Genomic DNA, 54,076 nt, shown 5'->3' on the forward strand with positions numbered 1-54,076 from the left:
GTGGTCGCGTCGCCGTTTGCGCGCCCACCGTTAGTGGTCGCGTCGCCGTTTGCGCGCCCACCGTTAGTGGTCGCGTCGCCGTTTGCGCGCCCACCGTCGGCCGCCGCGGTCCCCGTTTCTCCGCTCGAACCGTCGGCGCCGGGCGAGCCGGCGTCGGCGCCCGCGTCGAACGCGCCGAATTCGACTTCCTCGTCCAGGCTCGCGGGGTCGCCGTCGCGGTTCATCGTCGTCGCGTGGAGCATGTGGTTCAACATCGCCTGCGAGAGCTGCTCGCCCCACAGCGCGTGGCGCTGGCCCTTCCAGCGCTCCTGGTACAGCTCGTCCTCGGCGTCGCGGACGACGGGCTCGGGGTACTCCTCGGCGAGCTCCGCGGCGATCCGGTGGGTACAGAAGCCGCCCTGACAGTTCCCCATCGAGGCGCGGGTCCGCAGCCGGACCGCGTTGAGGTCGGAGCCGGCCTCGCCGATCGCGTCCTGGACCTCCGCGCGCGTCACGCTCTCGCAGTTGCAGACGATCGGGTTCGGGTCGTACTCGTCGAGCACGTCGTCGGCGCGGGAGCCGAGCCGCTGGCCCGAGCGCCGCGCGACCGGCGAGCGCAGCCCGAACTCGTCCATCAGCTCCGCCATGCGCGCCTCGCTCTCCGAGCCCGGCAGCGGCGCCTCCGCGGTGTCGCAGGTCGCCTCGTGGCCGAGCGTCTCGCAGACGTGGTCGGAGATGGACTCGGCCATCATCCGGTAGGTGGTGAGCTTCCCGCCGACGATGGTGGTCATTCCCGGCAGGTCGTCGCGGTCGCCGTGGTCGAGCAGGAAGTAGTCGCGCGTGATGTCCGTCGGGTCCTCCGTGCCCGTCCCCGGGGGCTCGTAGAGGGGCCGGACGCCCCAGAACGAGCGGAGCGTCCGCGCGTCCTCGAGCGCGGGCACGAGCTCCGAGAGGGTCTCGATCATCAGGTCCACCTCCCACTCCTCTTCGGGGTAGTCCTCGGGGTCGTCGACCTCCTCGTCGGTCGTGCCGAGGATACAGGCCGTCTCGTGGGGGACGATGATGTCGGCGTCGCCCTTCGGCCGGCAGCGGTTGACCACGGTGTCGACCTGCCGGGTGTTCATCACCGTCATCACGCCCTTCGAGGGACGGACCTCCACGTCGACGCCCGCCATCTCGCCGACGTTGCCCGCCCACGCGCCGGTCGCGTTCACGACGTGGCGCGCGCGGATCTCCTCGGTCGTCCCCGGCTCGCGGTGGACCCGCTTGCCGGGGCCGGTCTCGTGTTCGACCTCGACGCCGACGACCGCGCCGTCCTCGACGAGCACGTCGGTCACCGGCGCGTGCGTCTCGATCCGCGCGCCGTGCTCGCGGGCGTCGGCGGCGTTGGAGACGCAGAGCCGGAAGGGGTCGACCGCGCCGTCGGGCAAGGCGATCGCCTTCTCGACGTCTCGCGCGAGGTACGGCTCGCGGCGCCGCGCCTCCTCGCCGTCGATCACCTCGACGGGGATGTCACACGCCTTACACCCCTCCAGCTTCTCCTGGAAGTACTCCTCGGAGTCCTCGGGTCGCTTGACGAACATTCCGCCCGTCTCCTCGACGCAGTGCGCCGCGATGTCGCGGAGGACGCGGTTCTCCTCGATGCACTCCTTCGCGCTCTTCTGATCCGAGACCGCGTAGCGGCCCCCGCTGTGGAGGAGCCCGTGCATCCGCCCGGTCGTGCCGTGCGTCAGGTTCCCCTTCTCGACGAGGACCGCGTCGAGCCCGCGCCGCGCCAGGTCCCTGACGACGCCGCACCCCGTCGACCCCCCACCGACGACGACGACGTCCACTTGTCTGTCCATGGGAGGTCCTTGGACCCCGACCACTTTACTTTACCTCCCGGCGCACTTCGATCATAACTATCAGGGACGTTCAAGTAGTGTAATCGCTGCCAATGCCGGTGTGTTTATATACTACACTTTTTCACTCACGCCGATATCCGGATTTTAACAGGAAGATTATTATGGTAGTACATTATGTTCACGATTGGCGTGGTAGCTTCCGTGAAGATATGTCGGGACGGCGTCGATACGCCTCTCGGCCGCCCCGAGTCGGCTCCGGACGGGCCTGGCTCGGCGGACGCGAAATGCGGCAGCGAACGCGGCGCCGAGGTCGCGCTCGACGACGAGCGCGACCCGGTCACCGCCGCGCACGGACCAGCGCCACAGGAGGGATCCACAACATGACACAGTACGTCGGTGCGATAGACCAGGGGACGACCGGGACCCGATTCATGGTGTTCGACCATGCGGGGCAGGTCGTCGCGAACGCTTACGAACAGCACGAACAGATCTACCCGAACCCGGGCTGGGTCGAACACGACCCGATCGAGATCTGGGAGAACACCCAGCAGGTCGTCCTCGACGGCCTCGCGGACGCCGGCCTCGACGCCGACCAGCTCGAGGCGATCGGCATCACGAACCAGCGCGAGACGACGATCGTGTGGGACAAAGACTCCGGGAAGCCGGTCCACAACGCTCTCGTGTGGCAGGACCGCCGGACGACCGACCGGGTCGAGGAGCTTCAGGAAGCGGACAGAGTCGAGGACATCCGCGAGAAGACCGGCCTCGAGGCCGACGCGTACTTCTCCGCGACCAAGACCGAGTGGATTCTCGACAACGCCGAGCCGCTCAAGATGCAGAGCTCGCGCGGCGGCGACCTCCGCGACCGCGCCCGCGAGGGCGAACTCGTGATGGGGACGATCGACGCGTGGCTCATCTACAACCTCACGGGCAACCATATCACGGACGTCACCAACGCCTCCCGGACGATGCTGTACAACATCCGGGAGATGGAGTGGGACGACGAGCTCTTAGCGGAGTTCGACGTACCGAAGGAGATGGTGCCCGAGGTGCGCCCCTCCTCCGACGAGGACTACTACGGCCACACCGACCCCGACGGCTTCCTCGGCGAGGAGGTCCCGGTCGCCGGCGCCTTGGGCGACCAGCAGGCCGCGCTGTTCGGGCAGACCTGCTTCGACGAGGGGGACGCGAAGAACACCTACGGCACCGGCTCGTTCTACCTGATGAACACCGGGACCGACGCCGTCGAGTCCGACCACGGACTGCTGACGACGATCGGGTTCCAGATGTCCGGCGAGCCCGTCCAGTACGCGCTTGAGGGCTCCATCTTCATCACCGGTGCCGCCATCGAGTGGCTCGAAGACGTCGACCTCATCAACAACGCGGCACAGACCGCGGAGCTCGCGCGCTCGGTCGACTCGACCGACGGCGTCTACATGGTCCCGGCGTTCACCGGGCTCGGCGCCCCGCACTGGGACGGTCGCGCCCGCGGCACCATCGTCGGGATGACCCGCGGGACGAGCAAGGAGCACATCGTGCGGGCGACGCTCGAGTCGATCGCCTACCAGACCCGCGACATCGCCGAGGCCATGGAGGCCGACTCCGGCGTGGAGACCACGACGCTCCGCGTCGACGGCGGCGCGGTGAAGAACAACTTCCTCTGTCAGCTCCAGTCCGACATCATCCAGACCGAGATCGCGCGACCGGAGGTCGACGAGACGACCGCGCTCGGCTCGGCGTACGCCGCCGGCCTCGCCGTCGGCTACTGGGACAACGTCGACGAGCTGCGCGACAACTGGCAGGTCGACCGCGAGTTCACGCCCGAGAAGTCGCAGGGCGAGGTCGACAAGCTGTACGGCCGCTGGGACGACGCGGTCGAGCGCTCGAAGAACTGGGCGATCGACGAGGAGGACGAATAAATGAACGAACTGCTGCTTCAGGTCCCGGTCCTCGGGATCGAGGTCAAGCTGTTCGTCATGCTGCTCATCACCGCGCTCGCCGGCGGCGCGTTCGGGGCCGCGATCGGCGCGCTCCCGGCGTTCATTTTCACCGGGTTCGTCGTCTTCCTCGGTGAGGGTATCGGCATCCTTCAGCGACAGATCGGCGCGGTCGAAGGCATCCCCGCGGGCGAGCTCGCCGCGGGCATCACCGGCGTCATCGGGTTCGGTGCCATAACCGGCCCACACATCGTGTTCGCGGGCGGCGTGGCCGCCTCGGCGTACGCGGGCAAGAAGTACCCCGACATGAACCCCGCGGACGGCGGGTACCACTTCGGGAAGGACATCACGTATGCGTTCGGCACGAAGCCTGACATCCTCGCCGTGGGCGCGATATTCGGCGTCGTCGGGATGCTGTTCACGCGGGTCGCCAACGGCGTCTTCATCAACGTCTTGGGGATGACGCCGCCGACCGACTTCATCGCGGTGTCCGTCTTCGCGACCGCGTTCCTCGCGCGGCCCGTATTCGGCTACCCGATCGTCGGGAGGCCGGCCGGCAAGGGCCTGCTCGACATGTCGCCGTTCGAGCGCGGCGACATGCACCCGCAGGCCGACGGCGGCGCCGAGGAACACGCCGGCCGGCCCGCGACCGAGCCGTGGCTCCCCCACCAGTACAAGTGGTCGGGCGTCGCCGCGATCGGTCTCGTCGGCGGGATCTTGGGCGGGTACATCTACCTCCAGACGGGGAGCATCTTCCTCGGCTACGCGATCTCGGCGATCAGCCTGCTGTTCCTGAACCTCGGCGTCGAGAAGATTCCGGTGACGCACCACATCACGCTGCTCGGGTCCGTCGGCGCCGTGGTCGCGGTGGGCGCGTTCGGCGACACCAGCGCGGTGACGCCGCTGGCGTCGGTGGGCGCGGTCGGCGCCGTCGTCGCGCTGCTCGCCGCCGGGGCGCTCGGCGCGCTCAGCGGCCTCGTCGGCGAGGTCACCCAGCGGCTGTTCTACTCGCACTCCGGGACCCACGTGGACCCCCCGGCGATGGCGATCGCGCTCACGATGCTCGTGATCGCGGTCCTCTCGATCCTCGGCGTCCTGCCGAACGCCGGGTACCTCTGAGCCCGCTCGCGGGAGCCGACGCGGCGTCGGCCTCTCGCGGCGGTCGAGAACGGCTCCGCCCGAGAAACACTTCCGACCAAGTCGCCGGACACCAATGAGACCAGACCGGACACGCGACCGCCGACGAGACCGATCCCCGAGCGACCGCCGTCGCCGGGTCGACGCAGCCACCGCTTTCGGCCGCGACGGCGGTCGCGACGAGGACACCGCGGTCGACACCGATCGCGGCGGCGACACCGCGGCCGACACCGATCGCGACGGCGGCGCCGGTCGTCGCCGCGACCGGCTTCGTATCGCCGCCGCTTCGTACCTGTTTTGTTCGGGAACCCCGGAGGGACGCCCGTGAACATCGACGACCGGATCGAGCGACGGCTCGGCTACGACACCGGCATGAGCGTTCTCGCCGACTTCGAGGCCGTCTCACCGGTCAGGCACGTCGACTCACCGATCGGTCGCGGTCCGGCGATAGAGCGACTGCTAGACGTGTTCGCGCCCGCATTCAACGGATCGCTCCCCCCGAGCGTCTACGTGTACGGTCCGAAGGGGAGCGGGAAGTCGGCGGTCGTCTCCGCGCTGTTCGACCGACTCGCGAGCCACAGCGGGCCGCGGCGGGCGATCCAGACGACGACGCGGGCGGTCGAGCCGACGATCCCCGGGTTCGTCTACGTCGACGCCCGACAGGCGTCGACCCGCTTCCGGCTGTACCACGCGATGCTGAACGCGATGAGCGACGACCCCGTTCCGGACCACGGGATCGGGACCGAGGAGCTGGCCGACTCGCTGCGCGACGCGATGCGCACCGGCCCCGAACTCGTCGTCGCCGTCGACCACGCGAACGAGTCCGAGACGCCGACGGCGACGACGCTGATCGACTGGCTCACCGAGGTCGGCGAGCGACTGACGCCGGCGTGTCTCGGCCGCGACCCGCCGGACGCGATCGAATGGGAACCCGAGACGACCGTCGAGTTCGCGAAGTACCGGCGGCACGTGCTCGTCGAACTGCTGACCAGTCGGTGTTCGACCGGGCTCGGCCGCGACGCGCTCAGCCACGACCAGATCCGCGAGATCGTCGAGTGGGCCGCGGGCGACGCCCACGACGCGCTCGCCGCCGTGATGGGCGCCGCGGTCAACGCGGAGCGGGCGGGCGCGTCGACGATCCGATCCGGAGATATCGACGCCGGTATCGACGGGGTCCCGCGCCCCTGCGTCTCGCTGGGTCGCGTCCTGGCGCTCCCCGAGAGCCGGGAGCGACTCCTCTACGAACTCACCGGGCTCTCGGACGCGGAGCGGTCAACCGTCGGCGAGGCGACGGCGGCCATCGCGGCGCGCCCGGGCGTCGACCTCTCGGCGTCGACGGTGCGGCGCGCGCTCTACGAACTGGCCGACGCCGGCCTGCTCGAACGCGTCACCGTCCACCGGAGCGACGGGAAGGGGCGGCCGCCGAGCCGGCTCGTCCCGCTTTTCCCGACGGTCGTGTTCCGCGAACTGTTCGACCGGCGCGCCCGGACGGGGTAGCCTCGCAGGGCCGGCAGCGGCCCGCTCCGCCGCCGACCCCCGCCGATCGAACGGAAGACAGTTGACCCCGAGTCACCGACTGGCGGGTATGGTTCCGCCGCTCGCGCTCGATATCGACGGCACGCTGACGACGCCGACCGGTCGGATCGACCCGCGGGCCTTCGAACTGCTGCCCGCGTGGGACGCGCCGATAGTGTTCGCCACCGGGAAGGCGTTCCCGTACCCGGTCGCGCTCGCGCACTTCCTCGGGCGCGAGGAGACCGTCATCGCCGAGAACGGCGGCGTCGCCCACGTCGAGGGCGAGACGGCGATCGTCGGCGATCCGGACGCGGCGCGAGCGGTCGTCGAGGCGTTCCGCGAGCGCGGCGGCGAGGTGGGCTGGGGCGACGGCGACACCGTGAACCGGTGGCGCGAGACGGAGGTCGCGCTCTCGCCCGACGCCGACGCGGATCTCCTGCGGGAGGTCGCCGCGGCCGTCGACGACGTGGAGGTCGTCGACACCGGCTACGCCTACCACGTCAAGTCGACGGCCGTGAGCAAGGGGCGGGCGCTCGGCGTGGTCGCCGACGCGCTCGGGGTCGGCCCCGCCTCGTTCGTCGCGGTCGGCGACAGCGAGAACGACGTCTCCACGTTCGAGGTCGCCGGCGAGTCCTACGCGGTCGCCAACGCGGACGACGCGGCCCGCGGGGCCGCCGACGCGGTCCTCGACGAGGGGTTCATGGACGGGACGGTCTCGGTGCTCGACGGGCTGCGCGAGCGCGCCGAGTAGTCGCACGCGGTCGCTGGCGCGGTCCCGCCGCCGACCCGGTCACTCCCCGCCGTAGGGGTACCGCGCCGTCGCGCCGCACTCGGTACACCGGACGACCACGCGCCCGGGCCGCGTCCGGACGCGGCTCGTCTTCCCGGGCCGGAGGTAGACGGCACAGTCGTCGCAGGCGCGCCTGGAGAGCTCGGAGGGAACGCCGCAGCGGTTCCGCTCGGCGATCCGGCGACCGCGGGCGACGTACTCGCGGGCGCGGTCGTACTCGTCGTCGACGACCGCCTCGCGGGCGAGGGCGAACAGCCGCTCGATCCGCTCCGCCGGGATGCCCATGTCACCGATGCCGGGGCGCGTCGCAAAAGGGGTTGTTATCCGTGGGAGTCAGTTCAGAGTCGGGAGCCGAAGGCGCGGTCCGCGTCCCGCTGACCGGCGGGACCGCGGGGTGCCGTCAGGACTCGCGCCACTTGTGGCCGCACTCGACGCAGGTGAATAGACGGACCTCGTAGGAGCCCCCCGGCTTCGGCAGCATCTCGTAGCGGGCCCGGTCGCCGTCGCAGTCGTCCGCCGGACAGGGCTCTCGCATCGTGTCGGCGGAGCCCTCGGTCGCGTCGGCCACGGCGGGCGCCCCGTCGTCGCGCTGCGCGTCCCGCGTCGCCATCGCCGCCTCGTCCCCCGAGTCCCGGGGCTCCTCGGCGTCGCAGGAGTGGCACACCCACGCGTCGCCCTCGGCGTACATCGTCGACCCGCATTCGTCGCAGAACCGCATACGGAATCGACGTACGCCCACGGCTGATAAATACGTTAAGTTCCGAGCCGCCACGGCGGGGCCGACCCGCACGCTTTTTTATCGGTCCGATCCAATCGAGCGGTATGAAGGAATCCCTGATGGACGTGATCTGCTGTCCGCTCGATAAAGCGACTCTGGAACTCGACGTCGACGAGGCGGACGACGAGGAGGTCCTCGCCGGGACGCTCACCTGTACGGAGTGCGGCGAGACGTACCCCATCGAGGACGGGATCCCGAATCTCCTCCCCCCGGACATGCGCGAAGAGGCGGCGGCGTAGGGCACCCCGACGCAGACGGACCACGACGACGGCGGCGACACCCTCTCCGAAACCCTTGGCCGTGTGAATCTTTTTTTAGTACGGGGTCGTGGTCTCACCCGTGTCGACACTCGACGTCGAACTGAACGGGGAAGCGGTCCACGACATCGACGCCCCGGACTCGTTCGTCACCGACGGGCCGTTTCCGGTCGTGCTCGACAACAGCGGGCGCTCGACGCACGTCCACCTTCACTTCGACGACGACCTCGATCGGGTGGCCAGGGTCGAGGAGGGCAACCACTTCGTCGCCGACGAGGCCACCCGTCGCGTCCACGTCTCGACGGCCGACGTCGACGAACCGGTCCGGGGCAAACTGAAGGTCGTCACCGGCTACGGGTCGAACACGCGCTACGTCGACGTGCGGATCGACCCGTCGCCGGAGTCCTCGAACGAGTCGGTGGCCGTCGACGAGACCCTCTCCGCGCCCCCGGAGCGCGCTCCGGAGGCCCCGCGCGGCCAGCGCGCGGTGAACGCGCTCGACCGACTCGTCCAACGCGGCGGGACCGCGGGCGCGGCCCTGGGGTTGGTCGCGATCGCCGCGGGCGTCGCGCTCGCGCTCGTCGTCGACAGCCTCCTCGTCTCGGTCGCGGTGGGACTCGCCCTGATGATCGCGCTCGGCGCGGTCCTGCTCGCGGTGACGTGAGGCCCCGTCGCGGTCCGGTTCGCCTTCGGCTCGCTCCGGATCCGCGCGCTTTTAACCGTCCCGGCGGAACGAGAGGCCATGAGCTTCGAGAAGGAAGACGAGGTCGTGCTCCACGACAAACACAGCGAGTACGACGGCGAGTCGGGCACGATCACGCAGGTGATGGAGACGATGTTCGGCGACGCGACGTACACGGTCAGCTTCGAGGACGGCCAGGAGACGGGCGTCCCCGAGGACGCGCTCGACGCCGTCGAGAGCGAGGAGTAACGCCGCCCCCACTCGTACCGCATGCCGAAAGTCCCCTTCCACTACGTCGATCTCCGGGCGTTCTCGTACGCCACGGAAGACGAAAAACGGGTCGAGCAGGCGCTGTACAACCTCCTGCCCGAGGACATCGAGCTCGACCGCGTCGAGAACGTGGGCCACCACGGGGACCGGATCGTCGTGCTGTCGGCGCGCGTCGAGCGAGCCGACGAGATGCGACACGTGCTGGACCGGCTGTCCGAACTGAACGACCTCGACCGCGTCCTCGACGAACTCGACGAGCGGGTCGACGACAACTGCGCGCTCTTCTTACGCCTCGACAAGCAGGCGGCGTTCCGCGGCGACGTCAGGCTCGGTCCCGGGCTCACCGTTCGGACGAAGGTCGAGGCGTACCCGGCGAAGAAGGAAACGGCGGTCGAGAACGCCCGCGAGACGCTCTCCCGGTTGGCGGACGCCGACGCCGACGACTGAGCGCCGATCACGGGAGTCGGCTTTCGAGCCGCGCCGACGGTCGCGCCGGACCCGCCGGTCGCGTGTCCGGGTCGCACCCGCGGCGTGACTTTTTCACGCGGCCCGCCGATGCTCTGTCATGAGCGATCCGTTCGTGGTCGTCGGCGCCGACGCGGCGGGGTTGAGCGCGGCCAGTAAGTTCCGACGCGAGGCGCCCGACCGCGAGGTCGTCGTCTTCGAGAAGGGCCGGTGGATCTCGTACGCCTACTGCGGGATGCCGTACTTCGTCGCCGGCTACGTCGACCGGATGTCGGACCTCCTGTCGCTGTCCCCGAGCGAGGTGGACGAGCGGGGGATCGACCTCCGGCGCGACCGCGAGGTCGTCGCCGTCGAGCCCGACGCGAAGCGCGTCACCGTCGAGACGGCCGACGGCGACCGGTTCGAGCAGGCGTACGACGACCTGCTCGTCGCCACCGGCGCGCGCGCGACCACCGGCCCGTTCGACGTGCGCGGCGTCGACGGCGCGTTCACGCTCCACGACATGGACGCGGCGGCCGCCATCGACGCGTACGTCGCCGAGCCGGACGCCTACGACCCGGACCGCGCGGACGTGAGCGCGGTCGACCGCGAGCGAGTCGACCGCAACGCGGCGATGCGGGCGCCCGAGACGGCCGCCGTCGTCGGCGGCGGGTACGTCGGCGTCGAGGTCGCGGAGGCGCTCGCGGAGCGCGGTCTCGACGTCCACGCGTTCCACCGCTCCGGTCACCTCCTGTCGCCGTTCGGCGAGACCGTCGGGAACCGCGTCGAGGAGGCGCTCGAGGCCGAGGGCGTGAGCGTCCACACCGACGCGCCGGTCGACGCGCTCGTCGGAGACGACCGGATCGAGGCGGTCGAGATCGGGGACGAAGGCGACCCCGAGACGGTCCCGGTCGACATGGCGGTCGTCGGCGTCGGGATCCGGCCGAACACCGACCTCCTCGACGGCACCGGCGTCGATCTCGGCGCGGGTGGCGCGATCCGCGTCGACGACCGCGGCCGCACCAGCCTCCCGGACGTGTACGCCGCGGGCGACTGCGCGACCGCGCGCCACGCGGTGACGGGCGAGCCCGACTGGACCCCGCTCGGGCTCACCGCGAACCGCGCCGGCCGGGCCATCGGCGCGACGGTTGCCGGCGACCCGACGCCAGTCGGTGACATCGCGGGCACCGCGGCGGTGAAGGCGTTCGACACGGAGGCCGCCCGCGTCGGGGTTCTCGACCGGGGGAAGGCGGAAGAAGCCGGTTTCGATCCGGTCAGCGAGACGGTGACCGCGGGCTCCCGCTCGGGCTACTACCCCGGCGCGGCCGAGACGGACGTGACGCTCGTCGCCGACCGCGACACGGGGCGACTCCTCGGCGGGAGCATCGTCGGCACCGACCGCGCGGCGATCCGGATCGACACGCTCGCGACCGCGATCGAGTCGGAGATGACCGTCCCCGAGATCGAGCGACTGGACCTCGCGTACGCCCCGCCGTTCAGCCCCGTCTGGGACCCGATACTCGTCGCCGCGAAGGTGCTGAACGGAACCCTCGACGGCTGACGAGCCGAGTTGACCCGCGGCGCGACGCTACCGCGATGCCGCGATCCGGTCGAGGAGGGAGCCGACGACCGCCGAGGCGGCGCCGACCGCGACCGCGACCGCGCCGGCGAGCGCGAGCGGGGCGGTGAACGCGGCGGCGGCCGGGCCGCCGGCGGCGAAGGGCAGCACGTACGGTTCGGGCCCCAGTCCGCGAAGCAGCGTCCCGGCGAACGGACCGTACGCGAGCAGCATCGCCGGGAGCGCGCCGCCGCCCGCCGCGGCGAAGGCGACCGCCCCGACCGCCGTTACCGCGGCGAGGGCCCCGGTGGTCCCCGCGTCGCCGACGCCGACCGCCGCCGTCGCGTCGAACGCGACGTACGACAGCGCGAACCCGACCCCACACCAGACCGCGGCCCGCTCGAAGCCCGACTCGCCGAGGAGCGTCCGCCGCAGCGTCGCGCGTCGGGAGGCGGCCGCGTCCCCCTCGGTCCTCCCCTCGCCCGTCGTTCCGGTCGCGTCGTCGCCCGTCGTTCCGGTCGCGTCGTCGCCCGTCGTTCCGGTCGCGTCGCCGCCCGTCATTCCGGTCGCGTCGCCGCCCGTCATTCCGGTCGCGTCGCGCCCCGCCCCTCGCGGTCGGGGGTGAGGTTGCCGTGTTCGTCGATCTCGCCCGCGACGATCCGCGTCGAGGAGATGCGCTCGCCGTCCTCGGCCGTGACGTGGTCGACGACCACCAGGTCGAGCGGGTCGCGGCCGCGCTCGGCGCGGATCTCGTTGATCCGCTCGCCGCCCGCCTTCGTCTCGGGCGAGACGATCAGCGCGTCGAACTCCGGCTCGACCGCGATGCCGGTCGGCTCGGTCAGCTCTCGGATCTCGTACTCGCGCCCGTGCGCCTCGGCCCGCGGGGCCAACTCCGCCGCCAGGTCGCGCTCGCGCCGGTCGTAGGGACGGACGTACCGCTCGACGTGCCGGGTCTCCGGCGCCAGTTCGTCGGCGGTGAGCCCGACGGTGACGTCACCCAGCTCGAACGCCCGTTCGAACAGCTTGCGGTGACCGTCGTGAACGGGGTCGAACGTACCTCCCAGCGCGACGTTCATGCCTCTCCGTTGCGCGGGTCGAACTTAAAACGTCCCGAACCGCGGTCGGCGCGGAATCGGGTCGGCCGGGACCGCTCAGTTCGCGGACTCGCTCCCGTCCGCGTCGGCCTCCTCGGCGTCACCCTCGTCGGGGTCGTCGTCCTCGACCGCGTCTGGGTCGTCGCCCTCGACCGCGTCTGGGTCGTCATCCTCGGTCGCGTCGGGGTCGTCGCCCTCCCCGCCGACGGATATCTGGACGGGTTCGGCGTCGCCGTCGGGCGACTCGCCGCCGAGGCGCCGGTCGAGGTTGAAAACGGCGTTCAGCTCCGCCTGAACGTCGCCGACGACGCCGCGGACGAGGTCACTGGGCGCGATCGCCTCGTACTCGTAGGGGTTGTTGCCCGCGCCCTCCGCCTTCCGCTTGTCGCGCTCGACGGTGCCCTCGTCGTGGAGTTCCGCGAGCGCCTCGCGGACGGTGCTGGGGTAGAGGCCGGTGCCGTCGGCGACCTCGTCGCTCGTGCTCCGCGGGTTGTCCCGGAGGTAGACGTAGATGCGCGCGCGGGTCTCCGTGTCGAGGACCCACGCGAGGAGGTCGACGACGTTGTCGTCGAACCCCTTTACGGCTCTGTCGGCGCCCTCGCCCAGCCGTTCCTTCGTCTTCCGAAGCTCCTCGCGGGTTCGCTCCGTCGGTGACTCCTCCGGGTCGTCTACCGGCTCCGAAGGCGAATCGTCCGTGGTCATGGCGAAAAGTGGGAGCTACGCGGGCAAAAGGGTTTCTCGTTGCTTTCGTTCCGACGAAACACGCGGACGCGGTCCGCGTCGCGTTTCCGCTCCCGGCGTCAGGCCCGCACGAGGAGGTCGGAACGCAGCGCGTCGGCGCCCGACTCCCCCCGGATCCGGCGCTGGCGCGCCGCTCCGCTCTCCGCCTCGTACACCTCGCGGATGCCGTCGATGCCCAGGCGATCGCACTCCGCCTCGACGATCTCGCCCAGCGGCGTCGTCCCCTCGCCGTCGCGGTCGACGAACGCGGCGTCGTGACCGTGCCGGATCGCGCGCCACTTGTTCTCGTCCAACAGTTCGCGGCGCAGCGTCGGCGGGGACTCGCCGTCCTCGTACCGCGCCGCGTAGTCGACGACCAGCGCGCGGACGTACTCGACCAGGGCGAGCGTGACCTCGGGGTCGCGCTGCGCGTCGGGCGCGCGCACCTCCACGGTGCCGTGGCCCGTGTGGGGGCGCACGTCGAACCACAGCTCGCCGCGGTCCGCGATGGAGTCCGTCTCGACCATCCGGCGCTCGTACCGCCGGAAGGCGTCGAAGTCGTCGAACGCCGACGGGATACCCGTGTTCGGGAGGTTCTCGAACACCTTCGCGCGGGCCGAGGCGAGCCCAGTGTCGAACCCGTTCCAGAACGGGGAGTTGGCCGACAGGGCGAGCAGCACCGGGCAGTGCCACCGCAGGCGGTTCGCGATCCAGACGGCCTTGTCCGCGTCGTCGACGCCGACGTGGACGTGGAGTCCCGCCGTCGTGTTCCGGTGTTGCGGGTACCGGATGCGGTCCAGCTGCGCCTGGTACCGCGGCTTCTCGACGTGATCGAGTTCGCGCCACTTCGCCGTCGGGTGGAGGCCCGCCGCCGCGATCCGGTAGCCGTCCGCGGCGGCGTGGTCGACGAGCGCCTCCCGGACCGTCGCGAGCGCCTCGCGCGCCGCCGCGGGGTCCTCGATCGTCTCGGTCTGGGCCTCTATCGTGCACTCGAACAGCTCGTGGTCGAACCCCTCCGGCACCGCCGCCGGCGGGTCGCGGCCGTACACGAGGTCGTCCGTCCCGGACGTGGGGTGGCCGTCGGCATCGACGATGTAGAACTCCTCTTCGATGCCGAGCGTCCCCATCCGGGAGAACGCGTCCCGCGAACCGAGTTCCATTACGCCCCCGTTCCGCCCCCGCGGTCTTATATCGATTGGAACCCGAAACGGAGCGCCGGTGTCGACAGCGGGCGGGTCAGCGGACGGTTCGCACCGAGAGACGGTGCCGTCGACGCGTCGGGCCGTCCACTACGGGAACTGAGCCGTCCGCCGTCGAGGTTGTCGCCTCTCTGGGTTGAATTTATTATCCTAGAGGCACGTTAGCAGTCATCATGGTGAGAGCGCGTACCAGGGGACGGATCCGTCCGACGACCGAGCCATGACGCTGGGTGAGACCCGGAGATACGACGGAGAGCGAGCGTCGAGCAAGGGCGAACGGGCAGTGGTCCTGGGAGCGAGCATGGCCGGGTTGCTGGCCGCCCGCGTTCTCGACGACGCCTACGAGCGAGTCACGGTCGTCGAACGCGACTCCCTGCCGACGGCTCCCGAGACCAGAGACGGCGTCCCCCAGGGAAAACACGTTCACGTGCTTCTGGAGGCCGGCCGTTCGAGCATCAGTGACCTCTTTCCGGGATACGGGGAGGACCTCGTCGACGCCGGGGCGCTGATCATCGACGTGGGCCAGGAGCTGCGCCACTACGACGAAGGCGGCTATCTGGCTCCGCCGGCGAGGAGGATGGAAATGTACTGCGCGAGCAGGCCCCTCCTGGAGACGGTCGTCCGCCGGCACCTCGCCGAACTGGACGGCGTGACGATCCGTGACAACACGCAGTTCGTCGCTTACCGGACCGACGCCGACGCCGACCGGATCGACGGTGTCCGCGTCAGGGGCGACGACGGGCTCGAGACGCTGGAGGCGGCGGTCGTCGTCGACGCGACGGGTCGGGCCAGTCGAACGCCGGCCTGGCTGGCCGAGAACGGCTACGGCGAGCCGCCGGTCGAGGAGGTCGAGATCGACATGGTCTACAGCACCCTTCGGGTCAACCGTCCGGAGGGCGACCGCCGGATGCCGTTCGTCCCTCAGTCGGCACCCAGGACCCGCGGGGGCGCTGCCTTCCCCGTTGAAGGCGGCGAGTGGGTCGTGACCCTCGGCGGGATGCACGAGACGGACCCGCCCGCCACCGTCGAGGGGTTCCTCCCGTACGCCCGGGAGCTCCCCGTCGAGGACATCGAAACGATTCTCGCCTCGCACGAGGTGGTGTCCGACGGCGTCGAACGGTACCCGTTCCCGTCGAACCGGCGAGTTCGCTACGAGAGTCTGGACCGATTCCCCGGCGGCCTCGTCGTCTTGGGCGACGCGATCGCGAGCTTCAACCCGATCTACGGTCAGGGTATGTCGGTCGCCGCCCTGGAGGCCTTGGCGCTCCACGAAACGCTCGCCTCGAGCGGCGACGGCCCCCTCGGCAAACGGTTCGCCGAGCGGGCGACCGACGTCGTCGACATCGCGTGGCAGATGGCCGTCGGGTCCGACGCGGCCTTCGAAGCGACCGACGGACCGACGCCCCCGGGCGCGTCGATGTTCGATACCTACCTCTCGCGGCTGGTCCGTCAGGCCCACACCGACCCGCGTCTCTCCGAGGCCTTCTACCGCGTCGTCGGGATGGAAATCGCACCCACCGACCTGCTTCGGCCGGGTACCGTCTGGCGGACGGTGACGCCATGAGCGACTCGGAACGGGCGTCGGCGCCGCTCCCCGACGTTCCCGGCATCGAACGGGGGTACCGGGAGGTCAACGGCGTCGAACTCCACACCGTCACCGCCGGCGACCCCGGCGGTCAGCCGGTCGTCCTGCTACACGGGTTCCCCGAGTTCTGGTACGAGTGGCGCGAGTACCTGGACCCGCTGGCTGAGGCCGGCTACCGCGTCGTCGTCCCGGACCAGCGCGGCTACAACCTGAGCGGGAAACCCACCGGGCTCGACGCCTATAGCATCGACACGCTCGCTGCCGATATCGTCGATCTCATCGAGACGACGGGCCGCGAGAGCGCGCACGTCGTGGGGCACGACTGGGGGGCGGCCGTGGCCTGGGACCTGGCGCTGCGCCATCCCGAGTCCGTCGACCGGCTCGGCATCGTCAACGTCCCGCATCCGACCGTCTTCCAACGGACGCTCACCGCCGATCTCACTCAGCTGCGAAACAGTTGGTACATGTTCTTCTTCCAGCTTCCGCTGCTCCCCGAGTGGACGAGCAGTCGGAACCGGTTCGCCTTCTTCGTGAACACGATGGAGGGCGGCTCGCGGCCGGGGACGTTCGACGAACCGGACTTCGAACGCTACCGACGGGCCTGGAGCCGTGCGGACGCCGTCGGCTCGATGATCAACTGGTACCGCGCCCTGTTTCGACGGCGGAGAGATCCGCCCCGAGAACGGGTCGACGCTCCCACGCTCGTGGTCTGGGGCGAGAACGACCAGGCCCTGGTTCCGCGGATGGCCGAGGAAAGCGTCCAGTTCTGCTCGGACGGGCGCTTGGAGCGGTTCCCGGACGCGACTCACTGGGTGCCGCACGAACGTCGCGACCGGGTCGCTGCACTCCTCCTGGAACATCTCGACGGGAGTGCCCCCGCCTGAACGGCGACGCTCTCGCGGCTCTCGGCCGACGCGAGTCCCTCCGTACGGGTGGACGTTTCGCCGCGAGGACACGGGCTACGACGCGCAGTCGGTCCGGTCCCTTACAACGCGCCGCGGGCGCCATCGGACCCGCCTCGCTGTCCGCAGACCGTCGCTCGGCGATGAAACGGACCGCGGAACCGGCAGAAAACGAGTCGGCGGCGCGCGTTCACGCGCCCGATCTCCTCACCCCGATTCTCCGAGTCCGACACCGTCTCCCTTCAGCACAATTCAAGGTGACGACTACGACCATTGGTGCCGCGAGTTCGAGAAGCGCCGTGAGGAGATGCAACAGCGTGGGACGCAAGCTGTACACAACGCCCTGCTTCGCCTCGGAAAGCGGGAAGAAGCGTGGCGGAAGCAGTACATCCACACGGTAGCCAATGAGATCGTTTCGGAAGCCGTCGAACACGACTGCGACGTGATCGCGTTCGAGGACTTGAGCGACATTCGAGAGCGGCTTCCACACGCGAAGTGGCACCACATGTGGGCGTTTCGACGCCTGTACGAGTACGTCGAGTACAAAGCGCCAGAACAAGGCGTCTCCGTGGAGCAAGTTGAGCCGAACCACACGTCCCAACGTTGTTCTCGGACGGACTGTGGGTTCACGCATGAAGACAACCGCCACGGTGAACACTTTGAGTGCCAGAAGTGCGGGTACGAGGTCAACGCGGACTACAATGCGGCGAAGAATATCGGGGTTCGATACGCCCGGAAACAGAGACACAGCCTCCGTTCCTCGCCCAAGTCGGGGAGCGGAGACGCACAAGTAGACGTGCGTGTGAATGGTGGGACGGTGAACGGCGAGAGTTACCAGCCTATTGCTGGCGACTGATTTCCGGGAGTCCACATCAAAGCCCCACCCTCAACGAGCGAACCCCGTATGGGGTGAGCGAAGTAGGGTGGGGTAGTTTACCCGAGGACGTAGCGGAGCTTCGGGAACCGCTCGACGAGCGTCTGCCCGCCGACCTCCAGTTGCTCGATGAAGGCGTCGAGGCCGAGGACGCGGCCCGCGCCGAACGCGGCGACCGTGAGGAACACGACCGCGTAGACGAGCGTCGAGTCGAACAGCGCCAGGAGGTCGCCGCTCCACCCGCCGAGGTAGAACAGCGTCATCTGGAGCGTGCCCCCGAGCGCCGCCAGCCGGACGAACGCGCCGGTGATGAGCGCCGCGCCGACGAGCAGCTGCGTCGCCGGAACGAACACGTTGACGAACTCCATCAGCGCCGCGTTCGACGCCATCGCGGCGTAGATCCCGCTGACCGGGCTCGCGGGGTCGACGTTCGCGAGGTACCCCGCGGCGTCGAACGGCCACTCCGAGACCTTCCCGAGGCCCGCGAACAGGATCATCCCGCCGATGGTCGCCCGGAGCAGGACGATGAACAGCGCCGACAGCGAGTGCGCCTTCCCCAGCAGCGTGATCCCGCCGAACTCCCCGCCGAACTCGTTTGTGTTTTTCGTGGACATAGTGTCTCTCCTCACTTACGAGTACGCCGAACACCCGTATAAATCGGAAAGCGAGTTCCCCCTCGGCGGGACGAATTCGGCCGGGCCCCCTCGTCCGAGGGGATTTTAAATACCACGACCCGAACGCTATCGGCTCCCCTCGTTTACCACGCCTCGCCGCTCGCGAGGTCGACGTCGGCGTCGCCCTTCTCGGAGGGGCAGACGTCCGCGAGCGCGCAGTCGGCGCAGTCGGGGTTGATCGCGGTGCACGTCGCGCGGCCGTGGTCGATCATAAGGTGCGTGAACTGCTGCCAGTCGCGCTCGGGGACGACGTCGAGCAGGTCCTGCTCTATCGACTCGGGGCGTTCCTCCTCCGTGATCCCGAGCCGCCGCGTGATCCGCTGGACGTGGGTGTCGACGACGATCCCTTTGACCACGTCGTGGCCGTGCTGGAGGACGACGTTCGCGGTCTTGCGACCGACGCCTGCGAGGTCCGTCAGCTCCGACATCGTGTCCGGCACCTCGCCGCCGTGCTTCTCCGCGATGTCCGAACACGCCGAGCGGATGTACTTCGCCTTGTTGTTGTAGTAGGTGATGGAGTGTATCGCCTCCGCGAGCTCCTCTTGGGGCGCGTTCGCGTACTCCTCGGGGGTCTCGTAGGTCTCGAACAGGTCGGCGCACACCCCGTTCACGCGCTCGTCGGTACACTGTGCCGAGAGGATCACGGCGATGAGCAGCTCCAGGCGGTTCGAGTAGTTGAGCGAGATGGTCGAGTCGGGGTACTCCTCGTACAGTCGGTCGACGACCTCGTCGACCTGTTCCTCTCGCGAGTCGAGTGGGGTTCCCATACGACTCCCTCCGTCCGGGCGACATTGAACGATCCGACTGGGCGTTCCCCGTTCCGGGTACTCCGACCGTCGCCCGGTCGAGCGGTCCGACGAGCGACTCGACCGAGTAGTAAGACAGTTACCACGCGCCGCGTTTGAGGGCGTATGGACGTACTCGACGTCGCGGCGCGCGCGGCAGCGACCGGGCCGGTGTGCGACGCCTGCCTCGGCCGGCTCGTCGCCGACCGGAGCTTCGGGCTGTCGAACGCCGACCGCGGCTCGGCGCTCCGGGTGTCGCTCGCGCTGCGCGACGACGAGGATCACGAACCCGTCGACACCGCGGACTGCTGGGTGTGCGAGGGGCGCTGCGCCGAGTTCGACGCCTGGGCCGAGCGCGCCGCCGAGGCGGTCGAGGGGATCGAGTTCGCCACGTACAACGTCGGCACCCGACCGCCGCCGCTGATCGAGGAGAACGAGGCGCTGTTGCGCGCGGACGTCGGCCTGGACGAGGACGCGGGCGAGCCGTTCAAATCGGAGTTCAACCGCGAGGTCGGGAAGCGCTTCGGGCGACTCACCGACACCGAGGTCTCCTTCGACCGCCCCGACGTTCAGTTCACGATCGACCTGGCGGAAGAGGAGGTCGACGCGAAGATCAACTCTACCTTCGTCTACGGCCGGTACCGCAAACTGGAGCGCGACATCCCCCAGACCGAGTGGCCCTGCCGCGAGTGTAAGGGCTCCGGGCGGCGGGGCGCCGACCCCTGCGACCACTGCGGCGGCTCCGGCTACCTCTACGACGACAGCGTCGAGGAGTACACCGCACCGGTCGTCGAGGACGTGATGGACGGGACGGAGGCGACGTTCCACGGCGCCGGCCGCGAGGACGTCGATGCCCTGATGCTCGGCACCGGCCGCCCGTTCGTGATCGAGGTCGAGGAGCCCCGCCGGCGTCGGGTCGACACCGACCGCCTCCAGTCCGACATCAACGCGTTCGCGGACGGCGCCGTCGAGGTCGAGGGACTGCGGCTCGCGACCTACGACACGGTCGAGCGCGTGAAGGAACACGACGCCGCCAAGCGCTACCGGGCGCGGGTGACCTTCGACGCCGACGTCGACGCCGACGCCCTCACAGAGGCGGTCGGGGAGCTGGAGGGCGCCACCGTCGAGCAGTACACGCCGAACCGCGTCGACCACCGCCGCGCGAGCATCACCCGCGAGCGCGACGTGTACGAGGCGACCGCCGAACTCGACGACCCGCGCCACGCGACCGTCGAGATCCGCGGCGAGGGGGGACTCTACGTCAAGGAGCTGATATCGAGCGACGAGGGACGCACCGAACCGAGCCTCGCCGGCCTGCTCGGCGTCGGCGCCGAGGTGACCGCCCTCGACGTCCTCGCGGTCGAGGGCGAAGACGAGCCGTTCGAACGCGACGAGTTCTTCCGCGAGTGACGGGTCGCAAGCCGCTGACACGGCGTCTCACGGCGGCGCGGCGTCTCACGGCGCAGACGTACATCTGAACGCGCCGGGAACCAGCGGGATTTATCTGACGAGCGTCAGACGTTCGCGTATGAACGGGAGCGACGCCGACGGTGGGAGCACCCGAAACGGCGGCGCCCGCGGCGGATCGAGCGACTCGACCGCGAGCGGCGATTCCGCCGCCCCGGCCGACCCGCCCGGGGTCGGTGACACCGTGATCCGGCCCGCGGTCGACGACGCCGGCGACGTCTCGGCCGCCGCCGACGTGTCGCTGAAGGGCGCCGACCGCGCGGACCGCCCCGACCGGGTCTCTTCGGTCCTCGTCGCCGTCGGCCCCGGGCCGCACTCGGGGGCGACCGTCGACGTCGCGCGGGAGGTCGCGGCGGCGACCGACGCGTGGCTCGAACTGTTTCACGTCGTCCCCTCCGACGCGGCCCTCGCCGACGCCGACTCCGCGGAGGACGCCGCCGGAACCGTCGCCGCCGTCGGTGACGCGGACGACACCGATTACGCCGCGGCCGGCAGGCGACTCCTCGACGCGGCCGAGGACCGACTCGGCGGGTTCGACCGCGCCGACCGGTGGCTCGTCGAGGACCGCACCGCGGCTGGCGCCATCGTCGAGCAGTCGGCGTACTACGACCTGGTCGTCGTGGGCGCGCCGACGACGGGAACGGTCGGGCGGTTCGTCTTCGGCTCCACCACGGATACGGTCGTCGGCGACGCCGAGGTCCCCGTCGTCGTCGTCGAGGCCGACGGGTCGACAGCGCTCGACGCGGCGTAGGGCCGCGGCAGACGCGCACCCGTCCGGCGCGCGTGCCAGCAGCTCCCATGCTGGCGACAGCGTTAAATTAGTGTACATACTTGTACATCACAACGCGGAATACTACATCGGTGGACACAATGAATCTCAACGACACGGTCGAGCGCGTGACGGACGGGGACGATCTGACCGTAGGGGAGGCGCGCGAGGCCGCGCGACTGGTCTTCGAGGAGGCGACGGAGGCCCAGATCGGTGCGCTGCTGGCCGCGCTCCGCACGAAGGGTGAAACGGAGGCGGAGATCGCGGGCTTCGCGCAGGGGATGCGCGACGCGGCGCGCACGATCGAGCCCGACCGCGAGCCGCTCGTCGACACCTGCGGCACCGGCGGCGACGACTACGACACGATCAACGTCTCGACGACCGCGGCCATCGTCGCCGCGGGCGCCGGGGTGCCGATCGCCAAGCACGGCAACTACTCGGTCTCCTCCTCGTCGGGCAGCGCGGACGTGCTGGAGGTCGCGGGCGCCGACGTCGAGGCCGAACCCCCGGCCGTCGAGGCGGCGATCGAGGAGGACGGGATCGGTTTCATGCTCGCGCCCGTCTTCCACCCGGCGATGAAGGCCGTCATTGGCCCGCGAAAGGAACTCGGAATCCGGACGATATTCAACGTCCTCGGGCCGCTCACCAACCCCGCGGGCGCCGACGCGCAGGTGCTCGGCGTGTACGACCCCGACCTCGTCCCCGTCATCGCGCGGTCGCTCGCGCACATGCCCGTCGAGCGCGCCCTCGTCGTCCACGGGGCCGGGATGGACGAGATCGGGATCCACTCGGAGACGGTCGCCGCCGAGGTCGACGGCGATGACGTGACGGAGTTCACGATCGCGCCCGAGGACCTGGGACTCGACCGCGCGCCCGTCGAGGCGGTCGCGGGCGGGACGCCGGAGGAGAACGCCGCCGACCTGCGCGGGATCGTCGACGGGTCCGTCACCGGGCCGAAGCGCGACCTGATCCTGGCGAACGCGGGCGCCGCGATCTACGTCGCCGGCGAGGCCGACTCGCTCGCGGCGGGCGTCGAGCGGGCGGCCGAGGCGGTCGACTCCGGCGCGGCCGCGGAGAAGTTCGCGGCGCTGTGCGGGGGATCGGCCGCGGAAGTCCCCCCGGAGGACGACGACTGATGGCGCGGGTGAAGATCTGCGGGATCACCCGCGGGGCCGACCTCCGCGCCGCGGTCGAGGCGGGCGCCGACGGCGTCGGCGTCATCACCGAGGTGCCGGTGGACTCGCCGCGCGAGGTCGACCCGGCGACGGCCGCCGAGCTGCTCGCGGACGTCCCCCCGTTCGCCACCGCGACGCTCGTGACGATGCCCGACTCCGCCGAGCGCGCGGTCGAGCTCGTCCGGACGGTCGCCCCCGACGCGATCCAGCTTCACGGCGAGTGGACCGTCGACGAACTGCGGTACGTCCGCGCGGAGACGGAGCGGAAGGTGCTGCTCACGGTCGACGCCGACGATCCGGCCCGGGCCGAGGAGTTCGACGGCGCGGTCGACGCCCTGGTCGTCGACTCCACCGACGACGCGGGCGCGGGCGGCACCGGCGAGACGCACGACTGGCGCGCGACCGGCGAACTCGCCGCCCGGCTCACCACGCCAGTCGTGCTGGCCGGCGGGCTCACGGCCGACACGGTCGCGGAAGCGGTCCGCGTCGCGGACCCCTTCGCGGTCGACGTCGCCTCCGGCGTCGAGATCGAGGGCGGGCGGAAGGACCACAACGCGGTGGCCCGCTTCGTCGCGAACGCGGGGCGGGAGATGGAGCTGGTATGAGCGACGCGGGCCCCTCTCTCGACCGCTCGAAAGCGGCGTTCGTCGACCTCGCGGCCGACGCGGAGAAGCCGGTCGTGGTCCGGGCGTCGGCCTCGATCGACGCCGACGTGTCCCCGCTCGCGGCGTACGCGACCCTGGTCGGTGAGGGCCCGTACGGGTTCCTCTTGGAGTCCGGCGAGAAGGTCGCCTCCAGCGACCCAGACGGCGCGTTCACGGCCGGCTCGAAGGCCGACAGGCACGCCCGCTACTCGTTCGTCGGCTACGACCCCGAGGCGATCGTCTCGGTCCACCCGGACCGCACCGAGGTGACCGAACTCGGGCCCGCGGCCGAGTTCGTCGGCGGGGACGCGGGCGGGGACGCGACCGCCGGGGACCTCGGCCCCGCCGCGGGCGACGCGGTCGACCGCATACGGGCGGCGTTCCCCGACGTGCGCCTGCGCGGGTTCCCCGACACCGACCGCCAGATCCTCTCGGGGGGCTTCGTCGGCTTCCTCGCGTACGAGGCCGTCTACGACCTCTGGCTGGAGGAGGTCGGCGTCGACCGCCCGGAGACCGAGTTCCCGGACGCCGAGTTCGCGCTCACGACCCGGACCGTCGTCTTCGACGAGAAGGAGGACAGCGTCGAACTCGTCTTTACCCCGGTTATCGGCGTCGACGACGACCCGGGAGCGGTGTACGACGACCTGCTCGCGGAGGCCGAGCGCGTCGCGACCGAACTGCGGGAGGCCGGACCGCCGGACCCGGGCGGGATCCAGGTAACCGAGGAATCCGCGGACCCGCGCGAGGAGTACGAGGAGGCGGTTCGAACGGCCAAGCGCCACGTTCTCGACGGCGACATCTATCAGGGCGTGGTCTCGCGCAGCCGCGAGCTCCGCGGCGAGGTCGACTCGCTCGGCCTCTACGCGGCGCTCCGGGACGTGAACCCCTCGCCGTACATGTACGTGCTGCGTCACGACGAGCGGAGCGTCGTCGGCGCCAGCCCCGAGACGCTCGTGTCGGTCCAGGGCGACCGCGTCGTCTCGAACCCGATCGCGGGCACCTGTCCGCGCGGGACCAGCCCGGTCGAGGACCGTCGGCTCGCGGGCGAGATGCTGGCGGACGGGAAGGAGCGCGCCGAGCACACGATGCTCGTCGACCTCGCGCGCAACGACGTGCGGCGCGTCTCGGAGCCCGGCTCCGTCCGCGTCGAGGAGTTCATGAACGTGCTGAAGTACAGCCACGTCCAGCACATCGAGTCGACGGTGACGGGGACGCTCGCCGCGGACGCGGACGCGTTCGACGCGACCCGCGCGACGTTCCCCGCCGGGACGCTCACCGGCGCGCCGAAGGTGCGCGCGATGGAGATCATCGACGCCCTCGAGACGACCCCGCGAGAGGCGTACGGCGGCGGCGTCGGCTACTACGCGTGGACCGGCGACGCCGACTTCGCGATCGTGATCCGGACCGCGACGCTCGACGAGTCGAACGACGAGTCGGTCGTGGGCGTGCGCGCCGGCGCCGGCCTCGTCGCGGACTCCGACCCGGCGGCCGAGTACGAGGAGACCGAACAGAAGATGGACGGCGTGTTGACTGCGATCGACGAGATCCGCGAGGGGAACGCGGTGGAAGAGAGGGAAGGCGACGCGGTCGACGGACTCCGGACCGACGGCGAGACCGACGCGGAACCACTCGCCACCGGCTCGGAGGCGGACCGATGAAGGTCGCCGTCGTCGACAACTTCGACTCGTTCACCTACAACCTCGTCGAGTACGTCTCCGACCAGTCGATCGGCGGCGAGCCGGTCGGCGTCGAGGTGTTCAAAAACACCGCGTCGCTCGCGGAAATCGAGGGAGCGGAACCGGACGCGGTGATCATCAGTCCGGGCCCGGGCCACCCGAAAAACGACCGCGACGTGGGGGTGACGACCTCGGTGCTGCGCGACCTCTCTCCGACGGTGCCGACGCTCGGGGTCTGTCTCGGGCTGGAGGCGGCGGTGTACGAGTACGGCGGGACGGTCGGCCACGCCCCCGAGCCGATCCACGGCAAGGCGTTCCCCGTCGACCACGACGGGGAGGGCGTGTTTCGCGGGCTCGACCAGGGGTTCCGGGCCGGCCGCTACCACTCGCTCGCGGCCACCGAGGTGCCGGACGCGTTCGCGGTGACGGCCACCACCGACCACGACGGCGACTCGATCGTGATGGGGATCCGGCACCGAGATCACCCGATCGAGGCGGTCCAGTTCCATCCGGAGAGCGTGTTGACCGCGTCGGGCCACGACCTCATCCGGAACTTCCTCACCGGCGTCTGAGGCACGCCCGCGTCAGGCGTCGTCGCTCTCGGACGGCTCCTCGCCCGATTTCGGGTCGGCTTCCGCTCCACCCTCGGGTTCAGTCTCCCCTCCGGACCCCGTTTCCTCGTCGGGTTCCGCTTTCTCGCCCTTCTCGTCGACTCCCCGTCCGGCGAGTCCGACGAGGTGGCCGACCTCGGGGAGGATCACCTCGTCGACCCCGAGCCGGACCGCGTTCTCCGAGCCGGGGAGACAGAAGACCGGAGTCGCGGAGACGACGCCGGCGGTCGCGCGCGAGCCGATGGTCCGCGTGCCGATCTCCTCGTGGGAGAGCCGGCGGAACAGCTCGCCGAACCCCGGGAGCCGCTTCGCGAACAGCCCGCGTACCGCCTCCGGCGTGACGTCGTCCGGCGTGACGCCCGTGCCGCCGGCCGTCACCACCGCGTCGGTGTCTTTCCGGCGAGCGAGTCTGTCGACGGTCCCCTGAACGCTGTCGTAGTCGTCCGGGATCAGCTCGCGGACGACGACCTCGTTCCCCGCGTCCTCGAAGGCGGCCGCGACGTAGTCGCCGGCCGGGTCCTCGTCCGCGCTGCGCGACGTGGAGACGGTGACGACCGCGACCCCGACCGAGTCGACGTCGTGGTCGTGATGGTCCCCGTGGTCGTGGTCGTGACGGTCCCCGTGGCCGTGGTCGTGACGGTCCCCGTGGTCGTGGCCGTGACGGTCCCCGTGGTCGTGGCCGTGACGGTCCTCGTCGCTGGCGTCGTCGCGGTCGGTCATGACTCCGCGTTCGGTCGCCCCGTCAAAACACCTCCCGGTCGAGGGAGCCGAGATCGCGGCCGCCGAGTTAGGGCCAGTCGTCGCGGGACTGCTCCTCGGCCGGTTCGGCCGCCGCCTCGCCGGTCGCGAGCGTCCACCCCGCGGCCTCCGCGGCGTCTTCGACGTGGAGGAACTCCCAGCCGGTCGCGTCCGCGACCGCCTCGTCCTCCTCGTCGACGCCCACGAAGACGTGTCGGTCCGTGTCGAACTGTTGGCTGATGTTCTCCAAGCTCTCCTCGACGCCTCGCGGGCCGGAGAAGAAGTCCTGACGCACGCGGTGTTTCCGCGTGAAGTTCGTGACGACGTACGTCGGCTTCTCGCTGACGACGCCGACGTACTCGGTCCACTGCCGGGCGTTGTTGAACACCGCGTTGGGGTCCGCGAGCGCTTTCAGCGCGTCCAACTCGAACGCCAGCGTCATGTCGGTGGATCCGCCGCTGTCCATGCGCCCGCTTGCCCCCGACCGGCGAAAACAACTTCGCTTCCGCGGGGGCGACGCCTCGACCGCTCACTGAGACCCGAGCGCCGTCACCACGTCTGACCCCCTCAGCGCGACCGGATCAGGTAGTAGTCGGTGAACTTCACCACGTCGCCGTCGTCGAGCTCACCGATCTCCGGCGCCGTCCACGGCTCGCCCGCCAACTCCCGCACGACGCCCTGCTCGTCGTCGCTCAGCTCGTCGTAGTGACGGACCCGCGCGTCGGACGGGATCCGACCGGTGCGGCGGAGCCGTACCCGTCGCCCGGTGTCTCTAAGTGACATGTGGTACCATATACCATGATTGATCATAAACGTTTCGCGACGAGCGTCGGCCGAGTGCCCTCCCCGGTCCGCGAGCGCCCCGCCCGCGGCTCAGTCGTCGGCCTTGGGGAGAGTGAGCGAGACCACGGTACCGCGGGGCTCCGCGTCCGCGACCGCGGCGTCGCCGCCGGACTGCTGGACGACCCAGTAGACGAGCCACAGGCCGAGCCCGCTGCCGTGGTATAGCGCGTCGACCGCCGTGCCGTCGACGAGCACGTCTCGGTTCATCTGGTTCAGTCCCGGCCCGTCGTCCGCGATCCGTATCTCGACCGACTCGGGTCGCGGTTCGACGGACACCGTCACCGTCGGCTGCTCTCGGTCGTGATGAATGACCGCGTTCCGGATCAGCTCGTCTATCGCCCGCGAGAGCCACGTCGTCGCGGACGCCGTCGCGACCCCGTCGTCCGGCGCCGACCCCTCGATCGTCGCGTCCGGGAATTCCTCGGCCCGCGCGGCGACTACCTCTCGGACCACACGTCCGACGTCGACCGGCTCCGTCTCCGGCGCGTCGCTCAGTATCTCGGTGATGTGGTGGGCCTTCTCGCTCGTTTCCAAGAGGTCGTCCGCCCGCGAGACGACGTACTCGGCCGCTGCCGCGGGGTCTGCGGTCCCGGCGGCGATCTGCTCCGCTCGCCCGCGGACGACCGTCAGCGCGTTCCGGAGGTTGTGCTGGAGGACCCGGTCGACGACCCGAAGCTGTCGCGCGCGGTTCTCGCTGTCCGTCACGTCCCGAAGCACGCCGACGACCCCGGCGGGCTCGCCGTCGTCGGGGCCTCCGAGCGGGTAGTACCGAACGTCGAACGTCCGCCTGCCGCGGGTCGGGTGCGTCCGCGTCGTCCGGTACTCCACCGACTCGCCCCGGAGCGCGCGCTCTACCTGTCGCTCGACGTCCTCGTAGCCGTCGGCCGGGACCACGTCGGCGAGCGTCAGGTCCGTCACGTCGCGGTCCTCGAGCCCGTGGTACTCGCGGTACTGCGGGTTCGCGAACAGGAGCCGCCCGTCGCGGTCGACCGCCGCGATGAGGTCCGTCGCGCCGTTGATCGCGCGCTCGTACCGCTCCAACTCCCGTTCGCGCTCCTTGCGGTCGGTGACGTTCCGACAGATGGCGAAGGTGCCGGCGAGGTCGCCGTCGGCGTCGTAGTAGGGGTACCGCTGCGTGCTGAACGTCGCCTCCCGATCGGTCTCCGGAAACGTCGGTGAGACCTCGTACTCGGCCATCTCCTCGGCGTCGAGCACGCTCTGGCGGCGCTCGTCGACCTCGCCCGCCGTCTCCGCGTCCATGAACGCGAACTCGTCGGTCCCGTACAGCGCCTCGCGGTCGACGCCAGCGAACTCGCTTACGGCCTCGTTCAACAGCTCGAACTCCCCGTCGCGGTTCTGGAGGAGGACGGGGTCGTCGAGCCGCTCGACGATGTCCCGGTACTGTTTCAGCTGCCCCATCGCCGCCTTCCGCGCCGTGACGTCCGTCTGGATCGCGACGAACCGGGACACCTCGCCGTCGTCGCCGACCACGGGCGCGATCGTCTGGTGGGCGCGGTACGGCTCGCCGTCTCGCCGTCGGTCGATTATCTCCTCCTCCCACACCTCGCCGTCCAGCAGGGTTGACCACAGCGCGTCGAAGTACTCGTCCGGCATCTCGCCGGAGTTGAGTATCGCCGGGGTCTCGCCGAGGACCTCCCCGGACTCGTAGCCAGTATGATCGGTGAACGCCGGGTTGACGTACTCGATCGTCCCGTCGACGTCGGTGATGTAGATGGCGTGGCCGGCGTGTTCGACGAGGTTGCGGAACGTCTCCAGCGTCTCTCCGCCGGCTTCGTCGACGCCGTCGCGAAAGATCCCCGTGTAGACGGCGTCGCGGTCGCCGGTCGCCCCGTCGGGGACGCCGCCGCTTCCGTCGCTTCCCGTCGCGTGTTCGTGGAATCGGACGGAGAAGGTCACGGTGTGCCCGGCCGCGTGTCGGACCGGAACGGAGAAGCTCCCGCGGTCGTCGAGCCCCTCGACCCGCGCGAACCGCTCGCGGACCGATCGGGCGCGTCCGTCCGCGGCCTCCGAGGCCACGAGGGAGGCGAGGTCGCGGCCGCGAAGGCCGGCCGGATCGTACCCGAGAACCGCCTCGGTGGCGGGGTTCGCGTAGACGACCGTCCCCTCCCGGTCGACGGAGACGACCGGATCGGAACACCCCTCGACGAAGGAGGCGAAGAAGCCGGCCGGAGGCCCTTGCGATCCGGGTGACATATAAACGAGATAGCGCGTCGACGGTGAAAAGCACCGTGGCACGTCGCTGGCCGCGAATCCGTCGCCGCGATCGGTGTTCGTCGAGACGGGGCGGGGGTCGGTTGGCTACTGCTCGGTCGGGGCCGCCAGATCGTCTACCGAGAACCCGGGCTCCATGAGGGCGTCCGTCTGGTCGCTGACGTCGCGACCCTCGCGCATCAGCTGTTTGAACGCCGACTGCGGCGAGAGGTCGCCGATGAGCACGCCGCCGACGACCTTGCCGTCCTTCAGCGCGACGCGGCGCCACTCGCCGTCGGCGGTGGTCGCCTCCACCGAGTCCTCGCCAAGCGTCGGATGGCCGAACGAGAGGAAGGGGAAGTCGAAGTGGGTGATCGAGTACGAGGAGACCCACTCGAACGCCTCGCTGCCGTATTCGACCATGTTGCGGGCGGCGATCGTTCCCTGCTCTTTGGCCGAGCCCCACGAGCCGTTCTTCGCCCGCTCGCCCAGGATGAGGTCGTTGAACGTGGTGATGTCGCCCGCGGCGAACACGTTGTCGATGTCGGTGCGCATGAACTCGTCGACGACGATGCCGTCGTCGAGCGCCAGCGGCGTGTCCTCGACGAGCTCGGTGTTGAAGTTCAGCCCGATGGCGACGCCCGCGAAGTCGCACTCGTGGCGCTCGCCGTTCGGGTCGACCGCGGCCTCGACGCGGCCGTCGTCGTCGACCTCGAAGTGGTCCACGCCGGATCCGAAGACGGGCTCGACGCCGCGCTCGCGCATCGCCTCGTGCATGATCTCCGCGCCCTCCTCGGAGAGCGCGTAGCGCCACCAGTTGTCGCCGCGCATCAGATACTTCGCCTCGACGTCCTGCGCACCGCAGATGGCCGCGAAGTCGATCCCGAGCAGGCCGGCGCCGACGATGACGCCCGTCTCCGCGCCCTCCACGCTCTCCTTGATGTTACGGGCGTCCTGGAACGTCCAGAAGTGGTGGATCCCGTCGGCGTCGGCGTTCTCGACCGGGAGCTGCTGAGGCGTGCCCCCGATCGCGAGCAGGAGGGAGTCGTACTCGAACGTCTCCCCGTCGTGGGTGTGAACCGCGTCGTTCTCGACGTCGATGTCGACGACGACCGTGTTGAGGTGGAGGTCCACGTCGTGGTCGTCGTACCAGTCTTCCTGATGGATCGAGATCGGGGCCTCGGGGAGCTTCCCCTTCGCGTACTCCTTGATCAGAATCCGGTTGTAGAGGGACTCACCCTCGTCAGTGAGAACCGTGATCTCGGCGTCGGGCGCTTCCTCGCGGAGCGTTTCGGCCGCGGACGCGCCCGCGATACCGTCACCGATGATCACGTACGAATCGCTCATAGCCGGCCGTTCGGATTCATGGTTAATGTGGGTTGTCATCCGCGTCCGGGGGCGTGAGAACGGGCGACACGACCCGCGAAAACGCGAACGAAGGCGCCGTTCGCGGTGGTACCGCGATCCGTTTCAGCATACTTCGAGGTGGAGCCTCCGGCCTCAAGGAGCGACCGAAGGGAGCGAGTAGACCGGAGAGAAAACCGACATGCTACTGAGCAACCGTTAAATTACACTCCATCGTACTGCCAATCAGTGCTGTGCTGGCACAAGTCCCGCGCAGTACGGGCCGTAGTAGCCTGGCCCAAGATGGTGGGTTCGCCGACCCCGAAGGGCGTTCGGTAGGCGGGGCGCATAAAACGCCCCGTCGCGCCAACTGACGGCGAGGACCGCATCAAAGCCCCACCCTCAACGAGCGAGCCCCTCGGGGCGAGCGAAGTAGGGTGAGGTCGGTTACTGGTCCGCGCCCGCCGGTTCCGCGGGGAAATCCTTCTCGCCCGCCTCGATCGCGACGTCGAGCCAGTTCTCCGTCGGGACGAGCGGGCACTCGTACGCGTGGTTGTACGCGCACGTCGGATTGTACGCGAGGTTGAAGTCCACCACCCACTCGCCGTCGACGCGGTCGCGGTCGGGCTCCAGATCGAGGTACCGCCCCGCGCCGTACGTGGCCTCGCCGCTGGTCGCGTCGCGGAACGGCACCCAGAAGCGGTCGGCGCCGTCGGCCGGCCGATACGCCTGAAGGGTCACCGACTCCCCGCCGACCTCGAAGCGGAACTCGCCCCTGCGGCGGTACGTCTGCTCGCCGTCGGCGGTCGTCTCGACGGTCACGGTCTCCTTCTCGTCGTGCTCGTGAAGCGGGAGGCGGAACCGGTACGCCGGGTCCGGGTCGAAGTAGGCCAGCCCCGGGAACGCGTCGCCCCGCATCGAGACCGGCAGCGGCGACCGCGCCGACTCGCGGAACCGTTTCGTCTTCGCCTCCCGCTGTGCCTCCACCTGCGCCGCCCAGTCCTCGTCGCCCTCGTCAGACTCCATGTCTACCGCAATCTTGTCCCCTGGGCGCAATAACAGTTCCGCGGCGGGACCGGGCGCACACACGGCCGCGCGCCCGGTCGCTGACGGGAGTGCGGACGGGCGCCGCGGTCGCGACGCCACAGATTCAAGAGCGTCCCGGCCCAACCGGACGTATGAAAATCCGGCAGAACATCCGCCACTGGGCCGCCAAGAAGGCGTTGACCACGCCGGTCGTCGGCGACGTCGCCAACGACAAGCTCGTCGACCTCCACACGAGCATCTTCCTCAACAAGGCCGACGAAGACCGGCGGGAAGAGCGCCGCGACCACCTCGACAGCTTCTTCGACGCGACGATGGACGCGTACGTCGCCGCCTTGGAGGCCGGGTTCCCGGAGGCCGAGGCCCGCGAGATCACCCACGTCCAGGCGAACTTCGACTTCTTCAACCACGGCTGGACGGAGATGATGGAGATCCCGGGCGACGAGTTAGAGGCCCACTACCGCCGGTACGAGTCGTTCTTCTCGGAGTACGGGATCACCATCGACGACCCGCTGGGCGAGTTCCGGCCGCCCGGCGGCGTCGTCGAGGCGCCGGCGACCCCGGCGAGGCTCGACGAGCCCGAGTACGAGAACGCGCTGGCCGGCTTCGCGGACGACGTGTACGTCGAGACCGACGACGGGGAGACGGTCGTCGGGGGCGACACGGAGGAGCCGGACGAGGTCGACGCCGCGACCGCGCCCGGTCTCGACGAGGACGAGGCGAGCGCCTGAGCGCGGTCGCCCTCCGGGCACGTTTATATCGTGTCGGAGACACGGTGGTCCATGAACCGCGGGCAATCGTTCCTGCTTCTCCTCATGGGGTCGGTCGCGCTGTTGACCCTCTTCGTCATCCTCCCGTTCGTCGAGTACGTGATCGCCTCGGCGATCCTCGCGTTCGTCCTCTACCCGTTCCACCGGCGGCTCACCCGCTGGCTCCGGACGCGGGTCTCGGAGCGGTTCGGAGAGATGCTGTCGGCGCTGACCCTCATCCTCTCCGCCATCGTCGCCGTAATCTTACCGCTCGCGTACATCTCGTGGGTGTTCGTCCGGGACCTCACCGCCATCGCCGCGGGGGAGACCGCGATAGACGTCGCGGCGATCGAGGCGGAGATCGCCGCGCTCACCGGGCAGGACCCGGAGATCGGTGAGCTCCTTCAGACCGTCGGCGAACTGCTCGTCCAGACGCTGTTCGGCGGGTTCAGCGGGGTGTTGAACACGGCGATCCGCGCGTCCGTGGGGCTGTCGCTCGCGCTGTTCCTGGTGTACTACACCCTTATCGACGGCCCGGCGTTCGTCAAGTGGATCCGTGACTCGAGCCCGCTGCCGCCCGACGTCACCGCCGACCTCGTCGACCGCACCCACGTGATGACCCGGGGCGTCGTCATCGGCCACATCTCGGTGGCGCTCCTCCAGGCGTTGGTCGCCGGGCTCGGCCTCTGGGCGGCGGGCATCCCGAACGTGGTGTTCTGGACGTTCGTGATGGCGGTGCTGGCGCTGTTGCCCCTCATCGGCGCCTTCTTCGTGTGGGGGCCGGCGGCCGCGTACCTCGTGATCGTCGACCAGGTGACGGCCGGGATCTTCCTCGCGGTGTACGGCGTCGCGGTGATCGCGATGGTCGACAACTACGCTCGGCCGCTCGTCATCGACCAGCAGGCCCACCTGAACCCGGCCATCATCCTGCTCGGCGTGTTCGGCGGCATCTACTCCGTCGGGTTCACCGGCCTCTTCGTCGGCCCGATCGTGATCGGCGTGCTCGCGGCCACGCTGGAGACGTTCCGCGAGGACTACGACGCGATCTGAGCGGGATTTAAGCCCGTGCGCGGTCGAGAGCGCCCATGGCGACGACCGCGACCTCCCGACTCCCGGACCGACGCGACGCCCTCCGCATCGCCGCCGCGGCGGTCGCGGTCAACCTGATCGGCGCGCTCGGCGTCCCCTTCACGACAACCCAGAGCGCCTGGTTCGCGGCGCTGGAACTCCCGGCCTTCTACCCGCCGGGCTGGGCGTTCGGTGTCGTCTGGCCGGTGCTGTACGCGCTGTGCGGCGCCGCGGCCGCGCTCGTCTACCTCGCCGGGCGCGACGGCGCGGCGACGGCGGGACGCGTCCGGACCGCGCTCGCGCTGTTCGGCGTCCAACTCGCCGTCAACGTCGCGTGGTCGCCGGTGTTCTGGGGGCTCGAACGCCCCGACCTCGGACTCGCCGTCCTCGTCGTCCTCCTCCCGTTGGTCGTCGCGACGATCCGGGCCTTCGACCGCGTCGACCGCCGCGCGGCGGCGCTACTGCTCCCCTACCTCGCGTGGGTCTGCTTCGCGACCGCGCTCAACTACGCCATCTGGACGCTCAATTAGCGCCCGTCGGGCGGGGTTCGGTCGAGTTCGGGGGGCCCGCGCTCCAGTCGCTCGGCGACGAACCGGCGCTCCGCCGGCGTCAGTTCGCCGTCGGTCTCGCGGAACGCCGACAGCCCCTCGCGGTACCGCTCGGGGTCGACCTCCGCGGGCGCCGCGGCCGGTCGCTCCAGCTCCAGTTCGGCGATTCCCGTGCGTTCACCGGTGTACGCGAAGCCGCACTTGTGGCACGCCTCGTACGCGAACGAGTTGTTCACGGCGATCTTCACGCGTTCGAAGCCGGCGACCGCCAGGTCGGCGACGGTCTCGCCGATCAGCCGCGGGCCGATCCCCTCGCCGCGCCGCGCGGCGTGGACCGTGACGTACCGCAGCCGACAGCAGGCGGCGTCGGTGCGGTCGGGCGAAAAGGAGACGGCCGCGACCACGTCGTCGTCGAACGCATCGGGGTCGACCGTGTCCGGCAGCGGCTCGTCCGGCTCCCAGTCGGGCGCGGCCGGGCGCCCGTCCGGCGTCCGAATCACCGACTTCCCCGGCGCGCCGACGACAAACTTCCCGGCGTACGCGAACGCCCGGTAGTCGAGGCGGAGGGTCTCCCCCTCGTCGGGCGGACACACGAGCGCGTACTCCATGGGCGCCGTACGGCGGCGAGAAGGTAAATAGGGCGGTGGCTCTTTGTCCCCCGCGGCGCTCGTCTCGCCCATGTACGGAGTCGGTGACGTGGACTTCTTCGACCGGGTAGCGCCGCTGTACGACCTCGCGATGCCGCCGGCGGACGGCGAGGCGCTGGCGGCCGGCCTCGACCACGCCGCGCGGCCGATCGAACGGCTCCTCGACGTCGGCGGCGGCTCGGGGCGCGCGGCGGCCGCGCTCACCGGCCCGGAGATCACGGTCGTCGACGCTTCGGTCGAGATGCTCTCGCGTGCGCGTCGCGGCCGCGGGCTCGCGGGACTCGCGGCCGACGCGGGACGGCTCCCGTTCCGGGACGCGAGCGTCGACGCGGTGACGATCGTCGACGCGCTCCACCACCTGCCCGACCAGGACGCCGCGCTCGCGGAGGCGGCGCGCGTACTCTCGCCCGGCGGCGCGCTCGTCGTCCGCGAGTTCGACCCCGCACACCCGATCGGGCGGCTGCTCGTCGCCGGCGAACACGCGATCGGGATGGACTCGCGGTTCCGGACGCCGTCGGACCTCGCGGCCGCGATGGGCGACGCCGGCCTCGACCCGCGGACCGTCGACCGCGGCTTCGGCTACACGGTCGTGGGCGTTCGGCGCTGAGCCGTCGCGAGAAGGTCGGTCCGGGTCGCTCGGTCGCCGCGCGATCCTCGTCGTCCCGGCTCAGTCGTGCGAGGCGCCGTGCGCGGCGTGGTCGTGGTCGTGCGACCCCTCCCCGTCGCCGGACTCGTCGCGGGTGTGCTCCTGTTCGCCGGAGCTCGTCTCGCCGAGCACCTCGGCTCCCTCCCCGTCGATCATGTCCATGTTCTTGAGGTTATCTCGCTCCTCGAAGTCCTCGACCGCCGACATCACGTCCGCCTGCGTGATCGTCATCCGGTCTTCGGTGAGCGCGCCGAGGACGGCCTCGCGGAGCACCATCCGGAGGTCGGAACCGGTGAGCCCGCCGGTCCGGTCGGCCACCTCCTCGGGGTCGAAGTCGGCGATCTTCATCTCCTTGGTCACCACGCGGAGGATGTCCGCGCGCATGTCGCGGTCCGGCTTGGGGAAGTTGACGATCTCGTCGAACCGGCGCCACGCGGCGGCGTCGAGCTGGTCCGGATGGTTCGTCGCGCCGATGAGGAGCACCTCGTCGCGAACCAGCGACACCTCGTCGATCGATTTCAGGAGCGTGTTGACGGCGCGCTTCAGGGCGGCGTGCTCGTCCGAGCGGCGGGTCTTCGCGACCGAGTCGAACTCGTCGATGAAGAGGATGCACGGCGAGAGCCGCTTAGCGACCTCGAAGCTCTTCTCGACGTTCTTCGACGTCTCGCCGAGGTACTGGCTCGTGATCATCGAGAGCTTCACCTCCACGAACGGGAGCCCGAGCTCGTGGGCGAGCGCGCGCGAGACGGTCGTCTTTCCGGTGCCCGGCGGGCCGACGAACAGCAGCTTGCCGATCTCGCGGAGGCCGATCTCCGCGAGGTACTCGCGGTGTTCGATCGCCTTGACGATCTTCTGGATCTCGCCCTCCTGGTCGCCGGTCAACACGAGGTCGGCCAGCGTCGTCTCGATCTCCTCGGGCGCCCGGACGTTGACGAGGTCGAGCATCTCTCCGTCCTCGTCCTCGTCGAAGTACTCCGCGAGCAGCGCGTCGATCCAGACGCGGTCGGCCTGGACCGGCCGCACGTCGTCCCTGGCTTCCTCGCGAGTCACCGGCGCGTCGAGGTCCTCGGCGGCCTCCATCGCGGCGACGATCGTCGGGTTCCCGGCGACGCGCTCGTCGTCCGCGCGGTCGCGGTACCACTCCAGCCCCATCGCCGGCTGCGTCAGCGAGATCTCGCCGGAGAACTCCGTCCGTTGGGTGAAAAGGAGGTCGGAGACCGCCTCCCACGGCCGCTCGACGCCGGTGGCGGTGCGGGTGGTCTCGTCCGTCGCCTTCAGCGGTCGCTCCACGCCGCCGGGGGCGTCGTCGGCGGCGTCGGCCGACCAGAACACCTGCCGAAAGCGGGGGGGCAGGTCGTTCTCGTCGAGGTCGCGGTCCTGCGTGTAGAAGTGCGTCGTCAACACGAACTCGACGACGTCGAGCGCCGGGTCACTCATCCGCGGCTAGTAGCGCCGGGACGCGGTTAAGAGCGTCGAAGCGCCGGCGGGAGACGGGCGGAAGCGCCGGCGGGAGAGGGATCTGCCGGAGCGTACGGGCGGTGGGCGAACCAGAGCGGAGGCGGACGGCGGGTGCGGGGGACCGGACGCCGTATCGAACCCTTATTAGCCCTGGTCTGTGACGTACCGCGCATGAGTTCCGACGACGCGACCACGCCGGGGGACCCCGCCGGCGACGACGCGAGCGAGACCGGCGGCGCGAGCGAGACCGACCACGAGAACGCGCTTCAGGACGTCATCGCGGTCGACCCCGACGACGCGGCGCAGGGCACGGTGAACCGACTCGACGCGCACACCGGCGACGGGATCCGTCACCGCGCGTTCACCTGCCTCGTCTTCGATCGGGACGGGCGGATCCTGCTGGCCCAGCGCGCGCCGACCAAGCGCCTGTGGGACGGTCACTGGGACGGTACGGTCGCCTCTCACCCCGTGGAGGGACAGTCGCAGGAGGCGGCTACCGAACAGCGACTGGCGGAGGAGCTCGGCATCTCGCCCGACCAGTACGACGACCTCCGGGTGACGGACAAGTTCGAGTACAAGCGCTACTACCCCAACGAGGGCGTCGAGTGGGAGGTGTGCGCGGTGCTGAAGGTCACGCTCAACGACACCGCGCTCGACCCGGACGACGACGAGATAGGCGGCATGCTGTGGGCCGACTACGAACACCTTCACGAGAACCCCGCGCTGTACCGGCAGCTCCGCCTCTGCCCGTGGTTCGAGATCGCGATGCGGCGCGACTTCTCCTGATCGGCCGGGTCCGCGCGTCACGGCCGAAGGGATCCGCTCCCCCGACGCTCCCCGCTCGGACCGAAACGGCGACTTGAAGGCGCTCCCGCGCCGCGGTCCGATATGACCGTCGTCGCCCTGCTGGCGAACCCGCCCCGCGAGGGGCTCGTCGGAACCGCGATCGCAGAGTCGACGCCGCTGTCGCCCGCCGAGGCGGCCGACCTCTACGAGGCGGGGTTCCGCGACGCCGTCCTCGCGGTCGACCGCTCGGGCGGCGAGCTCCTCGTCAACTACCCCGACGAGGACGACCTCCCCGCGGAGCACCGGACCGAGACGAGCCCGGAGGCGGAGCTTCGAACGCTCGTCGCGGACACCCTCGGCGGGACCGACGAGGTCCGCTTCGAGCGGCAGGTCGGCTCCTCGTTCGGCGCGCGCGCCGGGAACACCGTCACGCACCTGCTGCGCGAGGAGGGCGCCGACTCGGTCGCGGTCGTCACCCCGACCGCGCCGCTGCTCTCGCGGACCGTCGTCGACTCGGCTGCGATGAAGCTGCGGACGACCGAGGTCGTCCTCGGGCCCTCGTCGAACGGCCGGGCGTACTACGCGGGCTTCACCGAACCGATCGACTTCGACGGCGCGTTCGCGGCGCCGGCGCTGCCGACGCTCGCGGAGCGCGGCCGCGACGCGGACCGCTCCGTCGACTTCGTGGAGCCGTCGCCCTCGCTGGAGACCGGCGAGGACCTGTTCGACGTGGTGCCGAACCTCCGGGCGCGGTTCGCCGCGGAGCGCGTGGTGCCCGACTACACGGCCGCGTTCGTCCACGAACACGGGCTCGACGTGGTCGTCGAAGACGGCGAGCAGCGATTGGTCCGGGACTGACGACCCCGGGCCGCGTCCGGGGTCGGACCCCCGAACTTTATTTCCGCACACGCCTAAATCGGCTGTCACGATGGCCCTCTCCCCGACCGACGCGCTCCGACGGGTGCTGTGGGGTCGCGAGCGGGACCGGCTCCGAGCGACGTGGCGGATCCTGCTCGGGTTCGTCGTGGTTCTCGGCGTGCTGCTCGGCGGCGGCCGCCTCCTCGGACGAGTCGACGTCCCGAGCGTGCTGGTCAACGGCCCGGTGGCGCTGCTCGTCGCCGCCGCCGTCGGGGCGTACGCGCTAGTGACCTCGCTCGTCCCCGGCGAGCGCCCCGTCGGCGGGTACGGCCTCGCGCTCGACCGCCGCTGGGCGCGCGACTTCCTCGCGGCGGTCGTCGCCGGATGCGTCGCCCAGGGAGTGTTCACGGCCCTGCTGCTCGCGACCGGCACCGGCCGCGTCGTCGAGACGCTCTCGGCCGGCGTCGCGAGCGGTGGCGGAGCTCCGGCGGTCGCCGTCGCGGTCGCGGCGACGGCGGTCGCGTTCGCCGCCGTCGGGCTCTGGGAGGAGCTGCTCTTCCGCGGGGTGTTCGTCCTCAACGCGAGCGAGGGGCTGGCCGCCCGAGGGTTGTCGCCGGGACGGGCGGTCTGGGCCGCCGGCGCGGCGAGCGTGCTCGCGTTCGGGCCGGCGCACGCTGTCGTCGCCGCGCAGGGCGCGACTCCGCTGTTCGCCGCCGGACAGGCGATAGCCGCGGCGGTGTACTTCGCGGTCGCGTACGTCCTCACCGGGAGTCTCGCGTTCCCCGTCGGGATCCACTTCGCGACGAACTTCTGGGTCGCGTCGGTGGCCGGACAGGCCGGCAGCGGGTTTCCGGCGCTCGTCCGACTCGAACGGGACCTCGGGGCGGGGGCGGTCGAGCTGCTGTTGGTCGTCCTGCCGACGGCGGTGCTGCTCGGCCTGATCCTCGCCTGGGTCCGCGTGACGCGAGGAGCGGTCTCGCCCGACGAGTCGCTGTCGGCGTCGGTCCGACGCCGATACGGGTCGGCCGCCGGCGAGTAGACCGCGACCCCTCGTCCGGCGCGCTCCCTGAGACACCTCGTCGCGGTCGTCAGGCGAGAAGCCGCGAGAGCGATAGCTTCAAACTCCTCGGGAGCGATCCTTCGACAACGCCTCGTCGCGGCGGAATTCGGCGGTTTCGGTGACGGTCGCGCGGCCGCAACGCCAACGGGCGGCCGGCCCCCGGACCGGACGACGGCGTCGAGACGGTCGAGTTGGTGGGATGGCAGAGCGGCCCATTGCGCCTGCCTTGAAAGCAGGTAGCCTCACGGCTTCCTGGGTTCGAATCCCAGTCCCACCGTGTCGAGCGCGGCGCACTTTCGCGCCGCGCGAGAACCGTGCGAGATTCGAATCAGAGAGCGGCGCGGGCTTCACTCCGTCTTGAAACCGGAAGTGGTTACGGTTCGCTTCGTCCGTCGATTTCTGCTCGGCGCCGCGCGTCGTCGGTGCTGACGCCCCGAACCGCAACACTACCGGTACCGGTCGCGGCCGCCGGATAACACCCGAGTCCGGTGACCCGTGGTAGCGCGTGCCGCATTATCTTTAACAGCGTTCCGACACATGTTCGTGGTAGGTGATACAGACATGAGCTACGAACTCGATCCGCTGCCGTACGATTACGACGCGCTGGAACCGCACATCTCCGAGCAGGTGCTCGAATGGCATCACGACACCCACCATCAGGGGTACGTCAACGGCTGGAACTCGGCCGAAGAGACGCTCGAAGAGAACCGTGAGTCGCACGACTTCTCTTCGTCGGCCGGCGCCATCCGGAACGTGACCCACAACTCCTCGGGGCACATCCTCCACGACCTGTTCTGGCAGAACATGTCGCCGGAGGGCGGCGACGAGCCCGAGGGCGCGCTCGCGGACCGCATCGCAGAGGACTTCGGCTCGTACGAGGCCTGGAAGGGCGAGTTCGAAGCCGCTGCGGGCAACGCGAGCGGGTGGGCGCTGCTGGTGTACGACACGTTCTCGAACCAGCTCCGCAACGTCGTGGTCGACAAGCACGACCAGGGCGCGGTCTGGGGCGGTCATCCCATCCTCGCGCTGGACGTCTGGGAGCACTCCTACTACCACGACTACGGGCCGGCTCGCGGCGAGTTCGTCGACAACTTCTTCGAGGTCGTCGACTGGGAGGAGCCGTCGTCCCGCTACGAGCAGGCCGTCGAGCTGTTCGAGTAAGCGCGTCCTTCGGGACGCGTTACGCGCGTCGAGATCCGCGTTTTTTCACAGGACGTTGCCCGGTTAGTAACCGATTCGTTCGGGCAGAGTGGTTGACTCTTGGTTATCGATGGGACGGCGGTGAACACCTCCAAAGCCCCGGCCGCGAGGACTCGCGCGACTCGCTGCGGTCCTCGGTCGGTCGCTTCGCTCCCTCCCTGCGGTCCTTCCGTCGTCGTGCTTCGCCCTCGCGGCAGCGTGGCGCGACGCGCCACGGGCAGCCGGCGGCGAAGCCGCCGGCGACTGCCCCTCTAAGTCCCGCCCCGCACAGCACCGCCCCGCGCCTCACGCCTCCCCAGCCTCGTCGGCCGGTCTCCGCTTCGCTCCGACCGGCCGACTCCCTCGCACGGGCTCCTCGCAGCCGCCTTCGGCGGCCGCTCGGAGGCACGCGCCACCGCATCGGATCGGGTGGTGTCGGATCGATTCGGGTCGTATCGGCAGCGTTTACGGACGCGGTCGCGTATCCCCGCGCATGCCCGAACCGAAGTCGGCGTTCGACGCCACCTACCCGTGCGACTTCTACGAGCCCGCGGAGCTGTTCGAGCCGGACCAGATGTACACTATCCCGGAGATCGGTCGCCTGCTCCAGGGACTGGAGCCGGACGCCGAGGTCGACCCCGACACCGAGGCGGTGCTCGTCGACTGGGCGGTCCCGTGGGTGATGGTCCACGCGGCGGACATGGTGATCGCCGAGCCGCTGAGCGAGGACGGCCCGGGGTACTACGGGCTCGCGGATCACACCGCTCCGGACGACAGCGAGGCGACCAACGTCGACGAGTCCGCGTGACCGGGGACGCCTCCGATCCGCCGGTCTACCTCGTCGCCGGTGGCGCGCGCGTCGACGCCGGCAAGACCACCTTCTCGGCGGGGCTGGTCGCGCACCTCGCGGAGCGAGCCGGCGACGCGGTCGGCGTCAAGCCCCGCGCGGGCAACGACTACTGGTTCGACCACGACGACTACCGGGTCGCGACCGACGCGGGCCGGCTCTACGGGAAGGACGCGCGCACCCTCGCGGCCGCGAACACCCGCGCGCCGGCGACCGTCGACGACGCCTCGCCGTCGCCCTCGGCCGTCACGCCCGAATCTATCAACCCCGTCCACCGGCTCTGGAAGCCGACGCCGGGCCGGACCGGGATGCTCGGCGACGCCGACCGCACCTCCCTCTGCGACCGGGTGACGACGGAGTCCGGGACGCGCTTCGTCGTCAACGGCGCGGCCGAAGACGCGGGGCTGCTCCCCGACGCCCTCACCGAGCGCCTCCCGCTCGCGGACGCGACCCGGGTGCGCGACGTGCCCGAGTTCAACGAGGCGATGGCCGAGGCCCACCTCCCCGCGATCGAACGCCTCGCCGAGCGCGTCGCGCGGACCCCGGTCCCGGTCGTCGTCGAGTCCTACGCCGACGTGGCCGGGGCCCTCCCTCGAGACGGACCGGTCGCGCCCGACGCCGTCGCCGTCGTCGACCCCGGCCGCGCACGGATCTACGCGGGCGACCGCTACGCGAAGGCCCGCGCGGTCGCCGCCGGGAGCCCTCGCGAGGGGACCCGCGAGGAACACGTCGGCGCGGTGACGGGGATGATCGAACCGCTCGCGACCGTCTCGCTCCCGGCGCTTTCCGGCGACGTCCGAGGCGACCCCGACCGCGTCGCGACGGCGTACGAGTCGGCGTACGCGGCGCTCACCGGTACCGTTGAGTCGTGAGAAGTCACCGCCGCGCGGCCCGCGCTCAGGCGTTCCGCTTCGTGTAGTGTTCCAGCGCGGACTCGATCGACGAGAGGTCCGCGTTGACCCGGCCGTCCGCGACGCGCATGAACCCGGGCGTGTACGACGACGAGTAGTCGAATATCCGGTTGACGGCTCGCTTGGGCGCTGAGACGGCGTTGAACTCGGTGACGGTGTACACTCGGGTAGTCGGGAACGCGGTCCAGAACGTGCCGCTCGCCCAGCGGTCGTCGTCCGCGAACGCCTCGCCGACGCGGCCGGTCCCGACGTACTCGTCGTCGGCATAGAACAGGAGCAGGTCGCCCTCGCTCATCTTCTCGAACGTCGAGCCGTTGCCGCTGTCGTCGTCGACGGCCCACAGGCGGACCTCGTCGAGGTCCGCGAGGGGCTCTGGGCGATCCGGGTAGTCGGTGAGATCGACCGGGGACCGGACCGTTCGGTCGAAGTTCTCCGGGTCTATCGGGACCAGGAAGACGTTCTCGCTCATTACCCGTCGTTTCGCCGGCAGAGGTTTAAAGCCGTTCGTTGATGCGTCAGGTCGAGCCCCGTCGGGTCACTCCTCGTCGTCGGCGTACAGCCGGTCCATCCGCGCCGCCATCACGAAGTCGGCGCGCGTCAGGCCCCCGACCTCGTGGCTCCACAGCTCGATCCCGACCTCGCCCCACGACAGCGCGATGTCGGGGTGGTGCCACTCCCGTTCGGCGAGCTCGCCCACGTCGTTCGTGAACGCCAGCGCCGTCTCGAAGTTGGGGAACTCGTAGCTCGCCTCCAGGTGGTGGTCGTCGACGACCTCCCACGCGTCGCCGAGTTCGTCGACGTAGTCGGCGCACTCGTCGGCGTCGAGCGGCTCCGCGTCGTCGCCGGCCGGTTCGACCGGTTCGTCCGCGAGCGGTGTGGACATACCTTACGTTGGGCGACGAACGGTTTGTACCTTCCGCGGGCGAGCGGAGGGGAGAGGTCGGCGGGCGCGGACCGGAGGGTCACCGGAACCGCGAGAGGGCGTCACGGACCGCCCCGCGGAGTCGGGCGAAGCGTCCGTCGCCGCGTCCGTCGGCCGTTCCTCCTCCGTCCGCACCCGGATCCGAGAGCTCCCAGCCGGCCTTCTCGGCGGCCTCGACGACCCGCAGGTACTCGTAGCCGGTCTCGGTCGCGACGCGCTCGTCCGCGCGGGTGGTGCCGACGAACACGCACCGCGGGGCGGCGCTCTCCTCGCGGATCTCCGCCAGCGTTCCCCACTTGTCCCAGTTCGTGAGCTCGTAGTCGTTGTCGAGGCCGTGGTCGCGGGCGAACGACGCGACCGCGTCCGCCTCGTTCGCGACGATGCCGACGTGGCGGCTCCACCGTCGCGCGTCGGCGAACGCCGCGGCCGGGTCCGCGAGCGAGCGCGCGGCGCCGAGCGAGAAGACGAGCGTCACCTCGCCGTCTCCGGGGGTCGTCGCGTCGATTCCCATCCCGACCGGACCCTGACGGCGCGCGGACTAAACGCTGTGGGGAGGCTTATGTCCGGGCGCCTCCTCGCCCCGACGATGGAGTTCGAATCCACCTTCGGCACGGCCGCGCCGCTCCTGGGCATGGTCCACCTCCCGCCGCTGCCCGGGGCCCCCCGAGCGCCAGACGACGGCCGCGAGGCGATGCGCGCGGCGGTCGACCGGGCGGCGAGCGACGCAAGAGCCCTCGACCGCGGCGGCGTCGACGGGATCGTGATCGAGAACTTCGGCGACGCGCCCTTCTACCCCGACGAGGTCCCGCCGCACGTCGTCGCCGCCGTGACCCGCGCCGCGACCGCGGTCGCCGCGGAGACCGATCTCCCGCTCGGGATCAACGTCCTTCGGAACGACGCCGAGGCGGCGCTGTCGGTCGCTGCCGCGGTCGGCGCCGACTTCGTCCGCGTGAACGTCCACACCGGCGCCCGCGTGACCGACCAGGGGATCGTCCAGGGACGCGCCCACCAGACGCTCCGCTTACGCGACCGTCTCGGCGTCGACGTCGGCGTCTTCGCGGACACCGACGTGAAACACTCCGCGCCGCTGACGCCCGAGGGGCACACCGCGGAGTCGTTCGCGGACACCGCCGAGCGCGGCCTCGCGGACGCCGTCATCGCCTCCGGCGCCGGGACCGGCGAGGCGGTCGACACGGAGGCGCTGGAAGCGGTCGTCGCGGAGCGCGAACGACACGGCCTCGACACGCCGGTCCTCGTCGGCAGCGGCGTCACGCCGGAGACGGTCGCCGACCTGCTCGGCGTCGCGGACGGCGCCGTCGTCGGCACCGCGCTCAAGGAAAACGGTGAGACGACGGCCCCGGTCGACGCCGACCGCGTCGCGCGGCTCGTCGCGGCGGCCGACGCCGTGCGCTAAGCCCGTTCCGCCGCCACCCGACCGCTCGCTACCGGCTTCCGTCGGGGCCGCACCCGACCGCTCGCTACCGGCTTCCGTCGGGGCCGAGTCCCCGCTCCGCGAGGAACGACTCGACCTCGCTCCGCGTCGGGAGTCCGGGCTGCGTGAACCGGCTCGTGCAGTTGATCGCGGCGACCGCGGCCGCGAACCTGACGCCGGGGACGACGCCGCCGCGGTCCCCGTGCGACTCCGCGGCCGCCTCCGCCGACGGTCCCGCGATCCACCGGTCGATCAGCCCCGCGGTGAACGCGTCGCCGGCGCCGGTCGCGTCGACCGTCTCGACGTCGAACGCGTCGACCTCGGCCACCTCGCCTCCGGCGATCGCCGTCATGCCGTCCGCGCCGCGCGTGAGGACGGCGCGGGGCCACGTCTGGCCGCGTCGCGACCGCGACTCCGAGCCGGGTTCGGACGCGACCGCTCGGCGCTGCGCGGCCGCGATCCGTTCCACCGCCGCCTCCGCCGAGCCGAAGAACGCGGGCGCGGCGACGCCGCCCGCGACGAACAGGTCGGAGCGGTGGAGGAACCGATGGACCGTCGCCGGTTCCGTCCCGCGCCCGACCAGCTCCTCGACCGGCCCGGAGAGGTCGAAGACGAGCGTCGGCGGCTCGCTCGCGGTTTCCCCGTCCGCCCCGCTGGCCCCCTCGGCAGAACGCTCCCGAAGCGACTCGATCCGGTCGAGCACTCGCCGCGCCGCGGGGTCCGGGGCGTAGGCGGTGAAGAAGACGGCGTCGGCGTCGCCCATCGCCGCGAGCGCGTCGTCGTCCGGCCGGAGTCCGCGGAAGCTCTCGCCCGCCGTGACGATCGCGCGCTCGCCGTCCGGATCGCGGAGGATCAGCGACCGGGTGTGTGAGTCGTCACAGACGGCGACGTGGCTCGCGTCGACGCCGGTCTCGTCGAGGTACTCCAGCGCGCGCCGCCCGTACTCGTCGTCGCCGACGCGGCTGACGAGCCCCGCATCGCGTTCGAGACGGTCGAGCGCGACCGCGACGTTCGCGCCGACGCCGCCGAACGCGGACGTGACCTCGCGGGCGAACGCGCCGCCGTCGGGCTCGGGGAGGTTGCTGACGGCGTACCACTCGTCTATCGCCGCGGCGCCGATCGAGAGGACGGCGGGGGTACCGTCGTCTGGTCCTCCCGCGTCGCCGTCGTCTGGTCCTCCCGCGTCGCCGTCGTCTGGTCCTCCCGCGTCGCCCGGGTCCGATCCCGTCGTCACGAGTCGTCGAAGAAGGACTCGTGGACGGTCATCACGGCGTCGACGGCGATCGGTCCCTCGACCGTCGTCTCGCCGTCGGCGCGCCGGATCACCTCTTCGAGGGGGATCGGCACCACGTCGGCCGACAGTCCGCCGAGCGTCTCGCCGTCGACGCCGAAGACGACCCGCCCGATCCCCGCGTAGTGGATCGCGGTCGCGCACATCGGACACGGCTCCGTGCTGGCGTACATGGTACAGTCCGCAAGCTCGTCGGCGCCGAGCTCGCGCGCGGCCCACCGCGCGAGCGTCAGTTCCGGGTGCGCCGCCACGTCGCCTTCGCTGATCGTCTCGTTGCGCGCCTCGCGGACGACCTCGCCGTCGACGACGAGCAGCGCGCCGAACGGCGTGTCGCCGGCCTCGACCGCCTCCTCGGCCAGCCTGATCGTTCGCTCCACGTACTCCCGGTCGGTCGGATCCTCGGGCAGATCGTCGAGGTCGTGGTACTCGCCGAGGTCGCCGGGCTCGTCCGCGTCTGTCATACCACCCCGTTCGCCTCGGGGCACCTAACGGTTGGTACCGTCGTCGTCCGACGGGCTCGTGCGGTCGGCGCGCGGCGACCCTCCGTCCGCCTCGTCTGGGGCTGTCGCGGGGTCTTCCGCGCTCGTCCCCTGCGATTCCCGCACGTCGCGCAGGGCGTCGACCGCGTCGTCGGTGGCGGTCGCCGTTCGCGTTTCGGTCGCGGCCTCGGGGTCGAGGCCGTCAGGCTCGTCGCCGCCGTCAGCGTCGCCGCCGTCAGCGTCGCCGCCGTCAGCGTCGGCGGCGTCAGCGTTGTTCGCGTCGTCTCGACCGCTCGATCCGTCCGGATCGTCGGCGTCGTCGTCCGCGCCGAAGAGCCACGCGCGGACCGCGTCGATGAATCCCATGAGTCGGTGTGGTTCTCGTCAGTAGTTCTTGAAAAGCAGCGCGCGCACGTCGTCTTTCGTCCGCGCCGTCTCGACGCTCCCGTCGGGGAGGTCGACCTCGTACCGCGCGTCGCCGTCCGCCTCCCGCCACTTGTCGCCGTGTGTGTCGAGGAGGCTCATCATCGCGTCCAGTTGGCCGGCGCCGCCGTCGTCGCTGTCGTCGGCCGCGTCGTCTTCGGTCGCGTCGTCTCCGGTCGCGTCGCCCTCGACCGCGTCATCTCCGGTCGCGTCGCCCTCGACCGCGTCGTCTTCCTCCGCAGAGTTCTCTCCGTCACCGGCGGGTTCAGCCGCGTCGAGGCCGATATCGACGCGCGCGAAGGGGTCGGCGGCGAGGCGTTCGGCCGCGTCCAGGATCGCGTCGATCAGGTCGTCCTTCGTCATCTCGCTGCGTCCCGCGACGTCGAAGGCGGTCGCGATGTCGGAGAGGTCCATCGGGTCCTCCGGATCGGGGTCGCTGCGCCGCCGGTTCCGCGCCGCGAGGAGTTCGCGGGCGCGGTCGCGGTCGAAGGGATCGGCGTCGGGCGTCTCGTCGCCGCCACCGTCGCGCGTCGGCTCCGCGACGCGGTCGGCGTCGTCGACGGCGTCCGCGAGGTCGAGCAGGTACGCGAGCGCGTCCTCGCGGTCGACGGAGGCGTACGGGCCGGCGTGGGCCGCTGCCAGCTCCTCGCGGAGCGCTTCGATCCGGTCCGCGTGATCGTCGGTGATGTCGAGCGTGGGCATGGGTGGGGTAGGCGTTACCGGTCCTCCTGAAAGCGCGCGAGCGCGTCCGCCCAGCTCTCGGCGAACTCCGGCTCGCCGGAGTGATCGGCCTCGACGTCGGCGTAGCCGCAGTCGTCGCAGGCGACGGCGGTGGCGCCGCCGAGCGACAGCTCCGACAGGTCGCCGCCGCAGCGGGGGCACTCGTGCGACACGGACTCTCGCGTGGGACCTCGTCGCCCGCGGTGAAAAACGCACGGGTCGGGGGCCGCCGGATGTCGATGGAGGCCGCCGGATGTCGATGGGAATCCCCAGATCTCGATGGGAGTCCCCAGATCTCGATGGGAGCCCCCAGATCTCGATGGGAGCCGCCGGAGCCCGACGGACGCTCGGGACTCGGGCGAACGGGGCCCCGATCGGAGCGGTCGGGGGTAACAGTCTTTACACTCGGCGGAAACGTTCGAACATGAGCGAAGCGGACGCCGAGAACGTCCTCATGGAGTACTACCGGCGATACGTCGGGGACCCTGACCGGACGATCGACGTGTACGCCGGGTTCGGGCTGTTCTTCACCGGTATCGCGCTTGGGGTGATCGGGGTCGTCGTGTTCCTCTACAGCGCGACGCTCGACCCGACCGCGCTCTCGACGTACGGGGTCCGCGAGGTCGCCGCCGTCGCGGCCGCGGTCGGTCTCCCGACGCTGCTTTTCGGCATCGTCGTCCTCCTGCCGGTCGACCGCCGGATGCTGTACCTCGCGGGCGCCGGGATCGCGATCACCCTCGCCGGGACCGGCGCGTTCACCTGGGCGTACCCGTACAGCTGGAACGTCGTCTCCGGCCCCGAGTACAGCGCGCAGGTCGTCGCCGTCTACAGCGTCGGGCTCGTGGCGGTCATCGGCGCCACGGGCGGCGCGCTCGTGGCCCATCGGGTCGAACGCGCGACGGGCGGTACGGGCGCTCCCGGAACTGGCGCCGAGGCGGACGCCGGCGGCGGGTCGGGCGCGGAAGCGACCGGGACCGGGGACGAAGCGGTCACCGAGGAGTCGGTCCGCGCCGACATCGAGCGCGAACTGGAGGACGCGGAGCTGACGTGGGGCGGCGTCGAGCGCTCCGAGACGCGCCGGCTGGAGCTGAACACGAGCGCGGTCGACGAGGCGGACGTCGACACCGAGAAGCTGGCGGGCTCCGCGACCGAGACGCGGACGACCTCCGGCACGGTCAACGACGCGGTTTCGGAGCTGAAGGGCCTCCAGGGCGGGGACGTGAAGACCGACAGCGGCCAGGGCACCGACGACCAGGCCGCGAAGCTCCGCGAACTGCGCGAACAGCAGCGGAAGGAGGCCGAGGCGGACGACGAGGAGGGCTCGGTCGTCGACAGGATCAAGGGACTGTTCGGCTGAGGGGGCGCGTCGCGCTCGATACCGCCGACCGTCTCGACGGGGACGGCGGCTTCCCGGAGGCGGCCGGCGCTCGGGCTCCGTCGCCTGCGACCTCGTCGCATCGGCCTCGGACCGCCGCCGGCCTCCCGCTTCGTCATCCGGAGTTCGCGTACCCGAGCGCCGACGCCGCGACGAGCGCGGTCGGGAAGAGCGCGAAGACGAAAAATCGGAGGCCGACGCGCGGACTCAACGCGAGGTACGTCAGCGCGACGCCGAGCAGTGCGGAACAGAGGAGGATCAGAACGTCCAGCCGCCGACGGACACCGGCACTCATGCCTCCGTGCTACCGCGCACGGGGTGAAAACGGGATCGGTGAGCGACCCGCTTCGCGGACGCCGGCGGCCGCCGTCTTCCCCCATTTATATACCTCCCGCCGCGTAGTTCGGGCGTGTCTCGCGTCACCGTCAGCATCGACCCGCACGTCCACTCCGAGGGCAGCTACGACGGCCACGAGCCGGTCGAGCTGATTCTCGAACACGCGGCCGAGATCGGGCTCGACGCGGTCGTCATCACCGACCACGACGTGATCCGCGAGTCGAAACGCGCCGCGGAGATCGCTTCGGAGTACGGACTCATCGGGATCCCCGGCGTGGAGGTGTCGACCGCGCACGGCCACCTGCTCGCGATCGGCGTCGATCGGATGCCGCCGCGCGGGCGCTCGTACGCCGAGACGGTCCGCTGGATCCGCGACCGCGGCGGCGTCGCCGTCGTCCCCCACCCGTTCCAGCGCTCGCGCCACGGCGTCCGCCAGCGCAACATTCCGACGCCCGGCCCGGACGACGGCGACGCCGCCGCGGGCGACGCTCCGGCGTCGGGGAGCGGTCCGGCGGACGACGCGGACCCGGAGCCGAAGCCAGCCGCGGCGGTCGCGGAGGTCGACGCCGTCGAGGTGTTCAACGCCTGGCTGTTCACGGGGTACCGAAACCGACGCGCGCGCCGGTTCGCGGCCGAACAGGGCTACCCCGGCGTCGCCGCGAGCGACGCGCACCACCTCCGGTACGTCGGCCGGGCGTTCACGGAGCTGGACGTCGAGGGGCGGGAGTCGGCGGCCGAGGTCACCGCGGACGACGTGCTGGCGGCGATCCGCCGCGGTACGACGACCGTCGAGGGGCGGCGGGCACCCATCCGGATGGCGGCGAAACACTACGTCGGCGCGGCCGGGCGCCGGTCGGCGTACTACGCTCGGACCGGCGCGGCCCGAGGCGCTCGGGCCACCGAGCGGACGACCCGCGACGCGTTCACGGCCGCGAAGGTCGCTGCCCTCCAGTCGGTCCACCGCACCCGGCGGCTCCTGTCCTGGTTCGCCTGACGGGGCGCGGCACGGCCGCCGCCGGGAGGGGAGCCGGCGCCGGCGCCCGCGGAGAACGGGGTTTTTGCCCGCGGCCGCGAATGTATTCCCATGAGCCACGACAGACGCGAGTCCGGGTTCAAGCGGCGGACCCGGGTCGCGGACGCGAGGGCGACGCTGCTCGACGCCGCCTCTCCCCACGACCGGACGGAGTCGGTCCCCGTCGAGTCGGCCGACGGCCGAGTCGTCGCCGAACCGATCGACGCCCCGGCACCGGTGCCGGGGTACGACCGGGCCGCGATGGACGGGTACGCGGTCCGCGCGAGCGACACCTTCGCCGCGGGCGACCGCTCGCCGGCGGTCCTCGCGGCCAAGCCCGCCGAGGCCGACGCGGTCGCCCCCGGCGAGGCCGCGCGCGTCCACACCGGCAGCGCGGTGCCCGAGGGCGCGGACGCGGTCGTGATGATCGAACAGGTGGAGGCGGTCGGCGACGAGGTGGAGGTGTTCGACGCGGTCGCGACCGGCGAGAACGTCGGCGAGGCCGGCGAGGACGTCGCCGACGGCCAGCGCCTCTACGAGCCCGGCCACGTCCTGCGTCCCTCCGATCTGGGCCTCCTGCGCTCGGTCGGTCTCGACCGGATCCGCGTCAGGGAGCCGCCCGAGGTCGCCGTCATTCCGACCGGCGAGGAGCTAGTCGAGTCCGACCCCGGCCCGGGCGAGGTGATCGAGACGAACGGGCTCACCGTCTCGCGGCTGGTCGAGCGGTGGGGCGGCGAGGCGCGCTACCGCGACGTCGTCACCGACGACTCGGACGCGCTCCGCGAGGCGGTCGCGGCCGACCTCGACGCCGACGTGGTCGTCACCACCGGCGGCTCCTCGGTGGGCGAGCGAGACCTGATCCCCGAGGTCGTCGACGGGCTCGGCGAGGTGCTGGTCCACGGCGTCGCCCTGAAGCCCGGCCACCCCATGTGTCTCGGGCGCGCGGAGGGGACCCCGGTCGTGTCGCTGCCCGGCTACCCGGTCGCGTGTATCGTCAACGCCGCGCAGTTCCTCCGTCCCGCGATGAAGCGCGCCGGCGGGACCGACGCCGAGCCGTTTCCGACTCGGCGGGCGACGCTCTCACGGAAGGTCGCGAGCGAGCCCGGCGTGCGGACGTTCGCGCGAGTGAGCCTCTCGGAATCGGACGAAGGCGGGAACTCGACTGAAACCGGCGACGGCGACGCGGACGACGACGCGCTCCCGACCGCGACGCCGACGCGCGCGAGCGGCTCCGGCATCCTCTCCAGCGTCGCGCTCGCGGACGGATGGGTCGTCGTGCCCGAACCGCGAGAGGGGCTCGACGCGGGCGACCCCGTCGACGTCGAGCTGTGGGAGGTGACGCCGTGAGCGACCGCAAGGAGTTCCGCGACCTCGCGACGCCGGCGGCCGCCCGCGAGGCGATCGCGTCGCTCGACCTCTCGCCGTCGCCGGAGACGGTCCCGCTGCGGGAGGCCCGCGGGCGCGTCCTCGCCGATCGCGTCGACGCCGCCGTCGACGTCCCCGGCTTCGACCGCGCCTCGATGGACGGCTACGCGGTGCGGGCGCGCGACACCTTCGGCGCCGACGAGGCCGACCCCGCCGAACTCGACCTGGTCGGCGCGGTCCACGCCGGCGCGGCGCCCGACGTGACCGTCGACCCGGGCGCCTGCGCGGAGGTGTCGACGGGCGCGGTGATGCCCGACGGCGCCGACGCGGTCGTGATGGTGGAGCGGACGGACGAGGTCGACGCGGGCGACGACGGCGGGTCGGGCGAGGGCGACGCCGCGACCGACGACGCCTCGCGGATCGCGGTCCGCACGTCGGTCGCGCCCGGCGACCACGTGATGACCGCGGGGACCGACATCGCCGCCGGCGCCCGCGCGCTCGGCCCGGGCACGCGGCTGACGCCCCGCGAGATCGGCCTGCTGTCGGCGCTCGGCCTCGACGAGGTCCCGGTGAAGGGGCGCCCGCGCGTCGGGATCGTTTCCACCGGCGACGAACTCGTGCGGCCGGGCGACGAGCTCGACCCGGACCGCGGCGAGATCTACGACGTGAACTCGACGACGATCGCCGCCGGCGTCGAGGAGGCGGGCGGCGAGCCGGTGTTGTACCCGCACGCCGGCGACGACTACGACGAGATGGAGCGGCTGCTCCGCCGGGCGGCCGACGAGTGCGACCTCGTTCTCTCCTCGGGGTCGACCTCGGCGAGCGCGGTCGACGTGATCTACCGCGTGATCGAGGCGCGCGGCGAACTGCTCCTCCACGGCGTCGCCGTCAAGCCCGGCAAGCCGATGCTCGTCGGACGGCTGGACCGTACCGACGAGGCGGACGACTCCCGGGGGAGCGAGTCCGCGTACATCGGCCTCCCCGGCTACCCGGTGTCCGCGCTCACGATCTTCCGGACGTTCGTCGCGCCCGCGATCCGCGAGGCGGCCGGCCAGCCCGAGCCCGCGACGGCGACCGTCGAGGGCCGGATGGGGGTCGAAGAGCGGTACGCCGAGGGCCGCCTGCGGCTGATGCCGGTCGGCCTGCTCGACCTCGACGAGGCCGCGACGGCGGCGGCCGACGACCGCCCGCTCGTCTACCCGGTCGACAAGGGCTCTGGCGCGACGACGAGCCTCGTCGAGGCGGACGGCGTCGTCGCGGTCGACCCGGACACCGAGTACCTCGACGTCGGCGAGACGCTCTCCGTCGACCTGTTCTCGCCCGACGTGCGCCCGCCGACGCTGCTCGGCGTCGGCGAGGACGACCCCGCGCTCAACCGCCTGCTCGACCGGCTCGACAACCCCCGGTACCTCGCCGTCGGCTCGCGCGAGGGACTCCGCCGCCTCCGCGACGGCGTCCCCGACGTGGCGGTGACCGCGGGGCCGACCGACCGCGACGTCGACGCCGAGGTCATCGGCGGGTGGGCCCGCGAGTGGGGGCTCGTCGTCCCCGAGGGGAACCCAGAGGCTGTTTCGGGGCCCGCCGACCTCGTCGACCGCGACCTCCGCTTCCGGAACCGACAGACCGTCTCGGGCCTCCGGAGCAGCCTCGACGCCGCCCTCGACGACCTCGCGAGCGAGCGCGACGCCGACCGCCGCGCGCTCGCCGAGCGGATCGACGGCTACGAGCGCACCGCGAAGGCGTTCGAGAGCCCGGTCCGCGCGGTCGCCGCCGGCGACGCGGACGCCGGCCTCGGCCTCCGCGAGACGGCCGAGCGGCTCGGCTGCGGGTTCGTCTCGCTGGGCGAGCAGTCGGTCGTCGTCCGGGCGGCCGCCGACCGCGTCGAGCGCGAGCCGGTCGCGGCGCTGGCGGCGGAGCTCCGCGGCGGCGAGGGCGATGACGGCGGCGCGGACGCGGCCGAGAGCGGTCCCGACTTCGACGCGATCCTGGCCGACCTCCCGGGCTACTCGCGGAACAGCCGGAACGACCCCTGACCGACGACGACCTCCGAGCGGTCGCCGTCGGCCCCGTCATCTTCACTCCCCCCGCGGCCGGCGGTGACGGTCATCTCGCTGACGCCGATCGACCCCCCGGCCCTGACCACCTCGGCCTCCGCGCGGAGGTCGCCGTCGGCGGGGCGGAGGTAGTTCGCGTTGAGGTTCACCGTCGCGACGCCGCCGTCGAGCGGGTCCTCGAACGTCGTGCGCTGAGCGACGCCGCCGGCCGTGTCGATCAGCGTCGCCGCCACGCCGCCGTGGATCGTCCGCCCGTCGGCGTTGGTGAGCTTCTCGTCGAAGGGGATCGAGAGCACGACCCGCCCGCGCTCGATCGCCTCGACCGACGTGTTCAGCCACGAGAGGTAGCCGTGATCGTCCTCCA

60 protein-coding genes, 1 tRNA gene and 1 pseudogene (1 of these 62 running past the window's edge) are annotated in these 54,076 nt (G+C 71.1%); 35 read left to right on the forward strand and 27 right to left on the reverse strand.

The window, feature by feature from the left end:
- The coding region (gene glpA, locus EXE42_RS06360; protein WP_137706200.1) for an anaerobic glycerol-3-phosphate dehydrogenase subunit GlpA at window positions 1–1,823 on the reverse strand (1,823 nt) is incomplete at its 3' end.
- Window positions 1,824–1,997: 174 nt separating this feature from the next.
- Here glpA and EXE42_RS06365 point away from each other — a divergent pair.
- From EXE42_RS06365 to EXE42_RS06385, 5 genes are all read left to right on the forward strand, one after another.
- Window positions 1,998–2,207, forward strand: coding sequence for a hypothetical protein (locus tag EXE42_RS06365; protein WP_092921709.1), 210 nt, complete (start codon window positions 1,998–2,000; stop codon window positions 2,205–2,207).
- Window positions 2,204–3,742 carry a glycerol kinase GlpK gene (glpK, locus tag EXE42_RS06370; protein WP_092921711.1) on the forward strand — a complete coding sequence of 513 codons (1,539 nt, stop codon included), beginning with the start codon at window positions 2,204–2,206 and terminating at the stop codon, window positions 3,740–3,742. Before EXE42_RS06365 ends, glpK begins: the two co-directional genes overlap by 4 nt.
- On the forward strand, window positions 3,743–4,879 hold the full coding sequence (locus EXE42_RS06375; protein WP_092921713.1) for a hypothetical protein: 1,137 nt from the start codon (window positions 3,743–3,745) through the stop codon (window positions 4,877–4,879).
- Window positions 4,880–5,221: 342 nt separating this feature from the next.
- Entirely contained in the window at window positions 5,222–6,394 is a 1,173-nt protein-coding gene (locus tag EXE42_RS06380) for a Cdc6/Cdc18 family protein (protein ID WP_092921717.1), read from the forward strand.
- Between the two features lie 88 nt (window positions 6,395–6,482).
- A complete protein-coding gene (locus EXE42_RS06385) occupies window positions 6,483–7,163 on the forward strand; it encodes an HAD-IIB family hydrolase (RefSeq protein WP_092921719.1) in 681 nt (226 codons plus the stop codon).
- Window positions 7,164–7,202: 39 nt separating this feature from the next.
- Here the strand turns inward: EXE42_RS06385 and EXE42_RS06390 are convergent, their stop codons facing one another.
- Together EXE42_RS06390 and EXE42_RS06395 are read right to left on the reverse strand one after the other, a co-directional pair.
- Window positions 7,203–7,487, reverse strand: a complete 285-nt coding sequence (locus EXE42_RS06390) for a ribonuclease P protein component 4 (RefSeq protein ID WP_092921721.1) — start codon at window positions 7,485–7,487, stop codon at window positions 7,203–7,205.
- A gap of 115 nt (window positions 7,488–7,602) precedes the next feature.
- On the reverse strand, window positions 7,603–7,920 hold the full coding sequence (locus EXE42_RS06395; RefSeq protein WP_092921723.1) for an RPA12/RPB9/RPC11 RNA polymerase family protein: 318 nt from the start codon (window positions 7,918–7,920) through the stop codon (window positions 7,603–7,605).
- 104 nt (window positions 7,921–8,024) lie between these two features.
- Here EXE42_RS06395 and EXE42_RS06400 point away from each other — a divergent pair, with 104 nt between their 5' ends.
- The 5 genes from EXE42_RS06400 (at window position 8,025) to EXE42_RS06420 (ending at window position 11,194) form a co-directional block, all read left to right on the forward strand.
- Complete coding sequence (locus EXE42_RS06400) at window positions 8,025–8,219, forward strand: methytransferase partner Trm112 (RefSeq protein ID WP_199233599.1); 195 nt, start codon at window positions 8,025–8,027, stop codon at window positions 8,217–8,219.
- Window positions 8,220–8,319: 100 nt separating this feature from the next.
- On the forward strand, window positions 8,320–8,901 hold the full coding sequence (locus EXE42_RS06405; protein WP_174549003.1) for a hypothetical protein: 582 nt from the start codon (window positions 8,320–8,322) through the stop codon (window positions 8,899–8,901).
- A gap of 78 nt (window positions 8,902–8,979) precedes the next feature.
- Window positions 8,980–9,168, forward strand: a complete 189-nt coding sequence (locus EXE42_RS06410) for a hypothetical protein (RefSeq protein WP_006113388.1) — start codon at window positions 8,980–8,982, stop codon at window positions 9,166–9,168.
- Between the two features lie 21 nt (window positions 9,169–9,189).
- Window positions 9,190–9,636: an RNA-binding protein gene (locus tag EXE42_RS06415; protein WP_137706128.1), complete on the forward strand. Its 447-nt coding sequence runs from the start codon at window positions 9,190–9,192 to the stop codon at window positions 9,634–9,636.
- Window positions 9,637–9,754: 118 nt separating this feature from the next.
- Window positions 9,755–11,194 (forward strand): FAD-dependent oxidoreductase, encoded by a 1,440-nt coding sequence (locus EXE42_RS06420; RefSeq protein ID WP_137706129.1) that lies wholly within the window; start codon window positions 9,755–9,757, stop codon window positions 11,192–11,194.
- Window positions 11,195–11,221: 27 nt separating this feature from the next.
- On the opposite strand, the gene EXE42_RS06425 is transcribed toward EXE42_RS06420, so the two are convergent.
- The 4 genes from EXE42_RS06425 to EXE42_RS06440 form a co-directional block, all read right to left on the reverse strand.
- Window positions 11,222–11,776 carry a hypothetical protein gene (locus tag EXE42_RS06425; RefSeq protein ID WP_241988344.1) on the reverse strand — a complete coding sequence of 185 codons (555 nt, stop codon included), beginning with the start codon at window positions 11,774–11,776 and terminating at the stop codon, window positions 11,222–11,224.
- Window positions 11,773–12,267: a phosphopantetheine adenylyltransferase gene (locus EXE42_RS06430; protein ID WP_092921733.1), complete on the reverse strand. Its 495-nt coding sequence runs from the start codon at window positions 12,265–12,267 to the stop codon at window positions 11,773–11,775. The genes EXE42_RS06425 and EXE42_RS06430 overlap by 4 nt, the downstream gene beginning before the upstream one ends.
- 75 nt (window positions 12,268–12,342) lie before the next feature.
- A complete protein-coding gene (locus EXE42_RS06435; protein WP_137693864.1) occupies window positions 12,343–12,987 on the reverse strand; it encodes a winged helix-turn-helix domain-containing protein in 645 nt (214 codons plus the stop codon).
- Between the two features lie 98 nt (window positions 12,988–13,085).
- The gene (locus EXE42_RS06440) at window positions 13,086–14,165 is read right to left on the reverse strand and encodes a glutamate--cysteine ligase (protein WP_092921737.1); all 1,080 of its coding nucleotides are present in this window, start codon (window positions 14,163–14,165) and stop codon (window positions 13,086–13,088) included.
- Between the two features lie 259 nt (window positions 14,166–14,424).
- Between EXE42_RS06440 and EXE42_RS06445 the strand changes: the two genes are divergently transcribed.
- From EXE42_RS06445 to EXE42_RS06455, 3 genes and pseudogenes are all read left to right on the forward strand, one after another.
- The gene (locus EXE42_RS06445; RefSeq protein ID WP_137693865.1) at window positions 14,425–15,768 is read left to right on the forward strand and encodes an NAD(P)/FAD-dependent oxidoreductase; all 1,344 of its coding nucleotides are present in this window, start codon (window positions 14,425–14,427) and stop codon (window positions 15,766–15,768) included.
- Window positions 15,765–16,673, forward strand: a complete 909-nt coding sequence (locus tag EXE42_RS06450; protein ID WP_092921741.1) for an alpha/beta fold hydrolase — start codon at window positions 15,765–15,767, stop codon at window positions 16,671–16,673. Before EXE42_RS06445 ends, EXE42_RS06450 begins: the two co-directional genes overlap by 4 nt.
- A gap of 271 nt (window positions 16,674–16,944) precedes the next feature.
- A pseudogene (locus EXE42_RS06455) lies at window positions 16,945–17,547 on the forward strand (RNA-guided endonuclease InsQ/TnpB family protein); the annotation flags it as partial.
- A 77-nt stretch (window positions 17,548–17,624) separates the two neighbouring features.
- Here the strand turns inward: EXE42_RS06455 and EXE42_RS06460 are convergent.
- Window positions 17,625–18,179, reverse strand: coding sequence for a DoxX family protein (locus EXE42_RS06460; RefSeq protein WP_092921743.1), 555 nt, complete (start codon window positions 18,177–18,179; stop codon window positions 17,625–17,627).
- Window positions 18,180–18,322: 143 nt separating this feature from the next.
- Window positions 18,323–19,006: an endonuclease III gene (gene nth, locus EXE42_RS06465; protein WP_137693866.1), complete on the reverse strand. Its 684-nt coding sequence runs from the start codon at window positions 19,004–19,006 to the stop codon at window positions 18,323–18,325.
- Window positions 19,007–19,150: 144 nt separating this feature from the next.
- Between nth and EXE42_RS06470 the strand changes: the two genes are divergently transcribed.
- From EXE42_RS06470 to trpG, 6 genes are all read left to right on the forward strand, one after another.
- Entirely contained in the window at window positions 19,151–20,434 is a 1,284-nt protein-coding gene (locus EXE42_RS06470) for a tRNA pseudouridine(54/55) synthase Pus10 (RefSeq protein WP_137693867.1), read from the forward strand.
- 118 nt (window positions 20,435–20,552) lie between these two features.
- Entirely contained in the window at window positions 20,553–21,242 is a 690-nt protein-coding gene (locus EXE42_RS06475) for a universal stress protein (protein ID WP_092921749.1), read from the forward strand.
- 119 nt (window positions 21,243–21,361) lie between these two features.
- Window positions 21,362–22,396, forward strand: coding sequence for an anthranilate phosphoribosyltransferase (trpD, locus tag EXE42_RS06480; protein WP_092921751.1), 1,035 nt, complete (start codon window positions 21,362–21,364; stop codon window positions 22,394–22,396).
- Window positions 22,396–23,040, forward strand: a complete 645-nt coding sequence (locus EXE42_RS06485) for a phosphoribosylanthranilate isomerase (RefSeq protein WP_137706130.1) — start codon at window positions 22,396–22,398, stop codon at window positions 23,038–23,040. Before trpD ends, EXE42_RS06485 begins: the two co-directional genes overlap by 1 nt.
- Window positions 23,037–24,737, forward strand: a complete 1,701-nt coding sequence (gene trpE, locus EXE42_RS06490; protein WP_137706131.1) for an anthranilate synthase component I — start codon at window positions 23,037–23,039, stop codon at window positions 24,735–24,737. Before EXE42_RS06485 ends, trpE begins: the two co-directional genes overlap by 4 nt.
- Window positions 24,734–25,327, forward strand: coding sequence for an anthranilate synthase component II (trpG, locus tag EXE42_RS06495; RefSeq protein ID WP_092921757.1), 594 nt, complete (start codon window positions 24,734–24,736; stop codon window positions 25,325–25,327). The genes trpE and trpG overlap by 4 nt, the downstream gene beginning before the upstream one ends.
- Before the next feature lie 12 nt (window positions 25,328–25,339).
- Here the strand turns inward: trpG and EXE42_RS06500 are convergent, their stop codons facing one another.
- The 6 genes from EXE42_RS06500 to EXE42_RS06525 form a co-directional block, all read right to left on the reverse strand.
- Window positions 25,340–26,086, reverse strand: coding sequence for a molybdenum cofactor biosynthesis protein B (locus EXE42_RS06500; RefSeq protein WP_137706132.1), 747 nt, complete (start codon window positions 26,084–26,086; stop codon window positions 25,340–25,342).
- Between the two features lie 67 nt (window positions 26,087–26,153).
- Window positions 26,154–26,570: a hypothetical protein gene (locus tag EXE42_RS06505; protein ID WP_092921761.1), complete on the reverse strand. Its 417-nt coding sequence runs from the start codon at window positions 26,568–26,570 to the stop codon at window positions 26,154–26,156.
- A 101-nt stretch (window positions 26,571–26,671) separates the two neighbouring features.
- Window positions 26,672–26,887: a hypothetical protein gene (locus EXE42_RS06510; protein ID WP_137693871.1), complete on the reverse strand. Its 216-nt coding sequence runs from the start codon at window positions 26,885–26,887 to the stop codon at window positions 26,672–26,674.
- A 90-nt stretch (window positions 26,888–26,977) separates the two neighbouring features.
- Window positions 26,978–29,161: a PAS domain S-box protein gene (locus tag EXE42_RS06515; RefSeq protein WP_137706133.1), complete on the reverse strand. Its 2,184-nt coding sequence runs from the start codon at window positions 29,159–29,161 to the stop codon at window positions 26,978–26,980.
- Window positions 29,162–29,266: 105 nt separating this feature from the next.
- Window positions 29,267–30,505, reverse strand: coding sequence for an NAD(P)/FAD-dependent oxidoreductase (locus EXE42_RS06520; protein WP_137706134.1), 1,239 nt, complete (start codon window positions 30,503–30,505; stop codon window positions 29,267–29,269).
- Window positions 30,506–30,949: 444 nt separating this feature from the next.
- Window positions 30,950–31,528, reverse strand: a complete 579-nt coding sequence (locus EXE42_RS06525; RefSeq protein ID WP_137706135.1) for a DUF1684 domain-containing protein — start codon at window positions 31,526–31,528, stop codon at window positions 30,950–30,952.
- Window positions 31,529–31,680: 152 nt separating this feature from the next.
- Here EXE42_RS06525 and EXE42_RS06530 point away from each other — a divergent pair, with 152 nt between their 5' ends.
- Genes EXE42_RS06530 through EXE42_RS06540 form a run of 3 tightly spaced genes read left to right on the forward strand, consistent with a single transcriptional unit; the run spans window position 31,681 to window position 33,893 of the window.
- A complete protein-coding gene (locus EXE42_RS06530; RefSeq protein ID WP_092921772.1) occupies window positions 31,681–32,277 on the forward strand; it encodes a DUF6149 family protein in 597 nt (198 codons plus the stop codon).
- 51 nt (window positions 32,278–32,328) lie between these two features.
- Window positions 32,329–33,345, forward strand: a complete 1,017-nt coding sequence (locus tag EXE42_RS06535; protein ID WP_137706136.1) for an AI-2E family transporter — start codon at window positions 32,329–32,331, stop codon at window positions 33,343–33,345.
- Window positions 33,346–33,380: 35 nt separating this feature from the next.
- Window positions 33,381–33,893 carry a TspO/MBR family protein gene (locus tag EXE42_RS06540; RefSeq protein ID WP_137706137.1) on the forward strand — a complete coding sequence of 171 codons (513 nt, stop codon included), beginning with the start codon at window positions 33,381–33,383 and terminating at the stop codon, window positions 33,891–33,893.
- On the opposite strand, the gene EXE42_RS06545 is transcribed toward EXE42_RS06540, so the two are convergent.
- On the reverse strand, window positions 33,890–34,519 hold the full coding sequence (locus EXE42_RS06545; RefSeq protein WP_137706138.1) for a GNAT family N-acetyltransferase: 630 nt from the start codon (window positions 34,517–34,519) through the stop codon (window positions 33,890–33,892). The genes EXE42_RS06540 and EXE42_RS06545 overlap by 4 nt on opposite strands.
- 70 nt (window positions 34,520–34,589) lie before the next feature.
- Between EXE42_RS06545 and EXE42_RS06550 the strand changes: the two genes are divergently transcribed.
- Window positions 34,590–35,165, forward strand: coding sequence for a class I SAM-dependent methyltransferase (locus tag EXE42_RS06550; protein WP_137693874.1), 576 nt, complete (start codon window positions 34,590–34,592; stop codon window positions 35,163–35,165).
- Between the two features lie 60 nt (window positions 35,166–35,225).
- Here EXE42_RS06550 and EXE42_RS06555 read toward each other — a convergent pair whose 3' ends face one another.
- On the reverse strand, window positions 35,226–36,641 hold the full coding sequence (locus tag EXE42_RS06555) for an ATP-binding protein (protein ID WP_092921781.1): 1,416 nt from the start codon (window positions 36,639–36,641) through the stop codon (window positions 35,226–35,228).
- A gap of 192 nt (window positions 36,642–36,833) precedes the next feature.
- On the opposite strand from EXE42_RS06555, the gene idi reads away from it, so the two are divergent.
- The 7 genes from idi (at window position 36,834) to EXE42_RS06590 (ending at window position 42,264) form a co-directional block, all read left to right on the forward strand.
- Entirely contained in the window at window positions 36,834–37,448 is a 615-nt protein-coding gene (idi, locus tag EXE42_RS06560) for an isopentenyl-diphosphate Delta-isomerase (RefSeq protein ID WP_092921783.1), read from the forward strand.
- Window positions 37,449–37,550: 102 nt separating this feature from the next.
- On the forward strand, window positions 37,551–38,306 hold the full coding sequence (locus EXE42_RS06565; protein WP_092921785.1) for a DUF2064 domain-containing protein: 756 nt from the start codon (window positions 37,551–37,553) through the stop codon (window positions 38,304–38,306).
- A 70-nt stretch (window positions 38,307–38,376) separates the two neighbouring features.
- A complete protein-coding gene (locus EXE42_RS06570; protein ID WP_137706139.1) occupies window positions 38,377–39,345 on the forward strand; it encodes a type II CAAX prenyl endopeptidase Rce1 family protein in 969 nt (322 codons plus the stop codon).
- 214 nt (window positions 39,346–39,559) lie between these two features.
- A tRNA-Ser gene (locus EXE42_RS06575) sits at window positions 39,560–39,643 on the forward strand.
- Window positions 39,644–39,927: 284 nt separating this feature from the next.
- Window positions 39,928–40,527 carry a superoxide dismutase gene (sod, locus tag EXE42_RS06580; protein WP_137706140.1) on the forward strand — a complete coding sequence of 200 codons (600 nt, stop codon included), beginning with the start codon at window positions 39,928–39,930 and terminating at the stop codon, window positions 40,525–40,527.
- Between the two features lie 511 nt (window positions 40,528–41,038).
- Window positions 41,039–41,353: a DUF5827 family protein gene (locus tag EXE42_RS06585; RefSeq protein ID WP_137706141.1), complete on the forward strand. Its 315-nt coding sequence runs from the start codon at window positions 41,039–41,041 to the stop codon at window positions 41,351–41,353.
- Window positions 41,350–42,264, forward strand: a complete 915-nt coding sequence (locus EXE42_RS06590) for an ATPase (protein ID WP_137706142.1) — start codon at window positions 41,350–41,352, stop codon at window positions 42,262–42,264. Before EXE42_RS06585 ends, EXE42_RS06590 begins: the two co-directional genes overlap by 4 nt.
- Window positions 42,265–42,289: 25 nt before the next feature.
- Here the strand turns inward: EXE42_RS06590 and EXE42_RS06595 are convergent, their stop codons facing one another.
- The 3 genes from EXE42_RS06595 to EXE42_RS06605 form a co-directional block, all read right to left on the reverse strand.
- Window positions 42,290–42,772: a hypothetical protein gene (locus tag EXE42_RS06595; protein WP_092921795.1), complete on the reverse strand. Its 483-nt coding sequence runs from the start codon at window positions 42,770–42,772 to the stop codon at window positions 42,290–42,292.
- A gap of 66 nt (window positions 42,773–42,838) precedes the next feature.
- On the reverse strand, window positions 42,839–43,186 hold the full coding sequence (locus tag EXE42_RS06600; protein WP_137706143.1) for a 4a-hydroxytetrahydrobiopterin dehydratase: 348 nt from the start codon (window positions 43,184–43,186) through the stop codon (window positions 42,839–42,841).
- Window positions 43,187–43,265: 79 nt separating this feature from the next.
- Complete coding sequence (locus tag EXE42_RS06605; RefSeq protein ID WP_092921799.1) at window positions 43,266–43,736, reverse strand: hypothetical protein; 471 nt, start codon at window positions 43,734–43,736, stop codon at window positions 43,266–43,268.
- A 75-nt stretch (window positions 43,737–43,811) separates the two neighbouring features.
- Here EXE42_RS06605 and EXE42_RS06610 point away from each other — a divergent pair, with 75 nt between their 5' ends.
- Window positions 43,812–44,639: a BtpA/SgcQ family protein gene (locus EXE42_RS06610; protein ID WP_137693878.1), complete on the forward strand. Its 828-nt coding sequence runs from the start codon at window positions 43,812–43,814 to the stop codon at window positions 44,637–44,639.
- A 64-nt stretch (window positions 44,640–44,703) separates the two neighbouring features.
- On the opposite strand, the gene EXE42_RS06615 is transcribed toward EXE42_RS06610, so the two are convergent.
- The 5 genes from EXE42_RS06615 to EXE42_RS19245 all read right to left on the reverse strand — a co-directional run bounded on the left by EXE42_RS06615 (window position 44,704) and on the right by EXE42_RS19245 (window position 47,743).
- Window positions 44,704–45,777: a carbohydrate kinase family protein gene (locus EXE42_RS06615; RefSeq protein ID WP_241988347.1), complete on the reverse strand. Its 1,074-nt coding sequence runs from the start codon at window positions 45,775–45,777 to the stop codon at window positions 44,704–44,706.
- Between the two features lie 110 nt (window positions 45,778–45,887).
- Window positions 45,888–46,409: a nucleoside deaminase gene (locus tag EXE42_RS06620; RefSeq protein ID WP_092921805.1), complete on the reverse strand. Its 522-nt coding sequence runs from the start codon at window positions 46,407–46,409 to the stop codon at window positions 45,888–45,890.
- 24 nt (window positions 46,410–46,433) lie between these two features.
- Entirely contained in the window at window positions 46,434–46,793 is a 360-nt protein-coding gene (locus tag EXE42_RS06625; RefSeq protein WP_137706145.1) for a hypothetical protein, read from the reverse strand.
- An 18-nt stretch (window positions 46,794–46,811) separates the two neighbouring features.
- The gene (locus EXE42_RS06630) at window positions 46,812–47,552 is read right to left on the reverse strand and encodes a Rho termination factor N-terminal domain-containing protein (RefSeq protein ID WP_137706146.1); all 741 of its coding nucleotides are present in this window, start codon (window positions 47,550–47,552) and stop codon (window positions 46,812–46,814) included.
- Window positions 47,553–47,566: 14 nt separating this feature from the next.
- Window positions 47,567–47,743, reverse strand: coding sequence for a hypothetical protein (locus EXE42_RS19245; protein WP_167603389.1), 177 nt, complete (start codon window positions 47,741–47,743; stop codon window positions 47,567–47,569).
- A gap of 251 nt (window positions 47,744–47,994) precedes the next feature.
- Between EXE42_RS19245 and EXE42_RS06635 the strand changes: the two genes are divergently transcribed.
- Window positions 47,995–48,927: a permease gene (locus EXE42_RS06635; RefSeq protein ID WP_137706147.1), complete on the forward strand. Its 933-nt coding sequence runs from the start codon at window positions 47,995–47,997 to the stop codon at window positions 48,925–48,927.
- Between the two features lie 133 nt (window positions 48,928–49,060).
- Here EXE42_RS06635 and EXE42_RS06640 read toward each other — a convergent pair whose 3' ends face one another.
- Window positions 49,061–49,240 (reverse strand): hypothetical protein, encoded by a 180-nt coding sequence (locus EXE42_RS06640; protein WP_092921813.1) that lies wholly within the window; start codon window positions 49,238–49,240, stop codon window positions 49,061–49,063.
- Between the two features lie 114 nt (window positions 49,241–49,354).
- On the opposite strand from EXE42_RS06640, the gene EXE42_RS06645 reads away from it, so the two are divergent.
- The 3 genes from EXE42_RS06645 (at window position 49,355) to EXE42_RS06655 (ending at window position 53,691) form a co-directional block, all read left to right on the forward strand.
- Complete coding sequence (locus tag EXE42_RS06645; RefSeq protein ID WP_137706148.1) at window positions 49,355–50,275, forward strand: CehA/McbA family metallohydrolase; 921 nt, start codon at window positions 49,355–49,357, stop codon at window positions 50,273–50,275.
- Window positions 50,276–50,365: 90 nt separating this feature from the next.
- Complete coding sequence (gene glp, locus EXE42_RS06650) at window positions 50,366–51,640, forward strand: gephyrin-like molybdotransferase Glp (RefSeq protein WP_137706149.1); 1,275 nt, start codon at window positions 50,366–50,368, stop codon at window positions 51,638–51,640.
- A complete protein-coding gene (locus EXE42_RS06655; protein ID WP_137706150.1) occupies window positions 51,637–53,691 on the forward strand; it encodes a molybdopterin biosynthesis protein in 2,055 nt (684 codons plus the stop codon). The genes glp and EXE42_RS06655 overlap by 4 nt, the downstream gene beginning before the upstream one ends.
- On the opposite strand, the gene EXE42_RS06660 is transcribed toward EXE42_RS06655, so the two are convergent.
- Window positions 53,661–54,076 carry the 3' portion of a PaaI family thioesterase gene (locus EXE42_RS06660; protein ID WP_137706151.1) on the reverse strand. The gene runs 70 nt beyond the window's last position, so 416 of the gene's 486 nt are visible here — the last part of the coding sequence; its start codon lies beyond the right edge, outside the window; it ends in the stop codon at window positions 53,661–53,663. The two genes, EXE42_RS06655 and EXE42_RS06660, sit on opposite strands and share 31 nt — an antisense overlap.

Origin of the sequence: Halorubrum sp. SP3 (assembly GCF_005435195.1) — an archaeon.
In the GTDB taxonomy this organism is placed as follows: Archaea; Halobacteriota; Halobacteria; order Halobacteriales; family Haloferacaceae; genus Halorubrum; species Halorubrum sodomense.

Coding starts and splice junctions, on each gene's coding strand:
- trpD (WP_092921751.1), top strand. CDS start 21,362: ATGAATCTCAACGACACGGTCGAGCGCGTGACGGACGGGGACGATCTG.
- EXE42_RS06395 (WP_092921723.1), bottom strand. CDS start 7,920: ATGCGGTTCTGCGACGAATGCGGGTCGACGATGTACGCCGAGGGCGAC.
- EXE42_RS06365 (WP_092921709.1), top strand. CDS start 1,998: ATGTTCACGATTGGCGTGGTAGCTTCCGTGAAGATATGTCGGGACGGC.
- EXE42_RS06385 (WP_092921719.1), top strand. CDS start 6,483: ATGGTTCCGCCGCTCGCGCTCGATATCGACGGCACGCTGACGACGCCG.
- EXE42_RS06440 (WP_092921737.1), bottom strand. CDS start 14,165: ATGGAACTCGGTTCGCGGGACGCGTTCTCCCGGATGGGGACGCTCGGC.
- EXE42_RS06550 (WP_137693874.1), top strand. CDS start 34,590: ATGTACGGAGTCGGTGACGTGGACTTCTTCGACCGGGTAGCGCCGCTG.
- EXE42_RS06470 (WP_137693867.1), top strand. CDS start 19,151: ATGGACGTACTCGACGTCGCGGCGCGCGCGGCAGCGACCGGGCCGGTG.
- sod (WP_137706140.1), top strand. CDS start 39,928: ATGAGCTACGAACTCGATCCGCTGCCGTACGATTACGACGCGCTGGAA.
- EXE42_RS06555 (WP_092921781.1), bottom strand. CDS start 36,641: ATGAGTGACCCGGCGCTCGACGTCGTCGAGTTCGTGTTGACGACGCAC.
- EXE42_RS06640 (WP_092921813.1), bottom strand. CDS start 49,240: ATGAGTGCCGGTGTCCGTCGGCGGCTGGACGTTCTGATCCTCCTCTGT.
- idi (WP_092921783.1), top strand. CDS start 36,834: ATGAGTTCCGACGACGCGACCACGCCGGGGGACCCCGCCGGCGACGAC.
- EXE42_RS06535 (WP_137706136.1), top strand. CDS start 32,329: ATGAACCGCGGGCAATCGTTCCTGCTTCTCCTCATGGGGTCGGTCGCG.
- EXE42_RS06390 (WP_092921721.1), bottom strand. CDS start 7,487: ATGGGCATCCCGGCGGAGCGGATCGAGCGGCTGTTCGCCCTCGCCCGC.
- EXE42_RS06610 (WP_137693878.1), top strand. CDS start 43,812: ATGGAGTTCGAATCCACCTTCGGCACGGCCGCGCCGCTCCTGGGCATG.
- EXE42_RS06545 (WP_137706138.1), bottom strand. CDS start 34,519: ATGGAGTACGCGCTCGTGTGTCCGCCCGACGAGGGGGAGACCCTCCGC.
- trpG (WP_092921757.1), top strand. CDS start 24,734: ATGAAGGTCGCCGTCGTCGACAACTTCGACTCGTTCACCTACAACCTC.
- EXE42_RS06525 (WP_137706135.1), bottom strand. CDS start 31,528: ATGGAGTCTGACGAGGGCGACGAGGACTGGGCGGCGCAGGTGGAGGCA.
- EXE42_RS06460 (WP_092921743.1), bottom strand. CDS start 18,179: ATGTCCACGAAAAACACAAACGAGTTCGGCGGGGAGTTCGGCGGGATC.
- EXE42_RS06515 (WP_137706133.1), bottom strand. CDS start 29,161: ATGTCACCCGGATCGCAAGGGCCTCCGGCCGGCTTCTTCGCCTCCTTC.
- EXE42_RS06510 (WP_137693871.1), bottom strand. CDS start 26,887: ATGTCACTTAGAGACACCGGGCGACGGGTACGGCTCCGCCGCACCGGT.
- EXE42_RS06425 (WP_241988344.1), bottom strand. CDS start 11,776: ATGACGGGCGGCGACGCGACCGGAATGACGGGCGGCGACGCGACCGGA.
- EXE42_RS06565 (WP_092921785.1), top strand. CDS start 37,551: ATGACCGTCGTCGCCCTGCTGGCGAACCCGCCCCGCGAGGGGCTCGTC.
- EXE42_RS06570 (WP_137706139.1), top strand. CDS start 38,377: ATGGCCCTCTCCCCGACCGACGCGCTCCGACGGGTGCTGTGGGGTCGC.
- glpK (WP_092921711.1), top strand. CDS start 2,204: ATGACACAGTACGTCGGTGCGATAGACCAGGGGACGACCGGGACCCGA.
- EXE42_RS06420 (WP_137706129.1), top strand. CDS start 9,755: ATGAGCGATCCGTTCGTGGTCGTCGGCGCCGACGCGGCGGGGTTGAGC.
- EXE42_RS06635 (WP_137706147.1), top strand. CDS start 47,995: ATGAGCGAAGCGGACGCCGAGAACGTCCTCATGGAGTACTACCGGCGA.
- EXE42_RS06430 (WP_092921733.1), bottom strand. CDS start 12,267: ATGAACGTCGCGCTGGGAGGTACGTTCGACCCCGTTCACGACGGTCAC.
- EXE42_RS06485 (WP_137706130.1), top strand. CDS start 22,396: ATGGCGCGGGTGAAGATCTGCGGGATCACCCGCGGGGCCGACCTCCGC.
- EXE42_RS06375 (WP_092921713.1), top strand. CDS start 3,743: ATGAACGAACTGCTGCTTCAGGTCCCGGTCCTCGGGATCGAGGTCAAG.
- EXE42_RS06620 (WP_092921805.1), bottom strand. CDS start 46,409: ATGACAGACGCGGACGAGCCCGGCGACCTCGGCGAGTACCACGACCTC.
- EXE42_RS06450 (WP_092921741.1), top strand. CDS start 15,765: ATGAGCGACTCGGAACGGGCGTCGGCGCCGCTCCCCGACGTTCCCGGC.
- EXE42_RS06595 (WP_092921795.1), bottom strand. CDS start 42,772: ATGAGCGAGAACGTCTTCCTGGTCCCGATAGACCCGGAGAACTTCGAC.
- EXE42_RS06540 (WP_137706137.1), top strand. CDS start 33,381: ATGGCGACGACCGCGACCTCCCGACTCCCGGACCGACGCGACGCCCTC.
- EXE42_RS06435 (WP_137693864.1), bottom strand. CDS start 12,987: ATGACCACGGACGATTCGCCTTCGGAGCCGGTAGACGACCCGGAGGAG.
- EXE42_RS06475 (WP_092921749.1), top strand. CDS start 20,553: ATGAACGGGAGCGACGCCGACGGTGGGAGCACCCGAAACGGCGGCGCC.
- EXE42_RS06625 (WP_137706145.1), bottom strand. CDS start 46,793: ATGGGATTCATCGACGCGGTCCGCGCGTGGCTCTTCGGCGCGGACGAC.
- EXE42_RS06415 (WP_137706128.1), top strand. CDS start 9,190: ATGCCGAAAGTCCCCTTCCACTACGTCGATCTCCGGGCGTTCTCGTAC.
- EXE42_RS06400 (WP_199233599.1), top strand. CDS start 8,025: ATGAAGGAATCCCTGATGGACGTGATCTGCTGTCCGCTCGATAAAGCG.
- EXE42_RS06445 (WP_137693865.1), top strand. CDS start 14,425: ATGACGCTGGGTGAGACCCGGAGATACGACGGAGAGCGAGCGTCGAGC.
- EXE42_RS06600 (WP_137706143.1), bottom strand. CDS start 43,186: ATGTCCACACCGCTCGCGGACGAACCGGTCGAACCGGCCGGCGACGAC.
- EXE42_RS06500 (WP_137706132.1), bottom strand. CDS start 26,086: ATGACCGACCGCGACGACGCCAGCGACGAGGACCGTCACGGCCACGAC.
- EXE42_RS06505 (WP_092921761.1), bottom strand. CDS start 26,570: ATGGACAGCGGCGGATCCACCGACATGACGCTGGCGTTCGAGTTGGAC.
- EXE42_RS06410 (WP_006113388.1), top strand. CDS start 8,980: ATGAGCTTCGAGAAGGAAGACGAGGTCGTGCTCCACGACAAACACAGC.
- EXE42_RS06520 (WP_137706134.1), bottom strand. CDS start 30,505: ATGAGCGATTCGTACGTGATCATCGGTGACGGTATCGCGGGCGCGTCC.
- nth (WP_137693866.1), bottom strand. CDS start 19,006: ATGGGAACCCCACTCGACTCGCGAGAGGAACAGGTCGACGAGGTCGTC.
- EXE42_RS06605 (WP_092921799.1), bottom strand. CDS start 43,736: ATGGGAATCGACGCGACGACCCCCGGAGACGGCGAGGTGACGCTCGTC.
- EXE42_RS06585 (WP_137706141.1), top strand. CDS start 41,039: ATGCCCGAACCGAAGTCGGCGTTCGACGCCACCTACCCGTGCGACTTC.
- trpE (WP_137706131.1), top strand. CDS start 23,037: ATGAGCGACGCGGGCCCCTCTCTCGACCGCTCGAAAGCGGCGTTCGTC.
- EXE42_RS06630 (WP_137706146.1), bottom strand. CDS start 47,552: ATGCCCACGCTCGACATCACCGACGATCACGCGGACCGGATCGAAGCG.
- EXE42_RS06530 (WP_092921772.1), top strand. CDS start 31,681: ATGAAAATCCGGCAGAACATCCGCCACTGGGCCGCCAAGAAGGCGTTG.
- glp (WP_137706149.1), top strand. CDS start 50,366: ATGAGCCACGACAGACGCGAGTCCGGGTTCAAGCGGCGGACCCGGGTC.